This is a genomic window from Vannielia litorea, assembly GCF_900142295.1.
GTDB lineage: Bacteria > Pseudomonadota > Alphaproteobacteria > Rhodobacterales > Rhodobacteraceae > Vannielia > Vannielia litorea.
The window spans coordinates 2611115-2665792 of the sequence record NZ_FSRL01000001.1; the positions used below are offsets into that span (position 1 = coordinate 2611115).

Consider the following 54678-nt stretch of genomic DNA (forward strand, 5'->3'; position numbering starts at 1 on the left):
AGCCGGGTTCCGGAGACCGAAACATAATCGGGATAGGGCGCGTCGAGGTTGGTCACCACGCTGCGCCCCTCCAGCCACGCCTCGATCGTGCGCTCGCCCGGAATGACGAACTGCACCGCATTGCCGGGCAGAAAGCGCACCTCTCGCCCCTGCCCGAGCTCGATGACGGCAACCTCGCCTTCACCGCTCACCCATTGGGGCCGCTGGCCCTCGGGGTAGGCCCCCTTGCGCTCGCCCTCCACCGCATAGCTCAGCTCGCCGTTGCGGTTGTCGCGGGTCACATGGGTCTTGTAGCTCCAGGTGTCGCGGAGCAGGATCTGCGCGTTCTCCGGTCGGGCCCGCTCGACCAGGCCGGGCATGTCGAAGGCAAAGAAGATGTAGCCGAAATAGAGCAGGATCAGCCCCGGCACGGCGAAGGCCACGAGCTTCTTGCGGCCGACGATCCGGTCCGCCTCGGCGTAGCGTGCAGCAAGTTCCATCAGTGCGCTCCCGGGCCAGTCAGCTTGTTGCGGGCGTAGCTCGAGAGCTGATCGACCGCCACGATCGTCAGGAACAGCAGGATGAAGATCGCCGCCGCCTCGTCGAACTTGCCCTGTCCCCAGCTCATCGCGTTCTTCAGCTCGTAGCCGATGCCGCCCGCGCCGACGAAGCCCAGGATGGCCGAGGCGCGGATGTTGACCTCAAAGCGCAGGAGCCCGTAGCTGAGCCAGTTCGGCGCCACCTGCGGCAGCACGCCAAGCCACATCCGCTGGGACCAGGTCGACCCTACCGAGGCGAGCCCCTCGACCGGCTTCAGGTCGGCGTTCTCGGCCACCTCGGAAAACAGCTTGCCCAGCGCTCCGGCGGTATGAAAGGCGATAGCGATCATCGCCGGCACCGGCCCGCCGCCCAGAACGAAGATGAGCATCAGGGCGATCACGATCTCGGGGACGGCGCGCATGATGTCCATGATCCGGCGGAACACCGGGATGAGCCGGGGCCAGCGGGCCAGGCCGCGCGTGGCCAGCAGCGAAAAGATCATCGCGGCCAGCGCGCCCAGCAGCGTGGAGACGGCGGCGATGTTGACCGTCTCGAGCAGCGCCGGAAGGTACTTGACCAGGTAGCCCGGCAGCAGGTTCAGGCGGGGGATCGTGTCGGCCACCACGTCGGCCGGAAAATCGAACATCTGCGGCAGGCCGCTCCAGAACCCGCCCGCGTTGCGCGCATCGGCCAGCCAGAAGCCGGAGACCAGCAGCAGGATGAAGATGGCCAGCGTGATGCCGCCGTAGAGCCGACGCTGCTGCACCAGCGCCATGTAATGCGCCCGCGTCCTGTCGAGCCCGGCGGCCCCGTGCGAGGATATCTCTGCCATCTGCCTGTCCTGCGTTGTGAGGCCCCGCCCGGCGAGGGGCGGGGCCGGATCTGCCGAAGCGGCTCAGTTGCTCTGCGACTTGCGCGCTTCGATGATCGACAGGTAGGCGTCGTGGGTGATCGGGTCGAAGCCCAGGCTCTCACCGGCGGAGATGTTGTAGGTGCACTCCTTGTCGGCATCGTGCATGCCGTCGATGAGCGCGGTCATCTTGGCCTTCACCTCTTCGGGCAGCGCCTTGCGCAGCACGATCGGGCCTTCCGGGATCGGCTTGGAGCGCCAGATCTCGACGAGATCGTTCATGTCGATCAGGCCGGCATCCACCGCCTTGCGGAGCGAGCCGGAGTTGTAGCCGTCTTCCCAGGCGCCCTGGCCGTCGGCCCAGGTCACGCCGGCGTCGACATCGCCGTTGTTGACCGCGACGATGGTCTGCTCGTGGCCACCGGTAAACTTGACCTCACCGAAGTAGTCGCCCGACTCCATGGTGATGCCCTCGCCGGCCATCGGGATCTCCACGGAGGGGATCAGGTAGCCCGAGGTCGAGTTGGGGTCGCCGAAGCCGAAGGTCTTGCCCTTCATGTCGGCCAGCGAGGTGATGCCGCTGTCCTTGCGGGCAAAACCGATCGAGTGGTAGCCGTAGGAGCCGTCGAGGTTGATCTTGACGAGCACGGGCTCCACCGCCTCGGGGTCCTGCACGTAGACGCCGGCATAGGCCGAGGCGCCGAGCCAGGCCATGTCGATGGTGCCGCCGAGCAGGCCCTGCATCACGCCGTTGTAGTCGGCCGGGGCAAAGAGCTTCACCGGCACGCCGAGCGCCTCTTCGGTGTAGGTCTTCAGGCACTCGTGGTTGTTCAGGCGGTCCTGGGCGTTTTCGCCGCCGAGGATGCCGATGTTGAACTCGGTGATCTCCTGGGCGGTGGCGGCCCCGGCAAGGGCTGTCGTGGCCAGGGCGGCGGCAATCAGGTGTTTCATCTGTCTCTCGCTTTTTCCGGTTTGGATGGATGCCCCTTGTCGGTCGGGGCGGTTGGAAACTCAGGCGCTGACGGGCGGATGCTGGATCTCGTCGGCGCGGGGGTGGCGGGCCGTTTCGGGCTGGCCGCGGTCCAGCGTCTCGATCTCGGTCGAGGTGGCGGCCTCGCTGAAGCTCTCGCCGGCGCCGTAGATCTCGCGGGCCATGTCGGTGGTCAGCAGCTCGGGCGTGCCGTCGAAGACGATGCGCCCGTCGCGCATGCCGATCACCCGGTCGCAGTAGCGCCGCGCGGTGTCGAGCGTGTGCAGGTTGGCGATCACGGTGCGGCCGTCTTCCTCGTGGATGCGGCGCAGCGCCTGCATCACCACCTGGGCGTTCATCGGGTCGAGGCTGGCAATCGGCTCGTCGGCGAGGATGATCTTCGGGTCCTGCATCAGCGCCCGGGCGATGGCGACGCGCTGCTGCTGGCCGCCGCTCAGCGCCTCGGCGCGCTTAGGCGCCTGTTCGGCGATCCCGAGCCGGTCGAGGATGTCGATGGCGCGGTGAATGTCGGCCTGCGGGTAGAGGTTGAAAAAGGTGGCCAGCGTCGAGCGGCGGCCGAGCGTGCCGTGAAGCACGTTGGAGACCACGTCCATCCGCGGCACGAGGTTGAACTGCTGGAAGATCATCGCGCAATCGGCCTGCCAGCCGCGGCGGGCGGCGCCGGTGAGGCCCAGCACGTCGCGGCCCTCGAAGGTCACCGAGCCCTCGGAGGCATCGGTCAGCCGGTTCAGCATCCGCAGCAGGGTCGACTTGCCGGCCCCGGAGCGCCCGATGATCCCGATCATCATCGGTTTGTCGACGCTAAAGCTGGCAGCGCTCACGGCGGTATTGGCCCCAAAGCGCTTGGTCAGCCTGTTGATGGCAAGCATACGGTCCCCCGGTCTGGTCGGGGGCAGGTAGCCGCCGCGTCGCGAAGCCTGTGTGACGATCCGATTAAGGTTTCATGACAACTGCGCCCGACCAGACCGGGGCACCGCACTGGCAGCGGGCCGGGCCGGGTGCGCGCGTGACGCCGCCTCAGGCGCGCCGCGCCAGTGGGATGGCCGCGTCAGGCGCTTCGGGCCGGAAGGGTGGCCGCCTCAGGCGCTCCGGGCCGGAAGGGTGGCCGCCTCAGGCGCTCCGGGCCAAAGGGATGGGCGTTTCAGGCGCTCCACGCCGGAGGGGTGGCCGCCTCAGGCGCTCCGCTCCAAAGGGATGGGCGCTTCAGGCGCTCCACGCCGGAAGGATGGCCACCCCAAGCGCTCGGCGCCAGTGGAATAGGCGTTTCAGGCGCTCCGCGCCTGAGGGCGGGCGGTCTCAGGCACTCCGTGCCAGAGGGACGGGTGCTTCCTGCCCCGCCGAGGTTGGTGTGACGGCCCCTTTGGCCGCGGGGAGCGGCGCCTTCGGCGCCCTGGCCCGGCCCTGGGCCGCGCCGGCTTCGGTGGCCGTGCCTTGCGGTGCGGCGGTGTTGCGCGTCCGGAACCGGGCGGAAAGATCGAAAAGCGCGCGCGCCTCCTCGGTGAGCAGCTGGCTCGAGGCCGCCGATTGCTCGAACATCGCCGCATTGTCCTGGGTCGCCCCGTCGAGCCGGGCGACGGCGAGGCTGATCTCGCGCACGCCGGACGACTGCTCGTTAGCCGCGCCGGCGATGGCCGTGATCTGCCCGGAGACTTCGCTCACCAGGTCGAGGATGCCGTTCAGCGCCTCGCCGGCCTCGCCCACCTGGCTCACGCCGCGCGTGATGCGATCGCGGGTGGCGTTGATCAGGTCGTTGATCTCCTTCGCGGCATCCGAGGAGCGGTGCGCGAGCGAGCGCACCTCCATGGCGACCACGGCGAAACCGCGGCCCTGCTCGCCCGCGCGGGCAGCCTCGACGCCGGCGTTCAGCGCCAGCAGATTGGTCTGGAAGGCGATGTCCTCGATCAGGTCGACGATCTTCGAGATCGCGGCGGAGGAGGCCTCGATCTCGGTCATCGTGTCCACCGCGCTGCGCACGGTGGCCTGGCTGGCCTTCGCGTTGTCGCGGGTCACCTGCATGATCCGGTCCGCCTCCCGAGCGCGGTCGGCGGTGGCCCCGGCGCTCTCGCTCAGCTCGGTGACGGCGGCGCTGGTCTCTTCCAGCGTGGCGGCGCTGCTCTCGGTCCGGCGCGCCAGGTCCTTGGCCGCGGCGCTGATGTCCTGCGAGGTGGTGTTGACGGTGCCGGCACTGGCCGCCAGCGCGGTGATGAGTTCCTCCAGCGTCAAGACCGCCGCGTTGAAATTGCGCCGCAGGCTCTCGTAGGGGCCGGCGAACTCGCTATCGATCGTCACCGTAAGGTCCCCCGCCGCAAGCTGGTCGAGCGCGGTGGCGAGCCGGTCGACCACCTGGCTCTGCTCGGCGGCGCGGGCCTGGCGCTCCTCCTCCGCGGCGGCGCGGATCTGCTCGCGCGCCTCGGCCTCGGCGGCCTCCCGGGCGCGGGCCTCCGCCTCGCGCCGGCGTTCGGCCTCCTGCGCCTCGGCCTGGCGCGCACGGTCCCGCGCCTCGGCCTCGCGCTGGCGGGCGCGCTCGCAGGCCTCCCGCTCCTGCTCGGCGGCCTGCATCTGCTCGCGCTCGATCATCCCGTCGCGAAACACCTTCAGCGCCCGCGCCATCCGGCCGATCTCGCCCCCGGTCCGCTCGAAGCCTTCGACCGGCGAAAGATCGCCGCGCGACAGCCGTTCGGTGGCATGGGTCACGCGTGCCATCGGTCGCAGGATCAGCACCCAGGTCACCAGCGGAGCGGCCAGCAGCAGCAGCAGGCTGGCCAGCGCGATGGAGCGGAACTGGTTGCGCGCGAGATCGGCGCGCCCCAGGATCGTTTCGCTGCCCTGCACCACCGCGCCCACGGCGGCGGACGCGTTGGCGCGGGCCTCCGCGACGATGCGCCCGATCGCCGCGCCGGAGGCGATCGACCGGGCCGATGCCGCGGCCTGCGCCTCCAGCATCCGCCGCCGCGCCGCCACCACGCCCGCCTCCGCCGCGACGATGCTGTGCATCTCGTCGACCACCGGCACGAGCCCCTCTGGAAGTTCCCGCCCCGCCAGCAGCGCATCGAGATGGCCCAGGGCGCTGTCGACCGCGGCCTGCGCACCCGCCGCCGCGCTTGCGTCCTGTGCCGCCACGCCGAGGAGGGCCCGGGTGAGCACGCCCTTGATCGCCGCGTCGATCTCGCCCGACATCCGCATCCTCCCCACCTGCACGTCGAGCAGTCCGCGAATCGCAGCCTCGTTGCCGGTTGCCGCCTCCTGCGCGCGCAACTCCAGCGCGAAGGCCATGTCGTCGATCGCGCTGTTCACCGCCACGGCGCTCGATTGCCGCTGGGCAAGCACCTCCTGCCGGAGATCGGGCCGCTGGTAGTCGCGCAAGTCCTGGCGCGCGTGAAAGAAGGCCACGACCTCGCGGATCGCCGCCATCTGCTCGACGGCAATGGCCTCTTCCGGCAGCTCCGCCATGGCCGCGTCGAGGTGGGCGAGGCTTGCGGTGGCGATATCGCCCAGAATCGCCTCGATGAACATGTCGGGCGCATCGGCCAGCACCAGCGTCACGCCGCTCAGCAGGTTGATCTCCGCCCGCACCTTCATCAGCGCCAGCATCTGCGCGAATTCCTGGCTGATGAGGCCGCCCAGCGTGCTGGTCACGGTGCCGACCGTCTCCTCGCCGCCGATCTGCAGCTCGAAATAGGCGTCATCGGCCAGGCTCACCAGCGCGCCGTTGGCCTGCTCCGAGAGGGTCACGAAGGCCTGCACCATCTCGCGGACCCGGTCCTGTTCGGTAAACCGTTGCTCGAGGGCCCGGACCATGGCGGCATTGGCGATGTCGAGCTCCGCCAGCAGCGGTTCGATCTGCGCCTGGGCCTGGTGCGACAGGCTGCGCGACGCCGTCTTGAGCGCCACCACGCCCTCCTGCATGTCGGACGCCGCTCCCTTCAGCGCGTCGTGATCCTCGGCCAGCAGAACCTCTGTCATCGCGCCCTGGACGGCCCCGGTGCGCGCCGTCACCTCGACGCTGGCCTCGATGCCCGGCAGGTTCTCGTCGATGAAGGCCCGGAGCGCATCGGAGAGCGCGCCGAACACCAGAAGCCCGATCACGATGGCCGCCGCGGTCATCGCACCCAGGGCCGCGAGGATGAGGGCGAACTTGGCGGCAATGCTGCCGAAGAGGTCTGTCAGTCGGGTCACCTTTTGCCTCCACCCGGATAGTTGCTGCGCGAAGCCGACCGGCAAGGCGCCTGCGCCGCGCCGCTCGGAATGACGTCAGGCGCCGCCACCGCTCACCACCGTCTCGAAGCCGCCTCCGGCGGTGATCCGGGTGAGAAACACGCTGTCGAGCCCCTGGTTGTCGCCCGCGCCATAGGCAAAGCCGAGGCCGCCCAGATCGAAGGCGCCGAGGCTCGCCAGCGCGGCAAGAAAGCTCTCACGCGTCACATCCGGGCCGGCGGCCTCGAGGGCACGCAGCGCGACGCGACCGGCGAGATAACCCTCGAGCGTCACGAAACCGGGCTGCGCCTCCGGGTCCGCCGCCGTCATCGCGGCCTGGTACTGGGCCACGATCGGCAGGCTGGCATCCCAGGGAAAGGGCACCACCTGGCTGATGATCACCCCCTCGCCCGCCGCGCCCAGCTCGCCCGCCAGCGCCTCGGAGCCGACGAAGGAGATGTTCACGAAGGTCGGCTCGAACTTCAGCTGGCGCGACAGCTTGATGAACTCGGCGATCGGCTTGTAGGCCCCCACCATCACCACCGCATCGGGTTTGGCCTTGCGGATGTCGAGCAGGGCCGACTTCACCGCCACGGTGTTGCGGGTATAGGTGCCCTTGGCCGCAAGCGTCATGCCGCGCGTCTCCAGCGCCGCCGTCACGCCCTCGAGGCCGACCCGACCGAAGCCGTCATCCTGGTAAAGGATGGCGATGCTCTTCATCCCCAGCCCGTCGACCAGGTGCGCGATCCAGGCCTCGGTCTCGGCCCCGTAAGTCGCCCGCACGTTGACCACGTTGGTCAGCTCGGGCGCGCGCAGAAAGCCCGCGCCGGTGAACGGGCCGACAAAGGGCATGCCCGCCGCCGTCGCCTCCGGTTGGGTGGCCTGGCTGGTCGGCGTGCCGACCGGCCCGATGAAGCCGATATGCGCCCCGCCCGCGATCACCTCGAGCACATGCGCCACCGACCGGTCGGGCTCGTAGCCGTCATCGAAGCTCTCCAGCGTGACCTTGCGGCCGTGCACGCCGCCGGCGCGATTGGCCTCCTCGAAGGCGGCGAGAATGCCCGCGCGCATCCCCTGCCCCAGCGCTGCCGCCGGGCCGCCCAGCGCCGCGACCTGGGCAAAATGCACCGCATCGGGTGTTACCCCGTCGGCTGCCGGCAGCGGGCCGGCCATGAAATGCGCCGCCAGGAGGGCGGTAAGTCTGAGAAATGCTCGCATGTCGGGCTCCCTGGTGGGGTAAACTCCGGCCTGCCTTAGCACCCGGACCCTTAAGGAAGGGTTCATCCCGCCCCGATTGCCCTTGCCGCGCCGCCGTTCTGCCCCTTGCGCCGGGCCGCGCCGCCGCGCTTGCCGACCACCGGCAAATCGCCCAGAACGGCGGCAGATGCGTGCCGATATCCAAGCCCCGCCCAGCTCCGCCCCCCGCCGCAAGATCATTCACGGCGGCTTTCTGGTGCTGCTCGCCGTCACCCTGCTCGCCGCCATCCTGGTCGCGGGCAAATACGGTGCGGCTCATGCCCTCGAAACCGCCATCGGCGCGCTCGGCTTCATCGCGGTGCTGTTGCCCAAGGTCGGGGCCGGGCTCTTCCTGGCGGCCAGCATCCCGCTGTTGTTGCCGCGCGAGCGCGTCGCGGCCCTGATCGGGCAGGAGAGCGGGTGGCGCGGGCTGGCCCTCGCTGCCGCCGCCGGAGCCCTGCTGCCCGGCGGTCCGGGCATGACCTTTCCGCTGGCCGCCGCGCTCTTCGCCGCCGGGGCCGACCTCGGCGCGGTGCTGGCCCTCGTCACCGGCTGGTCGCTGCTGTCGCTCAATCGCACCCTGATCTGGGAGCTGTCCTTTCTCGACTGGCACCTCGTCGCCCTGCGGATCGCCCTCTGCCTGCCTGCCCCGCTCGCCGTCGGGCTGGTGGCGCGCGCCCTGATCGCCCGCCGCCGATGAACATCCTCATCGGCACCGTCCTGCTCCTTGGCCTCGCCGCCCTGGCCTGGGCGCGCCTCGCCACCGGCGCCAACCGACGCGCGGCGCTCTCGGGCACCGCCCGGCTCGCCGGCTTCACCCTGCCCCGGCTGCTGGTGGCGATGATCGGCGCCGCGCTGCTGGCCGAGCTGATGCCCGCCGACCGGATCGAGGCGCTCTTCGGGGCCGATGCCGGGCTGCGCGCCCTGCTGCTCGCCACGCTCCTCGGACCGATCACCCCGGGCGGCGCCTTCGTCAGCTTCGCCCTCGCGGCCGCCGCGCTCAAGGCCGCAGCCACGCCCGCTGCGGCAATCACCTATGTCACCTCCTGGAGCCTCTTCTCGCTGACCAAGATCCTCGCCTACGAGATCCCCTTCATGGGCACGCGCACCATGGCGCTCCGCCTCGCCATCTCGCTGCCGGTCCCTCTGGTGGTGGGGGCGCTGGCGATGCTGGTCTGAGCCCTCCCGGCGGGCCGCCGCCAGCCACGGGCTTGTGACCGATGCCCCGTAGCCGCGCCGCCCGGCCCTGGAGTATAAGCGCCCCACCCAACCCCGGAGCCCCCATGACCCCGCGCCGCCTCACGCCCTGCCTCGCCGCCGCCCTGGCCGCGCTCCTCGCGCTGGCGGGCTGCGATTCGACCGGCAACCAGGGGATCTCGCAGGAAACCGAGGAAAGCGTGCAGACCAAGCTGACCGAAGGGGTGACCACCCAGGCCGAGGTCCGGCAGATGTTCGGCGCGCCGGGCAACGTGAGCTTCAGCTCCGGCGGGCATGACATCTGGTCCTACGACTACTCCGAGATGAAGCAGAGCGCGCTCAACTACATCCCCTACGTCAACCAGCTCGGCAGCTCGGCCAAGGGCACCCGCAAGCAGCTGGTGATCCTGTTCAACGCCCGCAAGGTGGTGCGCCGCTACACGCTGATGGAATCCGAGGTCGTCGAGCGCTCCGGCCTCTTCCCCTGATCCGCCGCCCGGCGGCCCGCTTGATCCCTGCCTCCACCCTGCTAGAACCTCCCGACCCCGGGAGAAGACAGCACGGATGACACAGCCCCACGTTCTCATCGCAGGCGGTGGCATCGGCGGCCTCGCCACCGCGCTGACCCTGCACCAGATCGGCGTGCCCTGCACCGTGTTCGAAAGCGCCCGCGAGCTGAAGCCGCTGGGCGTCGGAATCAACCTCCAGCCCAACGCGGTGCGCGAGCTCTACGACCTGGGCATCGGCGCGGCGCAGCTGGATACCGTGGGCCTGCCTGCCCGCGAATGGGCGCTCGTCGGGCAGAACGGTGCCGAGATCTACGCCGAGCCGCGCGGCCTCGATGCCGGCTACAACTGGCCGCAATACGCCGTGCACCGCGGCGGCTTCCACATGCTGCTGGCCGAGACCTTCATGGCCCGCGCCGGCGCCTCGGCGCTGCAGACCGGCACCCGCGTCACCGGCTACAGCCGCAGCGCCAGCGGCGTCATCGCGTACCTCGAGCACGCCGACAACACCACCTCCGAGGCCACCGGCACCCTGCTGATCGGGGCCGACGGCATCCATTCGGCGGTGCGCGCCCAGATGCACCCCGGCCAGCCGCCGATCCACTGGGGCGGGGCGCTGATGTGGCGCGGCACCACCCTGGCCAAGCCCATCCGCACCGGCTCCTCCTTCGTCGGGCTGGGCACGCACCGGCAGCGCATGGTGATCTATCCCATCTCCCACCCCGACGCGGAGACCGGGCTGGCGCTCACCAACTGGATCGCCGAGGTCACCTTCGACGAGACCGAGGCCCGCAAGTCCGGCTGGTTCCGCCCCGCCCCGATCTCCGATTTCCTCCACCACTTCGAAGGCTGGCGCTACGACTGGCTCGACGTGCCCGCCCTGATCTCGGGCGCCGACATCGCCTTCGAGAACCCGATGATCGACCGCGACCCGGTGCCCACCTGGGTCGATGGCCCGGTCGCCCTGCTGGGAGACGCGGCCCACGCGATGTATCCCACCGGCTCCAACGGCGCGAGCCAGGCGGTGATCGACGCCCGCGTGCTCGGCGCGGCCATGCTGTCCCACGGCGTCACGGCGCAGGCGCTCTCCGCCTATGACGCCAAGCTCTGCGGCCCGATCTCCGAGGTGATCCTGCGCAACCGCGGCGCCGGACCGTTTGGCCTGCTGAACATGGTCAACGACCGCTGTGGCGGCACTTTCACCGACATCGACGCCGTGATCTCGCCGGCCGAACGCGCCGCGTTCATGGCCCGCTACCAGCAGGCGGCAGGCTTTGCCCGCGACACGCTCAACGCCGCGCCCGCAACCATCGCCGCAGGCGCCCGCGTTGCGGCCTGACCGGCGATCATCGACGGCCCCGGCACGCCCGATATCCACCCGCCCTCACGCGGATCGGCCAAGGCCCGGCACAGCCTACAAGGATTTCTTGAACCCCACGTGGCTCGGCACAAAGCCCAGCCCCTCGTAGAAGCGCCGGCTGTCGGCCCGGCTGGCGTTCATCGTGAGCTGCACGAGGCTGCACCCCGCCGCGCGCGCCCGTGCCTCGACATCCGCGAACATGCGCTGCCCCACGCCCTGTCCGCGCAGGCGGCCGGCGACCCGCACGCTCTCCACCTGCGCCCGCCGCGCGGCGGCCAGCGACAGGCCGGAGATGAAGGTCAACTGGTAGGTCGCCACCACCTCGCCCGCCTGCTCGCCCACGATCAGAAGATTTCCGCCCTCCTCCGCCATCGCATCGAAGGCGGCGTGATAGGCCGAGAGCTCCGCCGTTTCGCGGCCCTGCCCGAGCATGTCATCGGCAAGCAGCGCCACCACCGCCGGCACGTCCTCCCGGCGCGCCTCGCGGAAGGTCACGCTCACGCGGTCACCCCCGCGACCGCCTCCATGAAGGCGCGGATCAGCCCGGCGTCCTTCACCCCCTTCTCGCGCTCCACGCCCGAGGAAAGATCGACCTGCCGCGCGCCGGTGCGCTCCACGGCCTCGGCCACGTTGCCCGCGTGCAACCCGCCCGCCAGCATCCACGGCACCGGCCAGCGCCGCCCGGCGATCAGCCGCCAGTCGAACGGCAGCCCGTTCCCGCCGGGAAGCTCGTCGCCCGGCGCGGGCTTGGCATCCACCAGCAGCATGTCTGCCACCCGGCCATGATCATCGAGCAGCGGCAGGTCCGCCTCCGTGGCCACGCCCACCGCCTTCATCACCGGAAGGCCGTAGCGCCCGCGCACCTCCTCCACCCGCTCCGGGCTCTCGCGCCCGTGCAACTGGATGATATCGAGCGGAACCGCCTCCACGATCTCGTCGAGCAGGGCATCGCTGGGATCGACAAGAAGGCCCACCTTCGCCAGCCCCTCGGGCGCCAGCAAGGCCAGCTCCCGTGCCAGGGCAGGGGTCACGTAGCGCGGGCTCGGCTCGAAAAAGTTCAGCCCGGCATAGGCCGCTCCGGCCTGCGCCAGGGCGCGCATGTCCTCCGGGCGCTTCAGCCCGCAGATCTTTACCCGGATGTCCTGCACTTCAGCCCGCCCTGCGGTCGTCCAGCAGCGCCAGAACCTCGTCCTGCTCCTGCCCGGTTTCCCGCTTCACCGCGTCGAGCTCCTTCTTGGCCCGCCGCGCTTCCTTCGCCTGCCGCGCCGCCTCGGCCCGGTGCTTGTGCTCGCGGAACCACTCCCAGACGAAGCCCACCAGGATGCCCAGCGCGATCATCCCGAAGAGCGAGATGAAGAGCGGCACGGTGATCTGGTAGGGCACGCCCACCAGATCGGCGAGCTCGCCCGGCAACAGCTTCAGCGTGACCGGCTCGCGGTTGGCGAGGGCCAGGGTGATCAGAACGATGGCGAGGAGGGCCAGAAAGCCCCAGCGAAGATAACGGATCATGCGGTCAGGTTACTTGCCGTTCAGCCGGTCGCGCAAGAGCTTGCCGGTCTTGAAGAAGGGCACGTGCTTCTCCTCCACGTCCACCGCATCGCCGGTGCGCGGGTTACGGCCCACACGGGCGTCGCGTTTCTTGACCGAGAAAGCCCCAAAACCGCGCAACTCCACCCGGTCGCCATCGGCCATGGCGCCAATGATCTCTTCGAAGATGGTGTTCACGATCCGCTCGACATCTCGCTGATAGAGATGCGGATTCTCGTCAGCGACCTTCTGAATCAGTTCCGATCGGATCATACTTCCCCCCATCAGGACGTATTATGGTCCACGATTCCGTGCCGTGGTTTCGTCCTCGACTATAGGCGCAAATTTCCGCAACCGAAACGGGGCGTTTGCGTCAATTCATGAGTTTTATTCGACCTTGCTCCATTTTCCGCCTGAGAAACCAAGGCTTTGCGGGTGCAGCATGACGGGAGCATGCAGTCTTGCAACCCAATGGCGAATCGGCGCCGCGATCAGAACCGCAAGCGCAATACCCCGTAAATCGCCAGCGCCAGCATGGCCCCGCCACCCAGCAGATAGGGCAGCCGCAGCGCCATCTCCCGGCCCAGTCCCGGCTCCGCCAAAGCCACCAGAACGCCGCCGGCGAGTGCACCCAGCGGCATCATGCCCCAGCCGAAGAACCGGTAGAGCGCGTTCACCCGGCCCAGCAGCGCATCGGGAATCACCCGCTGCCTGAGCGAAACCGTGACGATGTTCCACAGCATCCCCGAGATCGCCTCCAGCGCCAGCGCCAGCCCGGCCAGCGCCGCCGAGCCGGTAAGCCCGATCATCACGAAGGGCAGCGGCATCGTCAGCAGCGCCAGCCGCACCGTCGCCGTCTGGCCGAGCCGCGCCGCCACCCCGGGCCCGAGGGTGCCGCCCAGAACGGCACCACCCGCGCCCACCGCCAGCAACACCCCGTGGCCAAAGGCCGTGAGGCCGAGGATCTCCTGGCTGACCAGCACCAGCATCGTGACCGACATGGTGAAGAGCGCGTTGATCAGCCCCAGCATCACCGCCAGCCTGAGCAACAGCCCATGCCCCCGCAGCCAGCGCCAGCCCTCCATGACTTCCGCCACGAGCCGGCGTGGCGGCCCGTCACGCAGCCGCCGCGGTGTGGCGATGGCCCAGACGCACCAGGCCGCCACTCCGAAGGTCACCGCGTCGAGCACGAAGGGCGCGGGCACCGCCAGCGCAATGAGCACCCCCGCCACCGGCGGCCCGACGAAGGCCCCCATGACCTGCTCCACGCTCCAGAGCTGCCCGTTGGCCCGCTCGAGGTCGGCGGGGTCCACAACCGCCGGAAGGAAGGTCTGCGCCGCGTTGTCGCGCACCACCTCGGCCGAGCCGAGCAGAAAGGTCAGCCCCGCCAGCGCAAACACCCCCGCCGCCCCCTCTCCGCCGCCGCCCCGCATCGCCAGCGCCACGATCCCGAAGGTCAGCAGCAGCCGCAGCATGTCGGCCTGCACCATCAGCCGCCGCCGGTCCCGCCGGTCCACCAGCACCCCCGCCGGGATCGAGAACAGGAACCAGGGCAGGCGCGTGGCAAAGACCACCAGCGCGATCAGCACCGGATCCCGCGTCAGCAGCGTCGCCAGCCAGGGCACCGCCAACGCCGAAACCCCGTCGCCAAGGTTGGAGACGGCGGTGGCGGAGAACAGCAGTCGAAAATTGCGGTTACGGGCCAGCAGCATGGCCGCATCAACCCACGCCGCACCCCCGGCGCACAAGACCCCTGCTCGTTTTCTTGCCGAAATTACTCCATCCCGCCCCTGTCACCGGCGCCAGTGTCGCGCTCCTGGCGCAACGCCGCCGCCCGGGCGCGGTGGCGGTGCGGGGTGGGTGGGCGGGAGCACCGCCACCGCGCCCGGTCAATGAAAAGGGCCCCCGCCAGCAGCGGAGGCCCCATGTCTCTCAGGCCGAAGGCCGAACCGACGATCAGTCGTCCTTGTTCAGCGCGGCGCCCAGGATGTCGCCCAGCGAAGCACCGGAGTCCGACGAGCCATACTGCTCCACGGCTTCCTTCTCCTCGGCGATCTCGCGCGCCTTGATCGACAGACCCAGACGGCGGGTCTTGCTGTCCACGTTGGTCACGCGCACATCGACCTTGTCGCCCACGCCAAAGCGCTCGGGGCGCTGCTCGGCCCGGTCGCGGCTCAGGTCGGAGCGGCGGATGAAGGACTTCATGCCCTCGTACTCCACCTCGACGCCGCCATCCTCGATCGCGGTCACTTCCACGGTGATGATGTCGCCGCGCTTCACGCCGCCAACGGCCTCGGCGAACTTGTCACCGCCCAGCGCCTTGATGGAGAGCGAGATGCGCTCCTTCTCCACGTCGGTCTCGGTGACCACGGCCTTGACCATGTCGCCCTTGCGGAACGACTGGATGGCATCCTCGCCCCGCTCGTCCCAGCTGATGTCGGAGAGGTGCACCATGCCGTCGATATCGCCCGGCAGGCCGATGAACAGGCCGAACTCGGTGATGTTCTTGACCTCGCCTTCCACCTCGGTGCCCTCGGGGTGGGTCTCGGAGAAGACCTCCCAGGGGTTGCGCATGGTCTGCTTGAGACCCAGCGACACACGGCGCTTGGCGGAGTCGATCTCCAGCACCATGACGTCCACTTCCTGCGAGGTGGAGACGATCTTGCCGGGGTGCACGTTCTTCTTGGTCCAGCTCATCTCGGAGACGTGGACAAGACCTTCCACACCCGGCTCCAGCTCGACGAACGCGCCGTAGTCGGTGATGTTGGTCACGCGGCCCGAATGCACGGAACCCAGCGGGAACTTGCCCTCGACCGAATCCCACGGATCGTCCTGCAGCTGCTTCATGCCGAGGCTGATGCGGTGGGTTTCCTTGTTGATCTTGATGACCTGCACCTTGATCGTCTCGCCGATCGAGAGAATCTCGGAGGGGTGGTTCACACGGCGCCAGGCCATGTCGGTCACGTGCAGCAGGCCGTCGACACCGCCGAGGTCCACGAAGGCACCGTATTCGGTGATGTTCTTCACCACGCCGTCCACGGTCTCGCCTTCGCTCAGGTTGCCGATCACCTCGGCACGCTGCTCGGCGCGGGACTCCTCGAGGATCGCACGGCGCGACACCACGATGTTGCCACGGCGACGGTCCATCTTGAGAATCTGGAACGGCTGCTTGAGGCCCATCAGCGGGCCGGCGTCGCGCACGGGGCGCACATCGACCTGCGAGCCGGGCAGGAAGGCCACGGCACCGCCGAGATCGACGGTAAAGCCACCCTTCACGCGGCCGAAGATGGCGCCTTCGACACGCTCTTCATCGGCATAGGCCTTCTCCAGGCGATCCCAGGCCTCTTCGCGGCGGGCCTTGTCACGGGAGATGCTGGCCTCGCCCCGGGCATTCTCGACGCGGTCGAGGAAGACTTCAACCTCGTCGCCCACGGCGATCTCGGGAGCCTCGCCGGGGTTGGCGAATTCTTTAAGATCAACGCGGCCTTCCATCTTGTAGCCGACGTCGATGATGGCCTGGCCCGCCTCGATGGCGATGACCTTGCCCTTGACGACCGAACCCTCGTCCGGCGTGTCGATCTCGAAGCTTTCGGTGAGGAGGGCTTCGAATTCCTCCATGGATGCGTTCTGAGCCATGTGGCGCTTTTTTCCTTACGTTTCGGTTTCTGGCCGTGCGGTTGTCTCCGCCGGTCTTGGGGTTGGTCGGGTGCCGTGCGCTGCGCCGGAAAACAATACAGGGCCGGAAAGTTCCGACCCTGCCCGAGGTCTCCGACAGCTGCTCTCACGGCGGCTTGACGAGGGGGCGTTTAGCCGCTCAAACGCCGCATGGCAAGGGGTTTCCCTGCTTTTCGGCGGGCCCGCGCCGGCCTAAGGTCGCGCCCATGCGCGCCCTTCTCGCCTCCCTCCTCCTGCTCGCCGCCTGCGCCGCGCCCCGCACCCTGCCCGAGGGCGAGAGCCCGCTGGCGGTCAACCCCGCCCGCTTGGCCCAGATCGAGGCGGCGCCCCGGCTCACCGTGATGATCCCCGGCGCGCTCGCCTCTGTCGATATCTTCGCGCCCACCAACGGCTGGGCCGCGCGCGGGCACGGGCTCGCCTACTACCGCTTTCCGGGGATGGACGGCCTGCCGCTCGACCACGCGCTCTCGATCACCGACGCGGCAGAGGAGATCGCCCGCTTCGCCCGCCGCTATCCCGACAAGGAGCTGACCCTGGTGGGCTACTCCGCCGGCGGTGCCATCGCGCTGGAGGCGGCGGCCCTGCTCGCGCCCCGGCCCGTCACCGTCGCCGCCATCTCGCCCTCGCCCGAGCACGCGGGCGGGCTGCAAACCATCCTGCGCGGCGCGGGCGATGTGATCTCCGCCGCCACCCGCGCCGAGGCCTTCACCAGCAAGGCCATCTGGGACGAATACTGGAAAACCCTGCTCTACGGGCGCGAGAACCGTGCCGATCCGGCTTTTACCGGCCAGATCGAGGCGCTCTCCGCCGAGCACGCCCCCCAGATCACCGACCCGAGCCCTGCCCTTGTCCGTGCCCATTCCGCCAGCCTGCGCCGCTGGAAACTCAGCGAAGGCGCCGACCTGAGCCATGCCCGCATCGGCTTTTTCTTCGGCATGGCCGACCCGGTGTTTTCCACCCGCCAGACAGACACCCTTCGCCGGCGCGCGGGCGGCGGGCGGCTCATCGGCTTTGCGGATGACGGGCACCTGCTCCTGCTGACCCGCAAGAGCCTCTTCGCCCATGTGCTGAGGTTCGTCGAAGGCGGCTGACCGCCTGGCCGGTCAGAGACCGCGTGCCGCCTTCAGCCGCTTCACCCAGGAGTCGACCGGCTCGGAGGGCTTGCGGCCATAGGGCGAGCTGCCGCCCCATTCGGCCTCGCTCCGCGACTGCTCGATCATCGCGTTCCAGATCTCGCGGGCCTTCGCGGGCGGAATCATCGGTCGGCTGCCGTCGGTCTCGAGCGAGATGCCGAGCTCGTCCTCGGCCACGTAGTCGTAGCCCATCGCCCATTCGGCAAAGGGCGACGGCGCATCGCCGTCTTCCGAGATCAGCACTTCCACATCGCTGTGTCTTGTGTCGGCACTGATCCGCTCCATCAGCGGCAGCACCACCACGCGCGGCCCGTGCAGCGCCTGAAAGAACTGCCCGCGCCCGCGCCACAAATGGCCGGTGATCCCGTTGTTCGCGTTGAAATCCAGAGCCTGCAGCAGAATGTCGAGGTCGCTGTCGCCAAACTCTTCGTCCCGCGCGATCGAACGATAGAGAAGTTGGTGCATCTACGTTGTCTTCCTTGTGCCTGACTTGCGCTACCCTGGCCCGGCCGAGATCGGGACATGAATAGAAAAGGGATTCTGCTTCGGCATGCAATCGTCGTTGTTAGGTTCTGGTTAACTTTTGGGCTGTAGATTGCTCGAATCGGTCAACCTGAAGTTCCTTGCATGGTTAACACCGAGTCCGCAGTGTCATTTTACGTATGCATGGGTTGTGCATGGGTTGTGCATGGGTTGTGCTACGGCGCCATTCCGCCGACCGTTTTGCGCAACACTAGCGTTAACCCTGATTTTTCACTTCATTTTCAAGAGGATATGCGCCCGCGCCCTGTCAAGCGCCTGCTCGATGGTCATTTCGGTCGTATCGAGCAGCACCGCGTCCTCAGCGGCCACCATCGGCGCCGCATCACGGCTCGAATCCCGCGCATCCCGCGCCTTCACATCGTCCAGAACCTGCTCCCGCGTCACCGCGTGCCCCTTGCCCTGCAGCTCCAGGAATCGCCGTTCCGCACGAGCCTCGGCGCTCGCGGTGACGAAGAGTTTCACCTCCGCCTCGGGGCAGATCACCGTGCCGATATCGCGTCCGTCGAGCACCGCACCGCCTTCGCGACGGGCGAAATTGCGCTGGAATTCCAGCAGTTTCGCCCGCACCTCCGGGTCCGCCGCCACCCGGCTCGCGGCCTGGGCCACTTCCGGGGTGCGCAGGCTGTCTTCCGGGGTCAGGTCGTCGGGGGCCAGCGCCTCGGCCGCCGCCACCGGCTCGGCCCCGGCAAGCACCTTGGCCCCCACCGCACGGTAGAGCAGCCCGGTATCAAGATGCGCGAGGCCAAACTCGGCCGCGATGGCCTTCGAGATCGTCCCCTTCCCCGCCGCAGCCGGCCCGTCGATGGCCACCGTGAATTTCATCGCGCCCTCTTTCATGCATACGCAAGCCGGTCGCCCGGTTAACGTTTCACTTACCCTGCCGTCTCCAGCTTCGCGCCCAGCCCGCCCATGAGGTCCATGAAAATCGGAAAGGAAGTTGCGATCGGCCCGGCGTCATCCACCTCAACCGGCTGCTTCGCGGCCATCCCGCAGATCAGGAAGCTCATGGCGATCCGATGGTCCAGCCGCGCCTCCGCCCGCGCTCCGCCGGGCACGCCCTCGGGGCCCAGGCCCTTGACGGAAAACCAATCTTCGCCCTCGTCCACCTCCACGCCGCAGGCCCGCAGACCCACCGCCATGGCGTCGATCCGGTCGGATTCCTTGACCCGCAGCTCCTTCACGCCGGGGCATCGAGTGATGCCTTCCGCAAAGCTCGCCACGACCGAGAGCACCGGGTACTCGTCGATCATCGAGGCCGCCCGCTCGGCCGGCACCTCTATGCCCTTCATGTCGGGAGAGAACCTTGCCCGAAGGTCGGCCACCGGCTCGCCGCCCTCCTCGCGCTCGTTCTCGTAGGTCAGATCCGCCCCCATCTCGCGCAGGGTGGTGAACAGCCCCGCCCGCGTCGGGTTCAGCCCGATGCCGGGCACCAGCACGTCACTCCCCGGCACGATCAACGCTGCACAAACCGGGAAGGCCGCCGAAGACGGATCGCGCGGCACGGCAATCACCTGTGGCTTGAGCTCCGGCTGCCCCACGAGCGAGATCACTCGCCCCTCGGCGGTGTCCTCCACCGTCACCTCGGCCCCGAAACCGGCCAGCATCCTCTCGGTATGGTCCCGCGTCGCCTCCTTCTCGGTCACCACCGTCACACCCGGCGCATTGAGCCCGGCGAGCAGCACCGCGGACTTCACCTGCGCCGAAGGCACCGGCGTGGTGTAGCGCACGGGCACCGGGCTTTCCGCCCCCACCATCGTCAAGGGCAGCCGCCCGCCCGCGCGCCCGAAAGAGGTTGTGCCAAAGAGCGAGAGCGGCTCGGTCACCCGCCCCATCGGGCGTGACCGCAGGCTCGCATCACCGGTAAAGGTCACTGCAAAGGGATGGGTCGCCACCGCGCCCATGATCAGCCTTACCCCGGTGCCGGAGTTGCCGCAGTCGATCACGTCGTCCGGCTCGCCGAACCCGCCGACACCCACGCCATGCACCGACCATGCGCCATCGCCGTGCCGCACCACCTCGGCCCCCAGCGCCCGCATCGCCTTGGCCGTGTCGAGCACGTCCTCGCCCTCCAGCAAGCCGGTGATCTGCGTCTCTCCCACTGCCATCGCACCGAGGATCAGCGAGCGGTGGCTGATCGACTTGTCGCCGGGCACCTCCGCCACGCCCTTCAACGGCTCGGCCTTGCGGGAAATCATCGGGGTGGGCGTGCCGTGAGACGACATATGCGGGCTCCTTGCTCTGTCGCGCTTCGCATATCCGCTTTCACAGGCGGCTTAAACCCTGCGGAAGGTCAGATAATGCGGCGTGCGGCCCTCGCGGAGCGCCTTCTGCTCGTAGCGCGTGCTGATCCAGTCACCCCAGGGCGAGCGCCAGTCCTCCGGCCCCTCGGCCAGCCATTCAAACCCGTGCCGTGGCACCTGCTCCAAGGTCTGGCGCACGTAGTCGGGGATGTCGGTTGCCACCCGAAAGATCGCGCCCGGCTTAAGCACCCCGGCCAGCGCCTCGAGGTAATCGGGCGTCACGAAGCGGCGCCGGTGGTGGCGCTTCTTGGGCCATGGATCGGGATAAAGCAGGAAGGCCCGGCTCACCGAGCCCTGGGGCAGCACGTCAAACAGGTCGCGCACATCTCCGGGATGGACCTTCAGGTTTTCCACCCCCGCCTTGCGGATCTTGCCCAGCAGCATCGCCACGCCGTTGATGTAAGGCTCGGCCCCGATAATGCCCACGCCGGGGTTCTGCGCGGCCTGGTGCACCATGTGCTCGCCGCCGCCGAAACCCACCTCGACCCAGATCTCCTTGCCCGGAAACAGCGCCTCCAGGTCGAGCGGCAGCCGGTCAGGGTTTTCTTCCCAGCCGACGGCACCGGGCGAAAGCGCAGCGAGATCTTCGTCGAGATAGGTCTCCTGGCTCGGGCGCAGGGTCTTGCCCTTCAGACGGCCGTAGAAGTTGCGCCAGGGCGCGCCGGTGGGGTGCTTGTCGGGGTGCTCGTCAGTCATGGGGCGGCGATGTAGCCGCAGCCCGCGCCTCGCGCAACAGCGCTCAGTGAAACTCGGCTTCCTCCACTTCGCTTCGGGTGATCTCGCGTATGCCCTCGTAGGGCGTGCCGGCCACGGCGTTGCGGATGATCTCCTCGGCCATGTCGAAATCGGCCACGTCGAAGCCGAAGTTCACCTCCGGCTCGCCGGTGGCCTCGCAGGAGCCGATCTCGGCCCCCGCCCAGGCGCCCGCCCGCGCCTCGATCAGCGCGTTCTCGATGAGCTCCATGGCGGCGTTGCGAAAGTCGAGGGCAGCATCCCAGTCGCCGGGATACAGACCGGGGATACGGTTGACGTTGTAGAAAACTTCGACCGACTTGATCACCATGCCAAGCCCTCCATGCCCTTCTGACTAAAAGGAAAACATGAAAGTTCGGCTAATTTGCGGCCAATTCGCGCCGAGGCCGGCAATTTGCGGCAGATGCGACCTATCGGGCACAGGGGGCTGCGGGAGCTTGGAACGCGGCAAGCGCCTGTGGCGCGCCGCGTTCCGGCCTTGCGTTCCCGTCAGATCGCGGCCTTCAAGGCCTCCACGAGATCGACCTTCTCCCAGGAAAACCCGCCATCGTCTTCCGGCGCGCGGCCGAAGTGGCCATAGGCCGCGGTCCGCTGGTAGATCGGCTTGTTCATCTCGAGATGGGTGCGGATGCCGCGCGGCGTGAGGTCCATCGCCTTGGCGACGGCCTTCTCGATCTGCGCCTCGGCCACTTCGCCGGTGCCATGGGTATCCACGTAGATCGAGAGCGGCTTGCTCACGCCGATGGCGTAGGAAAGCTGCAGCGTACAGCGCTTTGCCAGCCCGGCGGCGACCACGTTCTTGGCAAGGTAGCGCGCAGCATAGGCGGCGGAGCGGTCCACCTTGGTCGGATCCTTGCCCGAGAAGGCGCCGCCCCCGTGCGGCGCGGCACCGCCGTAGGTGTCCACGATGATCTTGCGGCCCGTGAGCCCTGCGTCGCCATCCGGCCCGCCGATGACGAACTTGCCGGTCGGGTTGATCCACCATTCGGTCGAATCGGTCAGCCAGTCCTCGGGGAGGATGCTGCGAATGTAGGGCTCCACGATGGCCCGCACGTCATCGGAGGAGAGGCTCGGGTCGAGATGTTGGGTCGAGAGCACCAGCGAGGTCGCTTCGACCGGCTTGCCGCCTTCGTAGCGCAGCGAGAGCTGGCTCTTCATGTCCGGCCCCAACTTGGGCTCGGTGCTGTTCTTGCGCACCTCGGCCAGCTTCTTCAGGATCGCGTGAGCGTAGTGGATCGGCGCCGGCATGAGCTCCGGCGTCTCGTCGCAGGCATAGCCGAACATGATGCCCTGATCGCCCGCCCCTTCATCCTTGTTGCCAGAGGCATCGACGCCCTGGGCAATGTCGGCCGACTGCGCGTGCAGGTAGTTCGACACCTGCACGTTGGCCCAGTGAAAGCCCTTCTGCTCGTAGCCGATATCCCGCACGCACTGGCGCGCGATCTCCTCGACCGCCTGGATCACCTTGCCGGGGCCGCGCACCTCGCCGCCGATCACCACGCGGTCGGTGGTGGCAAAGGTTTCGCAGGCCACGCGTGCCTGCGGGTCTTCTGCCAGGAAGGCATCGAGAACGGCATCGGAAATCCGGTCGCAGACCTTGTCGGGGTGCCCCTCGGACACGGACTCCGAGGTGAAGGTGTATTCGGAACGAGACATGTGGGGTAGTGCTCCATTGAGTTTTAGACCGCCACGCCAGGAAGCCGTTGTGGCGGCAGATGCGCCCTCTGCTAGTCGCTCCCACCTGTGGGGTCAACCGGCTTGGCGACCGCACGGGCAACAGCCAGCATCAGGGCAAAGGCGGCCAGCAAGGCCAGCACGCCCCAATCGCCCCAGAGGCGATAGGGCGGCGTTGCGGCGAGCCTGGGCGGCAGCGCCACGTCGAGGTATCCCTCCTCGCCCAGCGGCAGCGTGGCAAGCACCCGGCCCTGTGCGTCGATCACGGCCGAAATGCCGGTGTTGGCCGAGCGCAGCACCGGCACGCCCTGCTCCACCGCCCGCAATCGCGCCTGCGCAAGGTGCTGATAGGGGCCGGAGAGCTTGCCGAACCAGGCGTCGTTGGTGATATGCAGGATCCATCCGGGGCGCGGCGCGGCAATGATCTCCTCGGCAAAGATCGCCTCGTAGCAGATCAGCGGCAGGATCTGCCCCAGCCCCCCGCCGAGGTCCACCAGCCGGAGCCCGTCGCCCGGCATGAAGCCCGACATCGCCTGCTCGGCCAGCCCGCCCGGCGCCCATCTGCCCAGCAGGCTTGCCCCCGGCATGTATTCGCCAAAGGGCACAAGGTGGGACTTGTCGTAGTAGTCTGTCACATCCGCACCGGGAGTGATGACGGCCAGCGAATTGCGGGCGGTGTCGCCCTCGCGGCGTTGCAGACCCACCACCACGCTGGCCCCCTGCGCCGCATCGGCCACCACCTGCGCGGTGCCGTTGCCGGGCGCGAGAAGGTAGGCCAGCGATGTCTCCGGCCAGACTACGAGATCGGGCGCAGGCCCCTCCGGCGCGGCGGCGCTGAGGCGCAGGGCCCGCTCGAAAAGCACCGGGATCATCTCTTCCTGCCATTTCAGGTGCTGCGCCGCGTTGGGCTGCACCAGCCGCACCGTCACCGGCGCACGCGGCTCCACCTCCTGCCCGAGCCGCCAGAGCCCGTAGGGGACAGGCAGGGCCAGGAAGGCCACGGCGGCCATCACGCCCAGCGCCGCACGCCGCACGCCAAATACCGTGGGCAAGGCCGCCGCCAGCGTGGTGAAGAGCGTCAGCCCGTGAGGCCCGGTCAACGCCGCGAGATGCATCTGCGGCTGACCGACCCAGATATGCCCTATGAGCGCCCAGGGAAAGCCCGTCCACAGGTGCGCGCGCAGCATCTCCGCCGCCGCCAGCAGCACGGCGCCCCAGAGCGCCCGCTGCTTGCGCCGCCGCCCGAGCACTGCCGCCCCCCCGAAGGCGGCCGCCCAGAACAGCGCAAAGCCCCCCGCATGGGCGGAGAGCGCAAAGGGCGCCATCCAGCCATGCCGCCAAGGGTCCACGAAGAAGGGCTCGACGATCCAGAACATCGTCGCCACCACGTAGCCCACACCCATCGCCCAGCCGCGCCAGGCGGCTGCGCGCGGCGCGGGCACGAGCGAGAACAGCGCAAACCCCAGCGCGAGCGCCGCCACCGAGAGCCAGACCCACCCCAGCGGCGCCTGCCCGGTGCCCACAAGCGCACCGAGGCCGGCGAAGAGCGCGAAGCTCGTCCACCGGTCATCCAGCCATCCGGCCATCCGCTCTGGAAGGTCAATCTTCGTCGGCACCCGCACCCTGCCGCAAGGAGTACTCGGGCAACCGCACCCGAAGCCGCTTCACCCGCCGTGGATCGGCGTCGAGCACCTCGAACTCGGCGCCGCCCGGATGCGGCACGACCTCGCCCCGGGTCGGCACCCGCCCGGTGAGCATGAACACGAGGCCACCCAGCGTGTCGACCTCTTCGAGGTCCTCGGCATCGGCCAGCGCCACGCCGGTCTCCTCTTCGAAGTCCTCGAGCGGCGTGCGCGCCATGGCAAGATACTGCCCGGGCTTCTCCTCGGTCCAGAGGTCGCCCTCCTCGATGTCGTGCTCGTCCTCGATCTCGCCGATCACCTGCTCGATCAGGTCCTCGATGGTGGCCAGGCCGTCGGTACCGCCGTATTCGTCGATCACCAGCGCCATGTGCATGCGCTCGCTCTGCATCTTCTGAAGCAGCACCCCGATCGGCATCGACGGCGGCGCATAGAGCAAGGGCCGCAGCATCGGCTTGAGGTCGAAGTCCTCGCCATGGCCGTTGAATCCGTATTTCAGGGCGAAGTCCTTGAGATGCACCATGCCCACCGGGCTGTCGAGCGTGCCTTCGTACACCGGCAACCGGCTCATGCCGCTGTCGCGGAACACGGCCACCAGGTCCTCCTTGCCGATGTCGAGCGGCACGGCGACGATTTCCACCTTGGGAATGGCAACGTCTTCCACCCGCATCCGGTGCAGGTTGCCCAGGCCAAGCATGGCCACGGCCTCACGACCCCCGCCCCTGCGCGGCTCGGCACCGTCCTCGGCGTCGCTCTCATCTGCGGGAAAAATCGCCTCGGCAAGCCGGCCCCAAAGGCCCTTGCCCTCACTACTGTCGGTCTCCAGCGCGCCCTGCGCGGCGCTAGACGACCCGTCCGAACTTTCGCCCATCGGTCCTTTCCATCATCTGCCCCGGTGTGGGGCTGTCACTCATATGGGTTTTTCACACCCAGCTTGGCAAGTATTTCCGCCTCGCGGGCCTCCATCAGCTCCGCGTCGGCATCATTAATGTGATCGTAACCTAGAAGATGCATCATCCCGTGAACAACAAGGTGCGTCAGATGGTCCCGCAGGTTCAGGCCGCCTTCATTGGCCTCGCGCGCGCAGGTTTCGTAGGCGAGGGCGATGTCGCCAAGAGGCAGGGTGCCATCCGGGTCCGGCTCGGGCGTCAGCGGATCTCCGCCGGGTCGCTCCGGCGCCAGGTCTTGCGACGGCCAGGAGAGCACGTTGGTTGGCTGCGGCTTGCCTCTGAAATCGCCATTCAGCGCGGCGACGCGGGCATCATCCGCACCCAGGACCGAGAGCTCGACCTGCTCGGGCAGGCCGTGAAAGGCCAGAACAGCCGGAGCGGCCAAAGCCACGACCGTCTCCAGCCCCGCCGCGTCCCAGCGGGCGTCTTCCAGAACGACATCCAGTTCCATCTTCTTGGCTCAAATACCCTCGGGGGTTTGGGGGCAGCGCCCCCAACTCAAAGGATCGCATGCGCCGCAGGCGCTCGATTGAGCAACTGTTACCCTGCGCTCAGCCCTGCGCCTCGGCCTTGTCATAGGCCTCGATGATCCGCGCCACCAGCGGGTGCCGGACCACGTCCTTGGCGGTGAAATAATTGAACGAAATGCCCTTCACTCCGCCCAGCAGGCTCTCCGCCTCGCGCAGGCCCGACTGCACGCCGCGCGGCAGGTCCACCTGGCTGCGGTCGCCGGTGATCACCATGCGGCTGCCCTCGCCGAGGCGTGTCAGGAACATCTTCATCTGCATGGTGGTCGCGTTCTGCGCCTCGTCGAGCACGCAGAAGGCATTGGCCAGCGTCCGGCCCCGCATGAAGGCCAGGGGCGCGATCTCGATCCGCTTCTCCTCGATCAGCTTCTGCACCTGCTTGGCGGGCAGAAAATCGTTCAGCGCGTCGTAGAGCGGCTGCATGTAGGGGTCGACCTTGTCCTTCATGTCGCCCGGCAGGTAGCCCAGCTTCTCGCCCGCCTCCACAGCCGGGCGGCTGAGGATGATCCGGTCCACATGCCCGGCGAGGAACATGTTCACGCCCACCGCGACGGCCAGGTAGGTCTTGCCGGTGCCGGCGGGCCCGATGCCGAAGCCCAGCTCGTTCTCGAAGAGGGCCCGCACATAGGCCTTTTGCGCCTCGGTGCGCGGCTCCACGATTTTCTTGCGGGTCTTGATCTCCACGCGGCCGCCCTGAAACATCTCCAATTGGTCGCCATCCCGGCTCACCCGGTCATCACGCGCCTCCCGGCCCATCCGGATCGCGCCGTCCACGTCGCCGGGCTCGATCGTTCGACCGGCCTCCAGCTTGGCATAGAGCTCTTGGAGAATCACCGTCGCCTCGCTGCGCGGCCCGGCCTCGCCAATGATCGCCAGCTGGTTCCCGCGCCGCAATATCTGCACGCCGACCGCATGTTCGATCTGCGCCAGATTGCGGTCAAACTCGCCGCAAAGCTCGATGAGCAGCATGTTGTCGGGGAATTCCAGCGGAGTTTCCAGAATATCCTTGGGGTTTGGCGGGGCGGTCAGGGCACTGATTCCCAAAAAGCGCTTCTCCGTGGTTTGCCTAGCAGAACGCTAGATATTGTGGCTCCTGTGTTCAGGTTGCCAATCAGAAGCCCATCGCGCAAGCCGCACGTGCAAAGATTTCACTCAGTTGACATGAAAAGAGGCTGCGAGAGCGGTTCTCGCAGCCTCCGGGTGATTTTGGCGGCAGTTGCCGGATCAGATTGGATCCGGAAAGGCCGACCCGGACTTGTAGCCACCCACTGCGGAGCTCGACGGACCTGCGCCGGAGCACACCGGCTTGCCGAACTTGTCGAGCCGCTGGCTGAGGTACCCCTCGACCCCGTCGTCGATGATCCAGTGATCGCATCCGTTGGGGTCGATCCAGATCCCGGCCTTCAGCTGGGTGAGGTCCTTGTTGTCGAACCCGCGGTCCACCGTCTTGTCGATTTTCTCGCTACAGGCCGCGAGGCTGCCGGCAACGGCCAGGAGAGCGGTGATCTTGAGGATGTTCATGGCGCTTCTCCCGGTCACTTGATGCAGATGATTTCGACGCGGCGGTTCTTCTGCATGCCCGCAGCCGTGCCGTTCGAGGCGACCGGCACGCGCTCGCCGTAGCCGCGCACATCAACGATCTTCGCCCCGGTCGCCTTGCCGATCTTCGCAACGCTCGTGGCCCGGCGATAGCTGAGGTTCATGTTGTACTCGTCGCTGGCGCGTGCGTCGGTGTGGCCGGCGATGATGTAGGCCCGAGCCCGGCTGGAGCGGAAGAAGTCGGCCAGCCGCTTCTTGCCCGCCGCGCTGATGGCCGCGCTGTCCGTGGCGAAGAGCTGGTCGGAGTTCATCACCCCGCAAACGTTGCCCCGCCGGCAGACGGGAATGCCCTGACGGCTGACGTGGGGGGTCATGTACCCTTCGGCCCCGTCGTCCATCACCCAGTGCTCGCAGCCGTCGGGATCCACCCAGACCGTCGGCGCATAGCGCTCCGAACTGACCCGCGTCTGCGCCGTGGCACCGGTTGCGTAGAGCCCGACCGCCACCGCCAGCGCCGCAGCGCCACCCGCCAGCGTCCGGATCGACATGAGAATCCCCTGTGTCACGAGTGTCCGTCCTTTGCTGTTTCGAAAGGCCGAGCAACGGTGAGAAAACCGGTCGAAGCTCCAGCCACATTATTGGCAAATTTTACCAAATTCTGTGGGCGGGCAAAGCGCTTTTCCCTATATATTGTATAGAGTTAGGCAACAGCCAAGGGCACGGCGGAGCATTGTCGCGCAGACGTGGGGCAATTGTGTCGGAAGTTGGGCGGCGTTCTAGAGCAGCCGGCCGGCCAGGGAGTTCGGCCCAGAATCGGTGATCCGCACCTTCACGAGGTCCCCCACGTCAAGGGCGTCGCTCGTCACGTGCACCGCGTGCAAGTGGTCGGACTTGCCCACCATCTGCCCCGGCATCCGTCCGGGTTTCTCGATCAGCACATGCACCTCGCGGCCCACCATCGCATCCTGCGCGGCCCGTTGTTGCCGGGTGATGAGCGCCTGCAGCCGCTGGAGCCGGTCATTGGCCACATCCGCTGCCACGTCGGGCCGTTCGGCCGCCGGTGTACCGGGCCGGGCAGAATACTTGAAGGAGTAGGCCGCCCCGTAGCGCACCCGCTCGATCAGGTCGAGCGTGGCCTGAAAGTCTTCCTCCGTCTCCTCGGGAAAGCCGACAATGAAATCCCCCGAGAGCAACAGGTCGGGCCGGGCCGCGCGGATCCGCTCGATCAGCGCGATGTAGCTCGCGGCGGTGTGCTTGCGGTTCATCCGCTTCAGGATCCGGTCGGAGCCGGACTGCACCGGGAGATGCAGATAGGGCATCAGCTTTTCGCAGTCGCCATGGGCGGCGATCAGGTCGTCTTCCATGTCGTTCGGGTGCGAGGTGGTGAAGCGGATGCGCTTCAACTCGTCGATCTCGGCCAGTCGCCGGATCAGCCGCGCCAATCCCCAGGTCTCGCCGCCGTCTTCGCCATGATAGGCATTCACGTTCTGGCCCAGCAGGGTGATCTCGCGGACCCCGCGCGCAACAAGCTCCTCGGCCTCGGCCAGCACGCGCGCAACCGGGCGGCTTGCTTCGGCCCCGCGGGTATAGGGCACCACGCAGAAGGCGCAGAACTTGTCGCAGCCCTCCTGCACCGTCAGAAAGGCCGTTGGCCCGCGCTGTGCCTTCGGACGGCGCTTCAGCTTCTCGAACTTGTCCTCTTCGGGAAAGTCGGTATCGAGCGCCTTCTGCCCCGCCCGCGCCCGGGCTTCCAGCTCCGGCAGGCGATGGTAGCTCTGCGGACCCACCACAAGGTCGACCATCGGCTGCCGCCGCATGATCTCTTCGCCCTCGGCCTGTGCGACGCAGCCGGCCACGCCGATCTTCAGGTCGGGATTGGCCTGCTTCAGGTCCTTGTAGCGGCCAAGTTCCGAATAGACCTTCTCTGCCGCCTTCTCCCGGATGTGGCAGGTGTTGAGCAGGATCATGTCGGCGCCATCAGGGCTCTCGACCTGCTCATAGCCTTCCAGCACCTCGGCCATCCGCTCGCTGTCATAGACGTTCATCTGACAGCCGTAGGTCTTGATGTAGAGCTTCTTGGTCATGTTCGGGTCCGGGAATGATCGGGCGGTGTCTAGCCCAAGGGGGCCTCGCCCGCAACGGTTGCGCTCAAGGCTTCCTTAACTCACAAATGGCAAAAAATCGGGCAAGGGCCGCCGGTATCATGAACTACAGATCTCTCAACGACTTCCTGGAAAATGGCAGCAAGGCGCTGGCCAGGGGGCCGATCGCCGTGATCTGCGTGGAAGACCTTGTCGAGGTCGAGACCACGATCCGCCATCACCGCATGGCCGGGTTCCGCGAGATCATCCTGCTCGCTCCGCCGGTCATGTCCCTCACGGACACGCTGGCACCCCTCGTGCATCGCGTGACCTACGACATGCATGCGGACAACGCGCTGGTGAACGCGATGAACCCGATCATCGCCGCCACCGAGCCGGGCCAATGGCTCTATTATTGCTACAATGCCGAGTATCTGTTCTTTCCGTTCTGCGAGAACCGGACAGTGGGCGAGATGCTGGCCTTCCACCTCGAAGAGCGGCGCGACGCGATGCTCACCTATGTGGTCGATCTCTATGCCGAGGATCTCGACAGGTATCCCGATGCGGTCTCGATCGAGGATGCGCATCTCGACAAGTCCGGCTACTACGCCCTCGCCCGTCCCGACCCCGTCAATCACAACTACCCGAAGGAGCGGCAGCTCGATTTTTTCGGCGGTCTTCGCTGGCGCTTCGAGGAGCATGTCGACAGGGAGCGGCGTCGGATCGACCGGATCAGCCTGTTTCGCGCCAAACAGGGCCTCACCCTCCTGCCGAACCACACCTTCTCGGAAGAGGAATACAACACCTATGCCTGCCCCTGGCATCACAACCTGACGGCTACGGTCTGCTCGTTCCGTACCGCCAAGGCGCTGAAGAGCAATCCGGGCAGCAAGTACGACATCGAGAGTTTCAAGTGGCACAACTCGACCAAATTCGAGTGGCACTCCCAGCAGTTGCTCGATCTCGGGCTGATGGAGCCAGGGCAGTGGTTTTGAGCCAGAGCGGCGCGCGCCGCCCGTCAGATCAGACCCGGCGGAGGCGGATCACCACGTCGACCTTGGCAATCTCCGTGCCCGCCGGTGCATCGGGGATGCTGGCGAGGCGAAGCTGCTCTGTCGGGGCGTCGGTCAGCTTCTGGGTGTCTTCCCAGTAAAAATGCGGGTGATCGTCGGTCCGGGTGTCGAAGTAGCTCTTTGAGCCGTCCACCGTGATCTCATGCATCAGGCCAACGTCACAGAAGGCCCGAAGGGTGTTGTAGACAGTGGCGAGCGAAACTTTCTCGCCGGCCGCGCGGGCGGCGTCGAAAAGACTCTCGGCAGTCACGTGACGATTGCGGCCATCCCCCACCAGCAGCTCGGCCAACGCAAGACGCTGGCGCGTCGGGCGCAAGTCGCCCTTTTCCAGCCATCTCGATCCGCGGCTGTGCGTCTGACTGTCCATCCGGTCGGGTTCCATCATCCTGCCTGTCTCCACTTATATCTTTGCGCGCCGCGCAATTTCAAATGAAAATGGGTCGCAACTGCGCGGCCGGGTCGCGCCGCGCCGCTATTGCACCCGCGACGGGCCGGGTGGTAGAGGGGGCGAAACCAAGGGCACCAAAAGACATGGGGGAGCAGGGCCGCATGGCGGATCATCCGACCACTTTCGACAAGGAAGGGTTGCTGAAATGCGCCCGGGGCGAGCTGTTCGGGCCGGGGAACCCCCAGCTTCCGGAACCGCCGATGCTGATGATGGACCGGGTCACCGAGATCTCGGCCGATGGCGGCGAGAACGGCAAGGGCCACGTTGTGGCCGAGTTCGACATCCACCCCGACCTCTGGTTCTTCTCCTGCCACTTCCCCGGCGACCCGGTGATGCCCGGCTGCCTCGGCCTCGACGGCCTGTGGCAGCTCACCGGCTTCAACCTTGGCTGGCGCGGCATGCTGGGCCGCGGCCGGGCGTTGGGCGTGGGCGAGGTGAAGTTCACCGACATGATCACCCCCGCCACGAGCCAGATCGTCTACCACGTCGATTTCACCCGCGTCATCGACCGGAAGTTGAAACTCGGCATCGCGGACGGCAAGATATTCGCAGACGGAAAGCTCGTCTTCACCGCCGAAGGCATGAAGGTCGGGCTTTTCTCCGACGAGTAAACAAGGGCCAGCCCCAACAGAACACGAGGTTTCATGCGTCGCGTCGTCATCACCGGAATCGGGATCGTCTCGCCGATCGGGATCACCGCCGAAGAAGTCACCGAAAGCCTGAAGACAGGGCGTTCGGGCATCACGGCGGCCCCGGAATATGCAGAGCACGGCTTCAGGTCCTGCGTCCACGGCAAGCCCGATATCGTCGTCGAGGACCATATCGACAAGCGCAATCTGCGGTTCATGGGCCCTGGCGCGGCCTACAACTTCATCGCCATGGAACAGGCGGTGAAGGACAGCGGGCTGGAGCAATCCGACGTGTCGAACGTGCGCACCGGCCTGATCATGGGCTCCGGCGGCCCCTCCACCTCGAACTTCTTCACCGCCCATTCGATCGTGAAGGAAAAGGGCTCGCCCAAGCGGATGGGGCCCTTCATGGTCACCCGTTGCATGAGTTCCACCAACTCCGCCTGCCTGGCCACGCCCTTCGGAATCAAGGGCATCAACTACTCGATCACCTCCGCCTGTTCGACCTCGCTGCACTGCGTGGGCAACGCGGTGGAGCAGATCCAGATGGGCAAGCAGGACGTGGTCTTTGCCGGTGGCGGCGAAGAGGTGGACTGGACACTCTCCTGCCTCTTCGACGCGATGAGCGCGATGAGCAGCAAGTACAACGACACCCCCACCAAGGCCTCCCGGCCCTATGACGCCACCCGCGATGGCTTCGTCATCTCTGGCGGCGGCGGCGTGGTGGTGGTCGAGGAACTCGAGCACGCCAAGGCCCGAGGCGCCAAGATCTACGCCGAGGTCACCGGCTACGGTGCCACCTCCGACGGGGCCGACATGGTGGCCCCATCCGGCGAGGGCGGCGAGCGCGCCATGAAGCTGGCGCTTTCCACCATCGGCGATCGCAAGGTGAACTACATCAATGCCCACGGCACCGCGACGCCGGTGGGCGACGTGGTGGAGGTGGAGGCGATCCGCCGGGTCTTCGGCGAAGAGAACATGCCGCCGATCTCGTCGTCCAAATCGCTGGCCGGCCACAGCCAGGGCGCCACGGGCGTCCTGGAGATCATCTACTCCGTCCTGATGATGGAAAATCGCTTCATCCAGGCCTCGGCCAACGTGACCGACCTCGATCCGGGCCTGCGTCCCGGCGAGATCGTGACCGAAACCAAGTTTGACGTTGATCTCGATACCGTGCTCTCCAACAGCTTCGGCTTCGGCGGCACCAACGGATCGCTTATTTTGAGCAAGTATCACGGATAGTTATCATGGCTGATTTGATGCGGGGCAAGCGCGGCCTCATCATGGGCGTGGCGAATGATCGGTCGATTGCCTGGGGCATCGCCAAGGCCATGGCCACGGAGGGCGCGGAACTCGCGTTCAGCTACCAGGGCGAGGCCTTCGGCAAGCGGGTCGAACCGCTGGCAGAGAGCCTGGGCTCCGACTTCCTGGTCGATGTCGACGTGATGAACGACGAGAGCATGGATGCGGCCTTCGGCCTGATCGGCGAACGCTGGGGCGCGCTCGACTTCGTGGTTCACGCCATCGCCTACTCCGACAAGAACGAGTTGACCGGCCGCTTCATCAATACCACGCGCGACAACTTCAAGAACTCGCTCTGCATTTCCTGCTTCTCCTTCATCGACGTGGCCCGACGCGCGGCGCCCCTTATGAAGAACGGCGGCACCCTGCTGACGCTGACCTACCAAGGGTCCAACCGGGTGACGCCCTATTACAACGTGATGGGCGTGGCCAAGGCGGCGCTGGAAAGCTCGGTGCGCTACCTCGCCAACGATCTCGGCCCGGACGGCATCCGCGTGAACGCCATCTCTCCCGGTCCGATGAAAACGCTGGCAGGCGCGGCGATCGGCGGGGCGCGCAAGACCTTCCGGCTGACCGAGGCCAACGCCCCGCTGAGGGCCAATGCCACGCTGGAGGCCGTGGGCGGAACCGCCGTCTACTTGGCCTCGGACTACGGCGCCTGCACCACGGGCGAGATCGTGCGGGTCGACGGCGGCTTTCACGTGCTCTCCATGCCGCAGCCCGAGAACCTCTGACCATTTCCTTGTCGACGCCAAATTGAGGCCTGATTTCAGGGCCATGTCCGGCGCATGACATTGCTGATCTTCGCTCTCGCGCTATGCGCCTTTACCGCCGTCTCGCTGCGTGGCGGCCTCGTGGCGCCGCGCGGGATGACCGTGCATTCGCTCGACAGCCAGGGCCTGATGCTGGGCCTTGCCGCCTTCGGTCTGGCAGCCTGGTTTCTTGGCCCGCTCTACGGCATCGCCCTCACGCTCTCGGTCGTGGTTCACGAATTCGGCCATGTCGCCGCCTACCGGGTGGCGGGCCACACCGATGCGCGCTTCCGCCTGGTTCCCCTGATGGGCGGAGTGGCCATCTCGAACCGCCTGCCCGACACCCAGGCCGAGAGCTTCTTCATCACGCTGATGGGCCCCGGCATCTGCATTGCGCCGATGGTCATGGGCTTTGCCGTTTCGGAGGTCTTTGCCTGGCGGGCACCGGAAATCGCCCATGCCGCCTGGGTCTTCGCCATCGTTACCGGGGCGCTGAACTTCTTCAACCTGCTGCCCTTCTGGCCGCTCGACGGCGGACGCTGCGTGAAGATCCTGGCGCAGACCTTCTGGCCTCCGCTGGGCCGGGTGGTGGGCATGGGCATGAGCGCGGCCTTCGCCGCTACCGCGCTGTGGATGCAATCCACCATGCTGTTCTGCTTCGCGCTGCTCTCTGCCCAGTCGCTCTTCAGCGCCCATGACGAGGCCCGCCACCAGCGGCCGATGAGCAAGGCTCAGGGTGGGCTCGCAGCCGCGGCCTATGTGTTTACCACGGCGGCCCATTTCTGGGGGGGCTGGGCGCTGCTAGAGCGGTACGTTCTGTAGGCCCGCGTCGCCGTCCGGTTCGCCCTTCACCGCGCCGATCCGCTCTTCGACGGGCGTCATCAGCCCCACGGTGGCTCCGGACGGATCCTTGACGATCGCGATGCGCCCCGCGTGCGGAATGTCGAAGGGTTCGCGCAGGAGTTCACCTCCCAGGTCACCGGTCTCCGCCACGGTGGCATCCACGTCATCGACCGCGAGATAGGTGAACCAGTGGGGGGAGACCCCGGCCATGCTCTCGGGGAGAGCGATGATCCCGGCCACGCGCCCGCCGTGGGCATGTGCAACGTGATAGGCGCCGCCAGAGGTCGGCACGACCTCGAAACGCCATCCGCAGGTGGCCTCGTAGAACGCGCGCGCTGCCTCGGCGTCATGGGTCATCAACTCGGTCCACCAGACCTTGCCGTGATTGAGCGACATGTGTCTCGCCTCCTTGGTCTGCGCGATTCCTCCCCGCACTCTACCACAGCCCTTTCGCCCCGTGCGGGCCTGTGCCAGTCTGCCGCGGGAAAGGGAGAGAAATGACGATCAAGGCCTGCGTTTTCGATGCCTATGGCACTTTGTTCGACGTTTCGGCGGCGGCCCGGGAGGCGGCGGCAGAACCGGGACGGGAGAGCCTCGCAGCCTGCTGGCAGGCGCTGGCCGAGACCTGGCGCAACAAGCAGCTCGGCTACAGCTGGCTGCGGGCGATCACCGGTGCACATGCCGATTTCTGGCAGGTGACCGGCGAGGCGCTGGACTATGCGATGGAGGAGCAAGGGCTCGACGACGCAGAGCTGCGCGAGCGGCTGCTGGCGCTTTACTTCGAGCTGTCAGCCTACCCGGAAGTGCCTGAAATGCTTGGCACCTTGAAGGCCGCAGGCTTTGCCACCGCCATCCTCTCCAACGGATCGCCCGACATGCTGATGGGCGCCGTCACCTCCGCCGGGATCGGCGAGCTGCTCGACGCGGTGATCTCGGTCGAGGATGTGGGCGTGTTCAAGCCCGACCGCAGCGTTTACGACCTGGTAGGAACCACCCTGAACGTGACTTCCGCCGAGGTGCTCTTTGTCTCCTCCAACGGCTGGGATGCCGCCGCCGGCGCGGGCTACGGCTTCAACACCGCCTGGGTCAACCGGTCGGGCCTGCCGTTGGACCGCCTGCCCTGGCAACCTAGCCATGTGCTCACGGATCTCACCCCTATTCCCGACCTTGCAGGAAGGCTCTGATGCCCAGCTTCACCACCTCGGATGGCACTCGTATTCACTACCGTGACGAGGGCGAGGGCCTGCCGCTCCTCTGCCTCGCGGGTCTCACCCGCAATGCGAGCGACTTCGACTACGTGGCCCCGCACCTCACCGGCTGCCGCCTGATCTGCCCCGATTACCGGGGCCGCGGCGGCTCGGGCTGGTCGGGGGCCGCGACCTACACGGTGCCGCAGGAGGCCAGGGACCAGCTCGAACTGCTCGACCACCTCGGCCTCGGCCGGGTCGCCATTCTGGGCACGTCGCGCGGCGGGCTCATCGGCATGGGCCTCGCGGCGATGCACCGCGACAAGGTGATGGGCCTCTGCCTCAACGACGTCGGCCCCGCGCTCAACCGCGACGGGCTGGAGCGGATCTTCGATTACGTCGGCCGCAACCCGGCGGCAAAGACTCACGCCGTTCTGGCCGCAGCCTACCCCGGCGCAATGCCGGGTTTCGTTAACGTGCCGCCCGAACGCTGGCTCGAAGAGGCGCGGAAACATTACGATGAGACACCGGAAGGGTTGAAAATCAATTACGATCCCGCCCTGAGGCAAGCGTTTCTGGCCGCCTTCGAGGGCGATATTCCCGAGGCCTGGCCGCTCTTCGAGGCGCTCGAAGGCCTGCCGCTGGCGCTGATCCGGGGCGAGAACTCCGACCTGCTCACACAGGACGCGGCGCGCAAGATGCGGCAGGTCCACCCCGAGATGATCTATGCCGAGGTGCCGGACCGCGCGCATATCCCCTTTCTGGACGAGCCCGAGGCGCTGAAGGCGCTCGATCAATGGCTGGAGAAAATGCGTTGAATTTTCAGATGATAGAGGCCGCCGCCGGGCGGCTTGCGGGCCATGTGCGCGAAACACCCCTGCTGAACTCGCCCTTCATCGACGCGATCGCCGGGCGGCGCGTGTGGGTGAAGGCCGAATGCCTTCAGCACACCGGGAGCTTCAAGTTTCGGGGCGGGTGGTCGGCGGTTTCGGCGCTGGAGGGCGCGGGCGGCGTGCTGGCCTATTCATCGGGGAACCATGCGCAGGGCGTCGCTGCGGCGGCGCGGGCGCATGGGCGCGAGGCGGTGATCGTGATGCCTGAGGATGCACCTGCCGTGAAGATCGCGAATACAAGGGCTTACGGCGCCGAGGTGGTGCTTTATGACCGCGCCACCGGCGACCGCGAGGCGATCGGCGCGGAGCTGGCCGAGGCGCGGGGGCTCACGCTGATCCGGCCCTATGACGAGCCGCTGGTGATTGCCGGGCAGGGCACCTGCGGGCTGGAGATTGCCCGGCAGGCGGCCGAAGCGGGGGTGACCGGGGGCGACGTGATTGTGTGCTGCGGCGGCGGCGGGCTGACCTCGGGGATCGCGCTGGCGCTCGAGCGGACCGCGCCGGGCTTCAGGGTGCGACCGGCGGAACCCGAGGGCTTTGACGATGTGGCGCGCTCGCTGGCGAGCGGAATGATCCAGAAAAACAACGCCTTGGGGGGCTCGATCTGCGATGCCATCGTGACCCCGCAACCGGGCGAGCTGACCTTTCCGATCATGCAGAGGCTCTGTGGGCCGGGGGTGGCGGTAAGCGACGAAGAGGCGCTCAGGGCGGTGGCCCAGGCCTTCTTGCGGCTGAAGATCGTGGTCGAGCCGGGCGGTGCCGTGGCGCTGGCCTCGGCGCTGTTTCAAGGCGATGCGATCGAGGGCGAGGATGTTGTGGTCGTGGTCAGCGGCGGCAACGTGGACGCAGGCGTTTTTGCCGAGGCGATAAGGACTTACGGAGACGCCGCATGACCGAATGGACGGTGGCCAGCTTCAACGTGAAGAACCTGATCGGAGCGGAGAAGGAGTACTACCGCTTCGAGAAATACACCCGCGAGGAATACGCCTGGAAGGCCAATTGGCTGGCCGATCAGCTCGCCTCGCTGAACGCCGATCTTGTTGGATTTCAAGAGATTTTCGAAGAAGATGCCCTGCGGGCCGTGGTGGCGCAGGCGGATCGGTTGGGGGAGGCGTCGAACGCGGTTTCGGTGCCGGATGCGTCCAAGCCCTATCACCGGAAGGCGATTTTCCGGAAGCTGGCCTATGAGCCCTATGGCGATGCGGCGCTGGCCTTTGCGGCGAACCTCAATGACGGCGCGCCGGGAGAGCGGCGGCCGGGGCTGGCGGTGCTGTCGCGCAACGGCTTTGCCGAACCGCCGGTGGTGGTGCAAGAGCTTGAAAAACCGCTGGAAATCCCGCTCCGCGATCTGGGCGGCGGGGGCGCGGGGAGCTTCACCCTGAACCGGCTTTCGCGCCCCATTCTGAAGGTGAAGGTGCCGGTGGGCCGCCATGTGGTGACCGTGTTCAACTGCCATCTGAAGAGCAAGCTGGGCGAGTTCATCACCCCGCAGGGCGCCGAATTTGCCAATGAAGCCAACCTGTTGGACTATGACCCGGTGGGCCGCTCGATGGGGTCTTTACGCAGCGCACTCAGGCGCATGGCGGAGGCCTGGGTGCTGCGGCGCGAGGTCGTGGCGGAGCTGGAAAAAGGCAATCCTGTCATAGTGTTGGGCGATCTGAACGATGGCGAGCACGCGGTGAGCACGGAGATCATCACCGGGGAGGCACCGTTCAAGAACTACGCCTGGATGCGCCGGCATGACGCGCGCCACCAAGGCGACCGCTACAGCGTTGAAGAGGCTGCACAAATCACCGAGAGCGTGGACTCGATGCGGCTTCATTCGGCGGAAAAGCTGTTTGTGCGGAAGAGCCTGCGCGACATGGTCTACACGGCGGCCTTCGGCGGGGTCTACGAGAGCATCGACCAGATCCTGCTGTCGCGGCACTTTCACCCAGACTTCGGGCAAGCCCTTGGAAGCATGGAGTATTTCAGCGTCTTCAACGACCATCTGACCGACGGATCGCACCCCGAAGCGCCCTACAACAAGCTCGCCTCGGACCACGGGCAGATCATGGCGCACCTGCGACTGGTCGACTGACCGGCTGTGCCATGCAGAAATGAATGGAAACTGGTTAAATTAACCACGAAATGCCCACCTGTGCCGGATTCCACACATGCACAACCGATGCACAACCCATGCACATCCCATACATATTCAAAAATGCATGGGTGGGCCGAAACAGGGTTAGCCGAGCGGGCGCTGCGCGGAGGGTCGGGGGCGGCCTGGCGACCCGGCCGCGAGCCGGTGCCGGGCCGGAACGGACCCGTGGACGGGCGGGCCGCAACGTGATGGGGTAGCACCATGAAACTTGCCGATCTCGATATCATCGTCACCTCGCCCCCTGCCCCCGGCTGGGGCGGGCGCTACTGGATTTTGGTGAAGCTCACCACCGCCTGCGGGATTACCGGCTGGGGCGAGGTCTATGCCGCCTCGGTGGGCCCCGAGGCGATGCGGGCCGTCATCGCGGATGTCTTTGCCCGGCACATGGCGGGGGAGAACCCGGAGAACATCGAGCTGATGTTCCGGCGGGCCTACTCGGCGGGCTTTACCCAGCGGCCTGACCTGACGGTGATCGGGGCCTTCAGCGGGCTGGAAATGGCCTGCTGGGACATCATCGGCAAGGCGCGGGAGCGGCCCGTCTGGGCGATGATCGGCGGGCGCACGAATGAACGGCTCAGGGCCTACACCTACCTCTATCCCGAGGAGGGGATGGCGCTGCCGGAGTTCTGGAACAGCGCGGAGATGGCCGCCGAGGTGGCGCTCAAGAGGGTCGAGGAAGGTTGGACGGCGGTGAAGTTCGACCCGGCGGGGCCTTACACGGTGCGCGGCGGGCATGAGCCCTCGATGAGCGACATCAGCCGGTCGGTGGCCTTTTGCGAGCAGATCCGGGCCGCCGTGGGCGACCGGGCGGACCTGCTCTTTGGCACCCACGGGCAGTTCAGCGTGTCGGGCGCGCTCAGGATGGGCCGTGCGATTGCCCACACCGGGCCGCTCTGGTTCGAGGAGCCGGTGCCGCCCGACAATGCGGCCGCCATGGCCAAGGTCGCCGGCGGCCAGCCTGTGCCGGTGGCCACCGGCGAGCGGCTGACCACCAAGGCGGAGTTCGCCCCGGTACTGCGGCAGGGCGCGGCGCATATCCTGCAACCGGCGCTTGGCCGGGTGGGCGGCATTGGCGAGGCCCGCAAGGTGGCCGCCATGGCCGAGGTCTACAACGTGACGGTGGCCCCGCATCTCTATGCCGGGCCGGTGGAGTTTGCCGCCAACATCGCGCTGGGCGTGGCGATCCCCAACCTGCTGATGGTGGAATGCATCGAGACCGCATTTCACCGCGCATTGGTGAAGGGCACGATCCGGGTGGAGGAGGGCCATGTGATCCCGCCCGAGGGGCCGGGGCTGGGGATCGAGGTGGATGAGGCCCTGGCGCGGGCGCACCCCTGGGAGGGCGATGGGCTGCACCTGGAGATGCAGGACGGGCCGTGCCGCTACGATGCGCCGAATGCCTTTGAAGGCGGGGCGCCGCGGTGACGGGTGGGTTTCACCTGCCCGGCGGAGGGTTTAGACCGCGCCCATGAAGCCATTTCTTGTTCTGCAGTTGCGGCCGGAGACCGAGGCCAGCGACGACGAGTTTGCCGCCATTCTCGCCAAGGGCGGGCTGACGGAGGGTGAGGTGCGCCGGGTGCGGCTGGATTGCGAGACGCTCGGGGCGGTGCGGCTGGACGACTACGCGGGGGTGATCGTCGGCGGCGGGCCCGGCTGCGTGAGCGATGCGCCGGAGGACAAGACCCCGGTGGAGGCCCGGATCGAGGCCGCCGTGCTGGGCCTGATGCCCGAGGTGGCGGAGCGGGATTTTCCGTTTCTCGGCTGCTGCTACGGGATCGGGATATTGGGCAAGGCGCTGGGAGGCGTGGTGGCCAAGGGGCGCTATGGCGAGCCGGTGGGCACCAGCGCCTGCCGAGTGGTGGAGGCCGATCCGCTGCTGGAGGGGGTGGCGCCGGAGTTCGATGCCTTCGTCGGCCACAAGGAGGCGATGGAGGTGCTGCCCGAGGGCTGCGTGCGGCTGGTGGAGAGCGCGCCCTGCCCCAACCAGATGGTGCGATACGGGGCCAATGTTTATGCCACGCAGTTTCACCCCGAGGCGGATGCGGCGGGCTTCGAGACGCGGATCAGGGTCTATCGCAACAAGGGGTACTTTGACCCCGCCGAGGCGGATGGGCTGATTGCCATGTGCCGCGCGGCGCAGGTGACGGAGCCGGAGAAGATCTTGCGGAATTTCGTGGCGCGCTACGGGTGAGCGGGGGGCGCTGAGGCCAGCGCCCGTCCCGCGCGGGGCGGCTCTCCACAAGCGTTGCCATGACCGCAGCTCGCCCCGGCGCCGTTCAGCATGACGTAACCGAAGCGCCCGCCCCGGGGGGGGGCGGGGCGGGCGCTGGCCGGCGGTGCCGGCCGGGTGCTCCGCATGGATGATGCGTTACGGCAGGGTGATATCGGCATAGACGGGGTAATGGTCTGACGGCCATTCGCCCATGAATTTTTCTCTCAGCACCAGGGGCCTGGAGACCGTGATGCCCTGGCTGGCCGCGATGTGGTCGATCGCGCCCAGGAGGTTGATTCCGGCGTTCAGGTGATAGGTTGCGCCGCGGGTCGGGGCGAAGGTGAGCCCGGCCTCCTCGAGGGTGCGCAGGGTGTTGGCGCCGTGCATGGCGTTGAGGTCGCCGAGCAGGATCACCGGGGTGCCCGAGGCGATGACGGGGGCGAGGCGGTCGCGCACGAGGGCGGCGGAGAGGCGGCGGTTGGAGCGGCTCTTGTACTCGAAGTGGACGTTGACGACGCGGAGGCGCTGGCCGTCTGCCGTGGCGAACTCGGCCCAGGAGGCGAAGGCGGGCCAGGAGCCGTTGAAGGTGCGGGAATAGATCTGCTCGGGCGTGTCGGAGAAGAAGAACCAGCCTTCATCGACCGGGCGCAGGCGGGTGGCGCGGTAGAAGATGGGCTGGGTGGCCGGGAAGCTCTGCCAGGGTCCGGCAGCGGCGGCGCGGTAGGCGGGGAGTTCGGCCAGAAGGTAATCGCGGGCGAGGTTGGTGGAGCCGTCACTGCCGCTCCGGAAGCTCTCCATCTCCTGGAAGGCGATGATGTCGGCGTCGATCGTGCGGAGGGCCTCGGCCATGGGCGCGCGGCGGCGCTCCCAGTCGGCCACGGACCAGTCGCCGGTGGCCCGGTTCAGCACGATGTAGTGGACGTTGTAGCTGGCGACGCGCAGGGCGCTTGCCGGTTTGGGCGGCACCGGGGCGGAGCCGGAATGGGCGACGTGGAGGGCGCAGGCCAGGAGCGGCAGGGCCAGCAGGAGGAGGGCGGTGAGGCGGAGGGCGCGGCGCATGGGCGGAGGGTAGCCATTGGCGCGCGCAGGTCCATCTCTCATTGCCTGATTGGCGAGGCCGAGTCATATTCAGATAAATGGATATGGGAGGACGATATGCGGATAACGCGGCGGAGATTCGTGGCCGGAGCGGCGGCGGGCGTGGTGGCGGGCGGCGTGGTGCCCCTGCGCGGCATGGCGGAGATGATGCTGGGCGAGGCAAGGTTGACGGCCATCAGCGACGGAACCCTGATGCTGCCGGGCGCCTTCATCTTCGAGGGGCTGCCCGAGGAGGAGGTGGCGGCCATCGTGACGCCGATGGGCGTGTCGAGCACCGCGCTGGAGCCGCCCTGCAACGTGACGCTGTTGCAGGTGGGCGACCGGGTGGTGCTCTTCGACGTGGGCTCGGGGCCGGATTTCATGCCCTCCGCGGGTGAGCTGGTGCAGAACCTCGAGGGCGCCGGGGTGGCGCCGGAGGATGTGACCGACGTGATCTTCACCCATGCCCACCCCGATCACATCTGGGGCCTGCTGGACGAGTTCGACGAGCCGCTCTTTGCCGATGCCCGCTACATGATGGGCCGGGCCGAGTGGGACTACTGGTGGAACCCGGAGACGGTCGACACCATCGGCGCCGAGCGGCAGGCCTTTGCGGTGGGCGCCAGGCGGCGGATGGAGGCGATCGAGGACGCGGTGGTGTTTTTCGACGATGGCGAGGAGGTGCTTCCGGGCGTGGCGGCGGTGGCCTGCGTGGGGCACACGCCCGGGCACATGGGCTTCGAGATCCGGCAGGGCAGCGAGAGCGTGATGGTTGTGGGCGATGCGATCGGCAATCACCACGTGGCCTTCGCGCGGCCCGGCTGGGAGGTGAACTCCGACCAGGACAAGGCGACGGCCGCCGCGACCCGCGTGGCGCTGATGGACCGGCTGGCGGCAGAGCAGATGCCGCTGGTGGGCTTTCACCTGCCCGGCGCGATCGGGCGGGCGGAGAAGGCGGGCGACGGCTATCGCTGGGTGACGATCTAGGGGGCCGGGCCAGCCCTCGGCCCCCCCTGCCCGCCCGGCCTAGCGGAACTTGTCGACGAGGCGCTGGAGCGGCGAGCGGTGTTCTGGCGCGGGTTCGGGCGCGGCTTCGGGCTTGGGCTTGGACACGGGCTCGGGCTCGGGCGCGGGGGCCGGGCTGGCGGCGGGTTTCGCGGCTGCGGGCTGCGCCTTTTCCGGGCGGGCGGGCTGCATCCGGCGGGCCACGGCGTTCATGAAGCGCCCGGCATCGCCCGAGGCCAGCTCGCCCGCGCCGTCGGAGATGCCGCGCATCATGTCGTCAAGCCATTCGGCATCGTGCTTGGCGAAATCCTTCAGCACCCAGCCCGGCACCGCCTCCTTGCGGCCCGGATGGCCCACGCCCATGCGCACGCGGTCGTAATGCGGGCCGATGTGCTCGTGGATCGAGCGCAGACCGTTGTGGCCCGCGTGGCCGCCGCCCGCCTTGCAGCGCAGCTTGCCCGGCGCGAGGTCGATCTCGTCGTGGAACACGGTCACGTCGGGCGGCTCCAGCTTGAAGAACCGCATGGCCTCGCCCACGGACTGGCCGGAGAGGTTCATGAAGGTCATGGGCTTCAGCAGCACGATGCGCTCGGAGCCGAACCGGCCCTCGGACAGCTCACCCTGGAACTTGGCGCGCCAGGGCGCGAAGCCATGGTCGGCGGCGATGCGGTCCAGCGCCATGAAGCCGATGTTGTGCCGGTTTCCGGCGTATTTCTCGCCCGGATTGCCGAGCCCGACCCAGAGTTGCATGTGGTGCTCCCTTTGTCGGGTTCAATGCCCTGTGCGGCGGGGAAAATCCACCCTTCGCGGGGCCGGTGTGCCGCCAATCAGCCGGGCAGGCCCGGATCGGAGGCCATGACCACCGGCGCCTCGCGGACCCGCGCCCACCAGGCAGAGAGCGCCGGGAACTGCGCCAGCATCTCCGCCCCGGCCTCGGCGCGGCTGAAAGCGTCGATCATCGGGACAAGGTGGCAGTCGGCGCGGGTGAGCGGGCCGGAGAGCACCATGGCCTCGGCGGCGATGGCCTCGAGCGCAGAGAGCGGGCGGGGCGCGACGCGCAGCCCCTCGGCCACCACCTCGGCGCTGCCCTGGTGGCCCTCGGCGGGGCGGAAGACCGCGTGCGAAAAGACCTGCCGCACCAGCGGCACATAGGCGTAGGCATCGACGATGCCGATGACCTGCGCGGCTCGCGCCGCGGCCTGCGCGCCCGAGGGCATCAGCGGCGGGCCGTCGAAGGCACGGTCGACATAGCCGGTGATCGCCGCCGTCTCGTAGAGGGTGAAGCTGCCGTGGGTCAGCACCGGCACCCGCCCGAAGGGGTTGAGCGCCATCAGCCCGGCGCGGCCCGCCGCGTCGAAGGGGTTCACCTCGCGCTCGGCGTGGGACACGCCCTTGAGGGCCAGCGCCATGCGCGCCGCCCGCATGTAGACGCTGAAGTGATACCCGTGCAGCGTGACGGCCTCGGCCATTGGCAATCCTCCCTGTCACGCTATCCTAAGCCCCTGCGCCCGACCGCGCCAAGGCACTGCCGAAGGACCCCGAGATGACGATCACCCATGAAGACGACCTCGACGGTCTGCGCGAGATCGGGCGGATCGTGGCGGAGGTGCTGCGCGCCATGGGACGCGCGCTGGAGCCGGGGATGACCACCGCAGAGCTGGATGCGATCGGCGCGGAGTTGCTGGAGCGGGAGGGCGCGGTTTCGGCCCCGCGGTCGTGCTACGGCTTTCCCGGCGCGACCTGCATCAGCACGGGCGATGTGATCGCCCATGGCATACCGGGGCCGGAGGTGATTTGTGCCGGGGGGCTGGTCAACATCGACGTTTCGGCCTCGAAGAACGGATTTTTTGCGGATACCGGCGCCAGCTTTCGGGTCGGCGAGGTGCCGGCCTCACTCAGGCGCCTGTGCACCGATGGCCGCAGGGCCTGCCAGATCGGCATCGCCCAGGTGCGCGCCGGGCGACCGATCGGGGCCATAGGCAATGCGATCGGCCAGTTTGCCGCCGGGCGCGGCTACAGCCTGATCCGCAACCTCGCCAGCCATGGCACCGGGCGGGCGCTGCATGAGTATCCCGAGGAGATTCCGACCTGGCCCAGCCGGGACCGGCGCCAGATCACCGAGGGGCTGGTGCTGACGGTGGAGCCCTTCCTTTCACGCGGGGGGCGCTGGGCCGAGGAGGGCGGCGACGGCTGGAGCCTGATGGCGAGCCCCCGCGCCGCCTGCGTGCAATACGAGCACACGGTGGTGGCCACCCGCGGCAGGCCGATCACGGTGACATTGCCGGGGTGAGGGCCGGGGTGAGGGCCGGGGTGAGCCCCTCGGGTCGTCAGGCCTCGGCGGGCAGGACGGGAAGCGAGAGGGTGAAGCGCGTCACGCCGCCCTCGCAATCGACAGCGATCCGCCCGCCGTGGGCCGTGGCGATGGAGGCGGCGATGTAGAGCCCGAGCCCCAGGCCCTCGCCGCGCTCCTCGGAGCCGCGCTCGAAGGGCTTGAACAGCCGCTCGCGCACGGATTCGGGCACCTCCTCGCCGTGGTTGGAGACGGTGATGAGGGTCACGCCGCCTTCGACGGTGCCGTGCAGCTCCACGGGCGTGCCGGGCAGGCTGTGGCGCGCCGCGTTGGACAGGAGGTTGGACACCGCCTGGGCCACCCGCGCGGGATCGCAGCTCACCGGCCGGTCGAAGGCGAGATCGAGCCGGATCTCCTGCTCGGGCGTGGCGGCGCGAATCTCCTCGACCACTTCGGTGATCGCCTGCGCCAGCGGCGCGTCGGGCACCGCGCTGATGCGGAGGCCCCCGCCCAGCCGGTTCTTGGCGTGCAGCATGATGTTTTCGATCAGGTCGTTCATCCGGCGCACCGTGGCGCGCATGAGCGACAGCAGGGTGTTGCCCCGGTCGCTCAGCGGTTCGTGCCCGAGTTGCCGCAGCCCCGCCTCGAAGGCGGCCACCGGGTTGCGCAGGTCGTGGCCCAGCACCGCCACGAACTCCTCCTGAAGCCGGGCGAGCCTGCGCTCGTTCTCCACCAGCTCCTCCTGCGCGCTCAGGCGTTCCTCGGTCTCCAGGCTGCGCCCGATGAGATCGGCGAACATCTCCAGCATCGCCACCGCCCGCGGGTGCTTGATGTTGCGCGGCACCGTATCAATGGCGCAGAGGGTGCCGAAAAAGGTGCCGTCGCTGCGCAGGATCGGGATGGAGGCATAGCTGACGATGCCGAATTTCATCGCGATGGGGTGGTTGCGGTAGACATCGTCGGTGGCGACGTCGTTGAACAGCACCTTCTGGGCGCTCTCCCGCACCGATTGGCAGAAGGTGGACTGGATCTCGATCTCGTCGCCCGAGGCGAGGCCGAAGTTGACCTCGTCGACGGTGCGGCAGGCCACCCAGCGATCGGCGGTGACACGGGCCACGGCGGCGAAGCGCGTGTCGGTCGCCAGCATGACGGTTTCGAGGATGGTGCCGACGAGCTCGCTGGAGGCGAGCATTTCGATATCCGACTGGAAGTCGTGATTTCCGGCCTGAAACACCGAATGGTCCTGCATGATCGCAGACCGTTGTACCGCGTCGCTCATGGATCGCCCCGCTTTGAACCCGCCGAAAGGTTCCACAGGCCCGGAAAGAACTCAACTGCCTTCCGCCCCGGACCCGACGGCACCCCAAGAAGAAAGGGGCGCCCCGCGGGACGCCCCTTGAAAGATCGGTCAGCGCCCGAGGATCACTCCTCGGCCTGCTCCGTCGCCGGCACCTCGTCGGCGGCCACGTCTTCGGCTTCGTCGTCACCGCCCGAGGAGCGGAGGCCCGACGGGGCGGATATGTTGGCGATCACGAAGTCGCGGTCGATGGTGGGCCTGGTGCCCTGCGGCAGGGTGATCGAGGAGATCGTCACGGTGTCGCCGATGTCGAGGCCGGTCAGGTCCACGACCAGCTTTTCGGGGATGTCACCGGCGGTGACCATCAGCTCGACCTCGGGGCGCACCGCGTTCAGCACGCCGCCCTTCTTGAGGCCGGGGGCCGCGCCCTCGTTCTCGAACTCGACGGGGATGAAGAGGTTGACGCGCGAGGTGCGCTTGAGGCGCATGAAGTCGACGTGCACGGGCAGGTCCTTCACCACGTCGCGCTGGACGCCGCGGCAGATCACGCGCACGTCTTCCTGGCCTTCGACCTTGAGGTTGAAGAGGGTCGACATGAAGCGACCGGCCCGCAGGGTGGTCAGAAGCTTGTTGAAGGGAAGGTTGATCGCCACCGGGTCGGCGCCGCCGCCGTAGACGATACCGGGAACCATGCCATCGCGCCGAGCCTGACGAGCGGCGCCCTTGCCTGTCCCCGTGCGTGCTTCGGCAATAAGATCAGGAATCTGACCAGCCATTTGATTTCTCCAAGGTTGAGGCGGACATCCTCCAAGGCTGTATGCCCGCGTGAAGGCGCTCCCTTAGAGGGGCAAGGGCCGTTTGGCAAGGGGATTCGGGGCGCGCGGGCGCTGCCGGCCCGGCGCTAGCGCGCGGGCGGCGGCTCCCAGAGTTCGACAGGATTGCCCTCGGGGTCGTGGATGCGGGCGAAGCGCCCGGTTTCGGGGGTGTCCCATTCGGCACGGGTCTCGGCGGCCAGGCCGGAGCGGGCGAGCTGGGCCAGCATCGCATCGAGGTCGCGGACCCGGAAGTTGATCATCCATTGCTGCTCGGGCCGGCCGAAATAGGCGGTGTCCTGGTCGAAGGGCGTAAAGACCGTGGGGCCGGCGTTCTGGGTCCAGAGGCTCTCGGAGATCGGGTCGATCCCGAGGTGATCGCGATACCATGCCGCGAGCGCCTGCGGATCGCGCGCCCGGAAGAACACCCCGCCGATCCCCGTGACCTTCTCCATGGCGCCCTCCTCCAGCCCTGGCCGATCATGGCACAAAGGGGCCGCCGGGGCGATGGCTTGTTGCGGCGGGGGGGCGGCCGCGGGGGAACATCTGCGCTTTGGCGCTTGCTTCGGAGCGCGGGCCGTGATCGGGATTTGGCCATGTCGCTCCTGCCCGCCATACGGCTCTCGCGCCGCACCCTGCCGCCCTTTGCGGCGGTGGGCATCTTCTGGGGCGCCTTCGCGGCCTACACGCCGCAGCTGAAGGCCGGGATCGGCGCGGATGACGGCACCTGGGGCCTGGTGCTGCTGGGCGCGGCGGTCGGCTCGATCTCGGCCATGTGGCTGGCGCCGCGCTTCGATGCGCGGTTCGGGCGGGCGGCGATGGCGCTGGGCTGCGGGCTGCTCGCGGCGCTGTTTCAGGCGCCGATGTGGGCGGAGGGCATCCTTGTCTTCACCGCCGCCATGGTGCTGGCGGGCGGCGCGGCGGGGCTGCTCGACGTGGTGATGAACGCGCGCCTCTCGGCCATCGAGGCCAGGACCGGCGCTTCGCTGATGAACCTCAACCACGCGACCTTTTCGCTGGCCTATGGCAGCGCGGCGCTGGTGGCGGGCCTGCTGCGCGACGGCGGCACCTCCCCGGCGGCCACCTTCGCGGGGCTCGGCCTGCTCGCCGCGGCCTTCGGGGTCATCGCGCTCCAGCGCGAGTTGCCGCCGCCGGTGCGGGGCGCCGTGAAACCGCCGCGCGTGACCCTGCCGCCGGTGGCCTTCTGGGGCGGGGCGATCATCCTGCTGGCCTTCCTCGCCGAACAGGCGACCGAGGCCTGGTCGGCGCTGCACATCGAGCGCACGCTCGGCGGCGGCGCGGCGGAAGGCGCGATCGGCCCGGCGATGCTGGGCTTTACCATGTGCGCGGGGCGGCTGGCCGGGCAGTTTGCCACGGCGCGGGTGTCGGAGGCGCGGATCACCCTGCTGGCGGCGTTGGTCACGGCGGCGGGCGCCCTGCTGGCCGCCCTGGCCCCGACGCCGCTGGTGGCCTACGCGGGCTTCGGCATCCTGGGCCTCGGCGTGTCGGTCATCGCGCCGATGGTCTTTGCCCTGGCGGGCCGGCTCTCGCCGGCCGAGTTGCGCCCGGCGGTGATCAGCCGGGCCGCGGTGATCGGCTACAGCGGCTTCTTCATCGGGCCGCCTCTGCTGGGTGCGATCTCGGAGCTGGCCGGGCTGCGGATGGCCTTTGTGGCCGTGGCACTGCTGGTTGCCCTGGCCCCGCTGCTGCTGATCCCGCTGCGCGCCTCGGCGCGGGGCACCGAGGCAGACGCGGGGGCGGAAGCGGGCTGAGCCGGGCTCAGGCCTGCCAGCGGCCGCCGAAGTCTTCGGGCACGAGCAGCATGTCACGCCCGAACTGGGAGGGGTTCTGCTTGCCGCAGAGGGCCATGGAGATATCCATCTCGCGTTGCAGCACTTCGAGTGCCTTCTCGACACCCTCCTGCCCCATCGCCCCAAGACCATAGACATAGGCCCGGCCGATCATCGTGCCCTTGGCGCCCAGCGCCAGCGCCTTGAGGATGTCCTGGCCCGAGCGGATGCCGCTGTCGAGCCAGACCTCGGTTTTGGAGCCCACGCGCTCGACGATCTCGGGCAGCATGCGGATGCTGCTCAGCGCGCCGTCGAGCTGGCGGCCGCCGTGGTTGGAGACCACGATCGCATCGGCCCCGAGCTTGGCGGCCTCCTCGGCATCGTCGCCGTCGAGAATGCCCTTGAGGATCACCTTGCCGCCCCATTGATCCATCAGCCGCTTGACCTTGTCCCAGTCCAGCGTCTGGTCGAAGTTCTGCGAGGTCCAGGCATGCAGCGAGCGGGTGTTGCCGACGCCCTTGGCGTGGCCGACGATGTTGCGGAACTCGCGGCGCGGGGTCTGCAGCATCTGCAGGCCCCAGCGCCACTTGGTGGCGAGGTCGAGCAGCACCGGGACCGAGAGCTTGGGCGGGGCGGTCAGACCGTTCTTCAGATCCTTGTGGCGCTGGCCGAGGATCTGCAGGTCGAGGGTGATGACCAGCGCCTCGCACTTGGCCTCCCTGGCCCGGCGCACGAGGTTGTCGGTGAAGTCGGTGTCCTTCTGGGTGTAGAGCTGGAACCAGAAGGGCGCGGAGGTGGCCTCGGCCACGTCCTCGATCGAGCAGATCGACATGGTGGAGAGCGTGAAGGGCACGCCGAACTTCTCGGCCGCCCTGGCCGCGAGGATCTCGCCGTCGGCGTGCTGCATGCCGCAGATGCCCACGGGCGCGAGCGCGGTGGGCAGGGCCACCTTGCGGCCGATCATGGTGCTCTCGGTGGAGCGGCCCGACATATCCACGGCGACGCGCTGGCGCAGGCGGATCTTGTCGAAATCCGAGGTGTTCTCGCGGAAGGTCTGCTCGGTCCAGCTGCCGCTTTCGCAGTAATCGTAGAACATCTTCGGCGCGCGGCGCTTGTGGATGCGCTTGAGGTCGTCGATGCAGGTAATGACGGTCATGATGCTGGCTCCCGGAGTGGTCAGGTTTGTTTACCAATCGTGAGGGAGGGAAGGCAAGCCGCACTCCGCCTGCCACAACGCGCCGGGGATCCGGCAAGCCTGCTATGGCCGCGCGGCACGGCGTCGGCTAAATCGGGTCCGGGGCAAGACGGAGACACCGGAGCAGTGATCAACATTGGCCGAAGCATTCGGGCCGCACTCCGCGGCAAACCTCCCTATCCTGCGATGCAGGGAGATGTCCTGGTCTTCGGGTCAGCGCCGGACCCCGTTGTGCCGCCGGAGTTACTGGAGGGGCATACGATCATCACGGCCAACGCGGCGCAGCTGTCGCTCGAAGCTCTTGGCGTCGAAGCCCCCCACATCACCTGCATGCGCTCAACCATGGGCGACGGCAAGGCAACCAGTGCCGACAAGCTGAAACGGCTGGCGGGCCGCAGAACCGGGCATCTCGTCCTTTTCCCACTCCGCGAAGATCCACAGTGTGAGGTTCAGCGCCGCCTGCTTGCCGAGATCGGCTACACCTACGACACGCTGCAAGTCCTCCATCGGCTCGACGTCGGCACGATCTACAACAGCGTGCTGCATCCGGGCCCCGTGACGCTGCACAGGTCCTATGGACCCTCCATGGGGTTGCGCGCGGTCCTCCTTGCATTGGCCGCAGGCGCAAGCCGCGTGGCCGTGGCGGGCATTTCTTTCCGGTCAGGCGGGGCCTCCTATACGACCATGGACTATACCCGCATCCATGTGGATGCCGATCAGGGCATCTTCGCCCGGCTGCGCGACCTCGGCCTGCCGGTCTTCGCCACCGACCGTGCCCTTTCGGAGGATACCGGGTTGCCGCTCTGGTCATCGGAACAGGGCTGATAGGCGGGCTCTTGGGGTTCCACGAGGTGCTGGGCGACCACCTCCGGTCTTGGCTGCATCTCGATGAGCGCCTTCACCACGTCGAAATCATCCCTGTTGTTGATGTCGATCCCGGTGATCGCGTCGCCGATGATCGGGAGCACCCGCTTGCCCATGTAGCCCGATCCCAACTTCGCCAGGTTCTCGTGGCGCAGGACGTCGAGATTGAAGACCTGGTAGGCCGTGGGAAACTCCGTCCGACGTATGACCGAACGGCCCTCCGGCCAGCCCGAGATGAGCGGCTCGAGAAAGCCCTCGTCGTTGATCGCGCAGAGCCGGGTTTCGGATGCGTTGACATGGCGCACCGAGTCCACATCGGGTCTCGCCTCGAGCAGGTCGATGGCCCGGCGCACATCCTCGACCTTGCGGAACGGGTTGGTGGGCTTCAGCCGCAGCCAGATGTCGGGCATCTCGATCCCGAACCGCGGCAGGTTGGCCTCCATGTCGGCGAGGATGTCCTCTTCCATGGCGGTGTCCGAACTCGCCTCGGCCCCTCTCAGGTAGGGGCACTCGGCCCCGTAGTGCCGCCCGATCTCGGCATATTCCTCGGGATCCGTCGATAGGATCACCCGGTCGATACCGAGGGCCTTGCCGAACGCAATGGCGTAGGCCAACAGAGGGTGCCCGGCGATGGGCAGGATGTTCTTGTGTGGCAAGCCGACCGATCCGGACCGGGCGGGAATGAAGGCGTAGACGGTGCTTTTTCGGGTCATGGAAAAAATCTCAGTGGTTGCTGAATATGATGTCGAGCGCCGCGAAGGTCGGTCGGGCTGCACGGACGGGAAAAAATCACGAAAAATGAAAATAGTAAGTGCAAGGAGACGCTAGCCGGGATCGCTCTGGCAGATCAACCCCGGCACCTCCGCGCGAGTGCGCTGGCGCGGCATTTTCAGCCACCTGCGCGCCTTGGCTGAAGCCATCGATGTGAATCGCGATATGCTCGCGCCCGCGACGCTGACCCGAGCAAGCTCGCCAAGCCTGCGGTGTTCTCGCCGGTTGCACACCAGGGCAGCCCTCCGGCTGGGGCTGTTGCCCGGCGGCGAAGGGGGGTATCCCTCCGCAAAGAGCAAAGACCCGCGCGAAGGAGACCCCCATGAGCATTCTTGCAAGAGCCACCTCGATTGTCGGGGGCACGGTTGCCCTGATGCGGCGGATCGGGGCGCCCAGGACCCAGGCGATGGGGGGCAGGCCGGAGATTCCGGAGGCCAGGAAGCAGGGGCTGATGACCTTGAAGCTGCCCGCCGCCGAGGGCTGGAAGAACGGGCGTCTGCCGCGCTGCGCGCCGGGGCTGAAGGTGAACGCCTTCGCCGAGGGGCTGCAGCATCCGCGCTGGATCGAGGTGCTGCCCACGGGTGACGTGCTGGTGGCCGAGGCCCGCCCGGAGGCCGGGCCGCCGAAGTCGCTGATGGATCATGCCGCGCAGGTGACGATGCAGCGGATCAAGGCGGTCGGGCCCAGCGCCAACCGGGTGAGCCTGTGGCGCGATGCCGATGGCGACGGGGTGGCGGAGCACCGGGAGGTCTTTGTCGAGAACCAGCGCCAGCCCTTCGGCATGGCCGTGGTGGGCGAGACCTTCTATCTCGGCAACACCGACGGGATCGTGGCCTTTCCCTTTCCGCCCGGCACCACCCGGCTCGACGAGAGCGCGGGCCGCCGGCTGGTGGAGTTCAAGCCCGGCGGCCACTGGACGCGGAGCCTGATCGTCTCGCCGGACGGCAGCAAAATCTACGCGGGCGTGGGCTCGCTCACCAACATCGCCGACGAGGGGATGGAGGTGGAGGAGGGCCGCGCCGCGATCTGGGAGCTGGACGTGGCCAGCGAGGAGGCCCGGATCTTTGCCACCGGGCTGCGCAACGCGGTGGGCACGGCCTTCGAGCCTTCCACCGGCGCGCTGTGGACGGTGGTCAACGAGCGTGACGGGCTGGGCGACGAGACCCCGCCCGACTACCTGACCAGCGTGGTGGATGGCGGCTTTTACGGCTGGCCCTATTGCTACTGGGACCGGATCGTGGACGACCGGGTGCCGCAAGATGCCGAGATGGTCGCCCGGGCGATCAAGCCCGATTACGCGCTGGGCGGCCACACCGCCTCGCTGGGGCTCTGCTGGATGCCCGAGGGCACGCTGCCCGGTTTCGGCGCGGGCATGGTGATCGGCCAGCACGGCTCGTGGAACCGCTCCAAGCTCTCGGGCTACAAGCTGCTCTTCGTGCCCTTCGAGAACGGCCGCCCCAGCGAGACCGAGCCGCCGCGCGACATCCTCTCGGGCTTCCTCTCCGACGACGAGAAGCTGGCCTATGGCCGCCCGGTGGGCGTGTGCCTCGGGCCGGATGGCAAGTCGCTGCTGATGGCCGATGACGTGGGCGACGTGATCTGGCGGGTGACCGGCGCCTGAGGCCGCGCGCGATGGCCCGACCCTTCTTCCGGGGCGGCGGTGCCCACCCCGGATCACCGCCACGTCCCGCGACGATACCCAGGTCCTCGCCACCGCCCGCGCCACCGTCGAGGCCATTCCCATTCTTGCGGACCGCCGCTCGGTCGCCTAATCATCTCGCTCACCGTCGTGCGCCTCGACATGTCCATCGCCACCTGCTGGCGCAGCCGGATCTTGTCGGGATCGCTTACATTTTCCCGAAACGTCTACTCCATCCACCTGCCGCTCTCGAAGTAGGCAGAACCAACGTCGGCATCCGCCGCTTGGAGATGCGGTTGCTGTCGGCAGTGCAGTCCGGAGGGATCAGGTTCGATGACCAACTCGGAGCCGGGGAAAAGCAGGGCGAGGGTGAGAAACACGAGAATGCCCCACGATGGCCTCACTATCTACACCCGTCCCGGTCTCTCCTTCAGGGCAGCCCAATCAGAAGCGCCCACAACACATGCTAAAAGGCCCGACCGATGACGATTTCCATGAAGGGTAACTATTCCAGCGACCTCACTTCACTTCCGCAACTCGACATCGACCTGCCGCCGATGCCCGAAAAACCCGGCGGCGCTCGCCAAACCCACGTTTTCACTACAAAGACTCCCGCCTTCTACCGGCCTGTCGACCTGAAAAAGCAAGGCCCAATCACCCCGCGCATCCGGCACTTCGAAACTCTGCTGACAGAGATCTGGCGCGACATGGGCGAACGGCCCGTCCCCTATGCCTTCCGCACCCGCGACGGCAAGATTCGCTCCATGGATGCGGGCTGTCTCGCCCGCCTGCTGAAACAATCCCCGCCGTCCATCAAGCTGGTCCTCGACGATGCGCAAGGCGTCATCCTCGCCGCCGAGCCGATCCCGCGGGGCACCGGCGACGCCCTTCTCGGCTTCCGCCTTACCGACACGCCTGACCCGGATCTCAAGGCCCTCTCCAAACGCACCATTCGCCTCGGGGCCCGGCCGTTTCGCGCCGATGCCTTCCGGCACTGGGGTGACGCCTGCGTTCTGACCGGGACCCGCATCCGCAGAGCGCTCGATGCCGCCCACATATTTCGCTACGGCGGCGAAGCCACGAATGCCACGCATAACTGCCTGCTGTTGCGCGCCGATGTCCACAGGCTGTTCGACGCCCACCTCATCAGTTTCAACTATTCCGGAGAAGACCTGCAGTTCCACGTTTCCCCTGACCTGCACGGCACCGAATACGAGGGCATCGCACGAATCCGCATCCCCGCCCCCCGCCTTCCCCGGCC

57 protein-coding genes and 1 riboswitch (2 of these 58 only partly in view) are annotated in these 54678 nt (G+C 67.8%); of the genes, 22 read left to right on the forward strand and 35 right to left on the reverse strand.

Annotation, left to right across the window (positions count from 1 at the left end; translation table 11 throughout):
- From phnE (BUR94_RS12690) to BUR94_RS12715, 6 genes are all read right to left on the reverse strand, one after another.
- Positions 1-479: the start of a phosphonate ABC transporter, permease protein PhnE gene (gene phnE / locus BUR94_RS12690; RefSeq protein ID WP_074256576.1), read on the reverse strand. 826 nt of this gene lie to the left of the window's left edge; 479 of the gene's 1305 nt are visible here — the first part of the coding sequence; it begins with the start codon at positions 477-479; its stop codon lies off the left edge, out of view.
- On the reverse strand, positions 479-1351 hold the full coding sequence (phnE, locus tag BUR94_RS12695; protein WP_074256577.1) for a phosphonate ABC transporter, permease protein PhnE: 873 nt from the start codon (positions 1349-1351) through the stop codon (positions 479-481). The genes phnE (BUR94_RS12690) and phnE (BUR94_RS12695) overlap by 1 nt, the downstream gene beginning before the upstream one ends.
- Before the next feature lie 63 nt (positions 1352-1414).
- Positions 1415-2320: a phosphonate ABC transporter substrate-binding protein gene (phnD, locus tag BUR94_RS12700; protein ID WP_074256578.1), complete on the reverse strand. Its 906-nt coding sequence runs from the start codon at positions 2318-2320 to the stop codon at positions 1415-1417.
- Between the two features lie 60 nt (positions 2321-2380).
- Positions 2381-3229, reverse strand: coding sequence for a phosphonate ABC transporter ATP-binding protein (phnC, locus tag BUR94_RS12705; protein ID WP_074256579.1), 849 nt, complete (start codon positions 3227-3229; stop codon positions 2381-2383).
- Positions 3230-3656: 427 nt separating this feature from the next.
- On the reverse strand, positions 3657-6536 hold the full coding sequence (locus BUR94_RS12710; protein ID WP_074256580.1) for a methyl-accepting chemotaxis protein: 2880 nt from the start codon (positions 6534-6536) through the stop codon (positions 3657-3659).
- A gap of 75 nt (positions 6537-6611) precedes the next feature.
- Positions 6612-7772 (reverse strand): ABC transporter substrate-binding protein, encoded by a 1161-nt coding sequence (locus BUR94_RS12715; RefSeq protein ID WP_074256581.1) that lies wholly within the window; start codon positions 7770-7772, stop codon positions 6612-6614.
- 166 nt (positions 7773-7938) lie between these two features.
- Here BUR94_RS12715 and BUR94_RS12720 point away from each other — a divergent pair, with 166 nt between their 5' ends.
- From BUR94_RS12720 to BUR94_RS12735, 4 genes are all read left to right on the forward strand, one after another.
- Positions 7939-8490 (forward strand): photosystem I reaction center protein subunit XI, encoded by a 552-nt coding sequence (locus BUR94_RS12720; RefSeq protein ID WP_074256582.1) that lies wholly within the window; start codon positions 7939-7941, stop codon positions 8488-8490.
- Positions 8487-8969, forward strand: a complete 483-nt coding sequence (locus tag BUR94_RS12725; protein ID WP_074256583.1) for a hypothetical protein — start codon at positions 8487-8489, stop codon at positions 8967-8969. The genes BUR94_RS12720 and BUR94_RS12725 overlap by 4 nt, the downstream gene beginning before the upstream one ends.
- A gap of 104 nt (positions 8970-9073) precedes the next feature.
- Positions 9074-9475, forward strand: coding sequence for a hypothetical protein (locus BUR94_RS12730; RefSeq protein ID WP_074256584.1), 402 nt, complete (start codon positions 9074-9076; stop codon positions 9473-9475).
- A gap of 76 nt (positions 9476-9551) precedes the next feature.
- A complete protein-coding gene (locus BUR94_RS12735) occupies positions 9552-10832 on the forward strand; it encodes a flavin-dependent oxidoreductase (protein ID WP_074256585.1) in 1281 nt (426 codons plus the stop codon).
- A gap of 75 nt (positions 10833-10907) precedes the next feature.
- On the opposite strand, the gene BUR94_RS12740 is transcribed toward BUR94_RS12735, so the two are convergent.
- The 6 genes from BUR94_RS12740 to rpsA all read right to left on the reverse strand — a co-directional run bounded on the left by BUR94_RS12740 (position 10908) and on the right by rpsA (position 16016).
- The gene (locus BUR94_RS12740) at positions 10908-11354 is read right to left on the reverse strand and encodes a GNAT family N-acetyltransferase (RefSeq protein WP_074256586.1); all 447 of its coding nucleotides are present in this window, start codon (positions 11352-11354) and stop codon (positions 10908-10910) included.
- Complete coding sequence (locus BUR94_RS12745) at positions 11351-12001, reverse strand: phosphoribosylanthranilate isomerase (protein ID WP_074256587.1); 651 nt, start codon at positions 11999-12001, stop codon at positions 11351-11353. Before BUR94_RS12745 ends, BUR94_RS12740 begins: the two co-directional genes overlap by 4 nt.
- A gap of 1 nt (position 12002) precedes the next feature.
- A complete protein-coding gene (locus BUR94_RS12750) occupies positions 12003-12362 on the reverse strand; it encodes a LapA family protein (protein WP_342745205.1) in 360 nt (119 codons plus the stop codon).
- Positions 12363-12371: 9 nt separating this feature from the next.
- Positions 12372-12653 carry an integration host factor subunit beta gene (gene ihfB, locus BUR94_RS12755; RefSeq protein ID WP_074256588.1) on the reverse strand — a complete coding sequence of 94 codons (282 nt, stop codon included), beginning with the start codon at positions 12651-12653 and terminating at the stop codon, positions 12372-12374.
- Between the two features lie 218 nt (positions 12654-12871).
- The gene (locus BUR94_RS12760) at positions 12872-14092 is read right to left on the reverse strand and encodes an MFS transporter (protein ID WP_074256589.1); all 1221 of its coding nucleotides are present in this window, start codon (positions 14090-14092) and stop codon (positions 12872-12874) included.
- Between the two features lie 244 nt (positions 14093-14336).
- On the reverse strand, positions 14337-16016 hold the full coding sequence (rpsA, locus tag BUR94_RS12765) for a 30S ribosomal protein S1 (protein WP_074256590.1): 1680 nt from the start codon (positions 16014-16016) through the stop codon (positions 14337-14339).
- A 245-nt stretch (positions 16017-16261) separates the two neighbouring features.
- On the opposite strand from rpsA, the gene BUR94_RS12770 reads away from it, so the two are divergent.
- Complete coding sequence (locus tag BUR94_RS12770) at positions 16262-17146, forward strand: alpha/beta fold hydrolase (RefSeq protein ID WP_175570473.1); 885 nt, start codon at positions 16262-16264, stop codon at positions 17144-17146.
- A gap of 12 nt (positions 17147-17158) precedes the next feature.
- On the opposite strand, the gene BUR94_RS12775 is transcribed toward BUR94_RS12770, so the two are convergent.
- The 13 genes from BUR94_RS12775 to miaB form a co-directional block, all read right to left on the reverse strand.
- Positions 17159-17653: a BLUF domain-containing protein gene (locus BUR94_RS12775; RefSeq protein WP_074256591.1), complete on the reverse strand. Its 495-nt coding sequence runs from the start codon at positions 17651-17653 to the stop codon at positions 17159-17161.
- Positions 17654-17941: 288 nt separating this feature from the next.
- The gene (locus tag BUR94_RS12780) at positions 17942-18553 is read right to left on the reverse strand and encodes a (d)CMP kinase (RefSeq protein ID WP_074257719.1); all 612 of its coding nucleotides are present in this window, start codon (positions 18551-18553) and stop codon (positions 17942-17944) included.
- Positions 18554-18603: 50 nt separating this feature from the next.
- Positions 18604-19953 carry a 3-phosphoshikimate 1-carboxyvinyltransferase gene (gene aroA / locus BUR94_RS12785; protein ID WP_074256592.1) on the reverse strand — a complete coding sequence of 450 codons (1350 nt, stop codon included), beginning with the start codon at positions 19951-19953 and terminating at the stop codon, positions 18604-18606.
- 51 nt (positions 19954-20004) lie between these two features.
- Positions 20005-20727: a tRNA (guanosine(46)-N7)-methyltransferase TrmB gene (gene trmB, locus BUR94_RS12790; RefSeq protein ID WP_074256593.1), complete on the reverse strand. Its 723-nt coding sequence runs from the start codon at positions 20725-20727 to the stop codon at positions 20005-20007.
- Positions 20728-20770: 43 nt separating this feature from the next.
- Positions 20771-21094 (reverse strand): hypothetical protein, encoded by a 324-nt coding sequence (locus BUR94_RS20730; RefSeq protein WP_074256594.1) that lies wholly within the window; start codon positions 21092-21094, stop codon positions 20771-20773.
- 179 nt (positions 21095-21273) lie between these two features.
- A complete protein-coding gene (gene metK, locus BUR94_RS12800) occupies positions 21274-22440 on the reverse strand; it encodes a methionine adenosyltransferase (RefSeq protein ID WP_074256595.1) in 1167 nt (388 codons plus the stop codon).
- A 9-nt stretch (positions 22441-22449) separates the two neighbouring features.
- Positions 22450-22499, reverse strand: a riboswitch (SAM-SAH riboswitch).
- Between the two features lie 12 nt (positions 22500-22511).
- The gene (lnt, locus tag BUR94_RS12805; protein WP_074256596.1) at positions 22512-24044 is read right to left on the reverse strand and encodes an apolipoprotein N-acyltransferase; all 1533 of its coding nucleotides are present in this window, start codon (positions 24042-24044) and stop codon (positions 22512-22514) included.
- A gap of 13 nt (positions 24045-24057) precedes the next feature.
- Entirely contained in the window at positions 24058-24969 is a 912-nt protein-coding gene (locus BUR94_RS12810; protein ID WP_074256597.1) for a transporter associated domain-containing protein, read from the reverse strand.
- A 35-nt stretch (positions 24970-25004) separates the two neighbouring features.
- Positions 25005-25499: an rRNA maturation RNase YbeY gene (ybeY, locus tag BUR94_RS12815; RefSeq protein WP_074256598.1), complete on the reverse strand. Its 495-nt coding sequence runs from the start codon at positions 25497-25499 to the stop codon at positions 25005-25007.
- Positions 25500-25599: 100 nt separating this feature from the next.
- Positions 25600-26619 (reverse strand): PhoH family protein, encoded by a 1020-nt coding sequence (locus BUR94_RS12820; protein WP_074256599.1) that lies wholly within the window; start codon positions 26617-26619, stop codon positions 25600-25602.
- Positions 26620-26799: 180 nt separating this feature from the next.
- On the reverse strand, positions 26800-27096 hold the full coding sequence (locus tag BUR94_RS12825) for a hypothetical protein (RefSeq protein ID WP_074256600.1): 297 nt from the start codon (positions 27094-27096) through the stop codon (positions 26800-26802).
- A 14-nt stretch (positions 27097-27110) separates the two neighbouring features.
- Complete coding sequence (locus BUR94_RS12830) at positions 27111-27680, reverse strand: OmpA family protein (protein ID WP_245794462.1); 570 nt, start codon at positions 27678-27680, stop codon at positions 27111-27113.
- A gap of 210 nt (positions 27681-27890) precedes the next feature.
- On the reverse strand, positions 27891-29198 hold the full coding sequence (miaB, locus tag BUR94_RS12835; RefSeq protein WP_074256602.1) for a tRNA (N6-isopentenyl adenosine(37)-C2)-methylthiotransferase MiaB: 1308 nt from the start codon (positions 29196-29198) through the stop codon (positions 27891-27893).
- Positions 29199-29317: 119 nt separating this feature from the next.
- Between miaB and BUR94_RS12840 the strand changes: the two genes are divergently transcribed.
- Positions 29318-30190, forward strand: coding sequence for a hypothetical protein (locus BUR94_RS12840; RefSeq protein ID WP_074256603.1), 873 nt, complete (start codon positions 29318-29320; stop codon positions 30188-30190).
- 28 nt (positions 30191-30218) lie between these two features.
- Here the strand turns inward: BUR94_RS12840 and irr are convergent, their stop codons facing one another.
- Positions 30219-30650 (reverse strand): Fur family transcriptional regulator Irr, encoded by a 432-nt coding sequence (gene irr, locus BUR94_RS12845; RefSeq protein ID WP_425445247.1) that lies wholly within the window; start codon positions 30648-30650, stop codon positions 30219-30221.
- Between the two features lie 167 nt (positions 30651-30817).
- Between irr and fabA the strand changes: the two genes are divergently transcribed.
- Genes fabA through BUR94_RS12865 form a run of 4 tightly spaced genes read left to right on the forward strand, consistent with a single transcriptional unit; the run spans position 30818 to position 34221 of the window.
- Positions 30818-31327 carry a bifunctional 3-hydroxydecanoyl-ACP dehydratase/trans-2-decenoyl-ACP isomerase gene (gene fabA / locus BUR94_RS12850; protein ID WP_074257721.1) on the forward strand — a complete coding sequence of 170 codons (510 nt, stop codon included), beginning with the start codon at positions 30818-30820 and terminating at the stop codon, positions 31325-31327.
- Between the two features lie 33 nt (positions 31328-31360).
- The gene (gene fabB, locus BUR94_RS12855) at positions 31361-32587 is read left to right on the forward strand and encodes a beta-ketoacyl-ACP synthase I (protein WP_074256604.1); all 1227 of its coding nucleotides are present in this window, start codon (positions 31361-31363) and stop codon (positions 32585-32587) included.
- A gap of 5 nt (positions 32588-32592) precedes the next feature.
- A complete protein-coding gene (locus BUR94_RS12860; protein ID WP_074256605.1) occupies positions 32593-33381 on the forward strand; it encodes an enoyl-ACP reductase FabI in 789 nt (262 codons plus the stop codon).
- A gap of 54 nt (positions 33382-33435) precedes the next feature.
- Complete coding sequence (locus tag BUR94_RS12865) at positions 33436-34221, forward strand: metalloprotease (RefSeq protein ID WP_074256606.1); 786 nt, start codon at positions 33436-33438, stop codon at positions 34219-34221.
- On the opposite strand, the gene BUR94_RS12870 is transcribed toward BUR94_RS12865, so the two are convergent.
- Positions 34201-34638: a VOC family protein gene (locus BUR94_RS12870; RefSeq protein ID WP_074256607.1), complete on the reverse strand. Its 438-nt coding sequence runs from the start codon at positions 34636-34638 to the stop codon at positions 34201-34203. The genes BUR94_RS12865 and BUR94_RS12870 overlap by 21 nt on opposite strands.
- A gap of 101 nt (positions 34639-34739) precedes the next feature.
- On the opposite strand from BUR94_RS12870, the gene BUR94_RS12875 reads away from it, so the two are divergent.
- The 6 genes from BUR94_RS12875 to BUR94_RS12900 all read left to right on the forward strand — a co-directional run bounded on the left by BUR94_RS12875 (position 34740) and on the right by BUR94_RS12900 (position 40656).
- Positions 34740-35426, forward strand: a complete 687-nt coding sequence (locus BUR94_RS12875) for a haloacid dehalogenase type II (RefSeq protein ID WP_074256608.1) — start codon at positions 34740-34742, stop codon at positions 35424-35426.
- Positions 35426-36247, forward strand: coding sequence for an alpha/beta fold hydrolase (locus BUR94_RS12880; protein WP_074256609.1), 822 nt, complete (start codon positions 35426-35428; stop codon positions 36245-36247). The genes BUR94_RS12875 and BUR94_RS12880 overlap by 1 nt, the downstream gene beginning before the upstream one ends.
- Positions 36226-37215, forward strand: a complete 990-nt coding sequence (locus tag BUR94_RS12885) for a threonine ammonia-lyase (RefSeq protein WP_074256610.1) — start codon at positions 36226-36228, stop codon at positions 37213-37215. The genes BUR94_RS12880 and BUR94_RS12885 overlap by 22 nt, the downstream gene beginning before the upstream one ends.
- Positions 37212-38402: an endonuclease/exonuclease/phosphatase family protein gene (locus BUR94_RS12890; protein WP_074256611.1), complete on the forward strand. Its 1191-nt coding sequence runs from the start codon at positions 37212-37214 to the stop codon at positions 38400-38402. The genes BUR94_RS12885 and BUR94_RS12890 overlap by 4 nt, the downstream gene beginning before the upstream one ends.
- A gap of 264 nt (positions 38403-38666) precedes the next feature.
- Positions 38667-39890: a mandelate racemase/muconate lactonizing enzyme family protein gene (locus BUR94_RS12895; RefSeq protein ID WP_074256612.1), complete on the forward strand. Its 1224-nt coding sequence runs from the start codon at positions 38667-38669 to the stop codon at positions 39888-39890.
- 43 nt (positions 39891-39933) lie between these two features.
- Complete coding sequence (locus BUR94_RS12900) at positions 39934-40656, forward strand: glutamine amidotransferase (RefSeq protein ID WP_074256613.1); 723 nt, start codon at positions 39934-39936, stop codon at positions 40654-40656.
- A 177-nt stretch (positions 40657-40833) separates the two neighbouring features.
- On the opposite strand, the gene BUR94_RS12905 is transcribed toward BUR94_RS12900, so the two are convergent.
- Positions 40834-41736, reverse strand: a complete 903-nt coding sequence (locus tag BUR94_RS12905; protein WP_074256614.1) for an endonuclease/exonuclease/phosphatase family protein — start codon at positions 41734-41736, stop codon at positions 40834-40836.
- Between the two features lie 96 nt (positions 41737-41832).
- On the opposite strand from BUR94_RS12905, the gene BUR94_RS12910 reads away from it, so the two are divergent.
- A complete protein-coding gene (locus tag BUR94_RS12910) occupies positions 41833-42741 on the forward strand; it encodes an MBL fold metallo-hydrolase (RefSeq protein ID WP_074256615.1) in 909 nt (302 codons plus the stop codon).
- Positions 42742-42780: 39 nt separating this feature from the next.
- On the opposite strand, the gene pth is transcribed toward BUR94_RS12910, so the two are convergent.
- Together pth and BUR94_RS12920 are read right to left on the reverse strand one after the other, a co-directional pair.
- Positions 42781-43509 (reverse strand): aminoacyl-tRNA hydrolase, encoded by a 729-nt coding sequence (pth, locus tag BUR94_RS12915; RefSeq protein WP_074256616.1) that lies wholly within the window; start codon positions 43507-43509, stop codon positions 42781-42783.
- A 77-nt stretch (positions 43510-43586) separates the two neighbouring features.
- Entirely contained in the window at positions 43587-44228 is a 642-nt protein-coding gene (locus tag BUR94_RS12920) for a glutathione S-transferase family protein (RefSeq protein ID WP_074256617.1), read from the reverse strand.
- A 74-nt stretch (positions 44229-44302) separates the two neighbouring features.
- On the opposite strand from BUR94_RS12920, the gene map reads away from it, so the two are divergent.
- Complete coding sequence (map, locus tag BUR94_RS12925) at positions 44303-45049, forward strand: type I methionyl aminopeptidase (RefSeq protein ID WP_074256618.1); 747 nt, start codon at positions 44303-44305, stop codon at positions 45047-45049.
- A 37-nt stretch (positions 45050-45086) separates the two neighbouring features.
- Here map and BUR94_RS12930 read toward each other — a convergent pair whose 3' ends face one another.
- From BUR94_RS12930 to BUR94_RS12940, 3 genes are all read right to left on the reverse strand, one after another.
- Complete coding sequence (locus BUR94_RS12930; protein WP_074256619.1) at positions 45087-46328, reverse strand: GAF domain-containing sensor histidine kinase; 1242 nt, start codon at positions 46326-46328, stop codon at positions 45087-45089.
- A gap of 143 nt (positions 46329-46471) precedes the next feature.
- Positions 46472-47122 carry a 50S ribosomal protein L25/general stress protein Ctc gene (locus BUR94_RS12935; protein ID WP_074256620.1) on the reverse strand — a complete coding sequence of 217 codons (651 nt, stop codon included), beginning with the start codon at positions 47120-47122 and terminating at the stop codon, positions 46472-46474.
- Positions 47123-47247: 125 nt separating this feature from the next.
- Complete coding sequence (locus BUR94_RS12940) at positions 47248-47613, reverse strand: VOC family protein (protein WP_074256621.1); 366 nt, start codon at positions 47611-47613, stop codon at positions 47248-47250.
- A 141-nt stretch (positions 47614-47754) separates the two neighbouring features.
- Here BUR94_RS12940 and BUR94_RS12945 point away from each other — a divergent pair, with 141 nt between their 5' ends.
- Positions 47755-48930, forward strand: coding sequence for an MFS transporter (locus tag BUR94_RS12945; RefSeq protein ID WP_074256622.1), 1176 nt, complete (start codon positions 47755-47757; stop codon positions 48928-48930).
- A 7-nt stretch (positions 48931-48937) separates the two neighbouring features.
- Here the strand turns inward: BUR94_RS12945 and BUR94_RS12950 are convergent, their stop codons facing one another.
- Positions 48938-50104: an alpha-hydroxy acid oxidase gene (locus tag BUR94_RS12950; protein WP_074256623.1), complete on the reverse strand. Its 1167-nt coding sequence runs from the start codon at positions 50102-50104 to the stop codon at positions 48938-48940.
- A 165-nt stretch (positions 50105-50269) separates the two neighbouring features.
- On the opposite strand from BUR94_RS12950, the gene BUR94_RS12955 reads away from it, so the two are divergent.
- A complete protein-coding gene (locus BUR94_RS12955; protein ID WP_139301280.1) occupies positions 50270-50968 on the forward strand; it encodes a hypothetical protein in 699 nt (232 codons plus the stop codon).
- Here the strand turns inward: BUR94_RS12955 and BUR94_RS12960 are convergent.
- The gene (locus BUR94_RS12960) at positions 50860-51720 is read right to left on the reverse strand and encodes an acylneuraminate cytidylyltransferase family protein (RefSeq protein ID WP_074256625.1); all 861 of its coding nucleotides are present in this window, start codon (positions 51718-51720) and stop codon (positions 50860-50862) included. The two genes, BUR94_RS12955 and BUR94_RS12960, sit on opposite strands and share 109 nt — an antisense overlap.
- Before the next feature lie 380 nt (positions 51721-52100).
- Between BUR94_RS12960 and BUR94_RS12965 the strand changes: the two genes are divergently transcribed.
- Positions 52101-53399: a PQQ-dependent sugar dehydrogenase gene (locus tag BUR94_RS12965; protein ID WP_074256626.1), complete on the forward strand. Its 1299-nt coding sequence runs from the start codon at positions 52101-52103 to the stop codon at positions 53397-53399.
- A gap of 500 nt (positions 53400-53899) precedes the next feature.
- Positions 53900-54678, forward strand: the 5' portion of a protein-coding gene (locus BUR94_RS12970; RefSeq protein WP_074256627.1) for an HNH endonuclease signature motif containing protein. The gene runs 67 nt beyond the window's last position; only the first 779 of its 846 coding nucleotides appear in the window; it begins with the start codon at positions 53900-53902; the stop codon falls past the right edge of the window.

Bases quoted from the DNA above. Each gene is read 5' to 3' on its own strand.
- phnE (WP_074256577.1), bottom strand. From the start codon at position 1,351: ATGGCAGAGATATCCTCGCACGGGGCCGCCGGGCTCGACAGGACGCGG.
- phnD (WP_074256578.1), bottom strand. From the start codon at position 2,320: ATGAAACACCTGATTGCCGCCGCCCTGGCCACGACAGCCCTTGCCGGG.
- phnC (WP_074256579.1), bottom strand. From the start codon at position 3,229: ATGCTTGCCATCAACAGGCTGACCAAGCGCTTTGGGGCCAATACCGCC.
- BUR94_RS12715 (WP_074256581.1), bottom strand. From the start codon at position 7,772: ATGCGAGCATTTCTCAGACTTACCGCCCTCCTGGCGGCGCATTTCATG.
- BUR94_RS12720 (WP_074256582.1), top strand. From the start codon at position 7,939: ATGCGTGCCGATATCCAAGCCCCGCCCAGCTCCGCCCCCCGCCGCAAG.
- BUR94_RS12725 (WP_074256583.1), top strand. From the start codon at position 8,487: ATGAACATCCTCATCGGCACCGTCCTGCTCCTTGGCCTCGCCGCCCTG.
- BUR94_RS12730 (WP_074256584.1), top strand. From the start codon at position 9,074: ATGACCCCGCGCCGCCTCACGCCCTGCCTCGCCGCCGCCCTGGCCGCG.
- BUR94_RS12735 (WP_074256585.1), top strand. From the start codon at position 9,552: ATGACACAGCCCCACGTTCTCATCGCAGGCGGTGGCATCGGCGGCCTC.
- BUR94_RS12750 (WP_342745205.1), bottom strand. From the start codon at position 12,362: ATGATCCGTTATCTTCGCTGGGGCTTTCTGGCCCTCCTCGCCATCGTT.
- ihfB (WP_074256588.1), bottom strand. From the start codon at position 12,653: ATGATCCGATCGGAACTGATTCAGAAGGTCGCTGACGAGAATCCGCAT.
- BUR94_RS12760 (WP_074256589.1), bottom strand. From the start codon at position 14,092: ATGCTGCTGGCCCGTAACCGCAATTTTCGACTGCTGTTCTCCGCCACC.
- rpsA (WP_074256590.1), bottom strand. From the start codon at position 16,016: ATGGCTCAGAACGCATCCATGGAGGAATTCGAAGCCCTCCTCACCGAA.
- BUR94_RS12770 (WP_175570473.1), top strand. From the start codon at position 16,262: ATGCGCGCCCTTCTCGCCTCCCTCCTCCTGCTCGCCGCCTGCGCCGCG.
- BUR94_RS12775 (WP_074256591.1), bottom strand. From the start codon at position 17,653: ATGCACCAACTTCTCTATCGTTCGATCGCGCGGGACGAAGAGTTTGGC.
- BUR94_RS12780 (WP_074257719.1), bottom strand. From the start codon at position 18,553: ATGAAATTCACGGTGGCCATCGACGGGCCGGCTGCGGCGGGGAAGGGG.
- aroA (WP_074256592.1), bottom strand. From the start codon at position 19,953: ATGTCGTCTCACGGCACGCCCACCCCGATGATTTCCCGCAAGGCCGAG.
- trmB (WP_074256593.1), bottom strand. From the start codon at position 20,727: ATGACTGACGAGCACCCCGACAAGCACCCCACCGGCGCGCCCTGGCGC.
- BUR94_RS20730 (WP_074256594.1), bottom strand. From the start codon at position 21,094: ATGGTGATCAAGTCGGTCGAAGTTTTCTACAACGTCAACCGTATCCCC.
- metK (WP_074256595.1), bottom strand. From the start codon at position 22,440: ATGTCTCGTTCCGAATACACCTTCACCTCGGAGTCCGTGTCCGAGGGG.
- lnt (WP_074256596.1), bottom strand. From the start codon at position 24,044: ATGGCCGGATGGCTGGATGACCGGTGGACGAGCTTCGCGCTCTTCGCC.
- BUR94_RS12810 (WP_074256597.1), bottom strand. From the start codon at position 24,969: ATGGGCGAAAGTTCGGACGGGTCGTCTAGCGCCGCGCAGGGCGCGCTG.
- ybeY (WP_074256598.1), bottom strand. From the start codon at position 25,499: ATGGAACTGGATGTCGTTCTGGAAGACGCCCGCTGGGACGCGGCGGGG.
- BUR94_RS12825 (WP_074256600.1), bottom strand. From the start codon at position 27,096: ATGAACATCCTCAAGATCACCGCTCTCCTGGCCGTTGCCGGCAGCCTC.
- miaB (WP_074256602.1), bottom strand. From the start codon at position 29,198: ATGACCAAGAAGCTCTACATCAAGACCTACGGCTGTCAGATGAACGTC.
- BUR94_RS12840 (WP_074256603.1), top strand. From the start codon at position 29,318: ATGAACTACAGATCTCTCAACGACTTCCTGGAAAATGGCAGCAAGGCG.
- irr (WP_425445247.1), bottom strand. From the start codon at position 30,650: ATGGAACCCGACCGGATGGACAGTCAGACGCACAGCCGCGGATCGAGA.
- fabA (WP_074257721.1), top strand. From the start codon at position 30,818: ATGGCGGATCATCCGACCACTTTCGACAAGGAAGGGTTGCTGAAATGC.
- fabB (WP_074256604.1), top strand. From the start codon at position 31,361: ATGCGTCGCGTCGTCATCACCGGAATCGGGATCGTCTCGCCGATCGGG.
- BUR94_RS12860 (WP_074256605.1), top strand. From the start codon at position 32,593: ATGGCTGATTTGATGCGGGGCAAGCGCGGCCTCATCATGGGCGTGGCG.
- BUR94_RS12865 (WP_074256606.1), top strand. From the start codon at position 33,436: ATGACATTGCTGATCTTCGCTCTCGCGCTATGCGCCTTTACCGCCGTC.
- BUR94_RS12870 (WP_074256607.1), bottom strand. From the start codon at position 34,638: ATGTCGCTCAATCACGGCAAGGTCTGGTGGACCGAGTTGATGACCCAT.
- BUR94_RS12875 (WP_074256608.1), top strand. From the start codon at position 34,740: ATGACGATCAAGGCCTGCGTTTTCGATGCCTATGGCACTTTGTTCGAC.
- BUR94_RS12880 (WP_074256609.1), top strand. From the start codon at position 35,426: ATGCCCAGCTTCACCACCTCGGATGGCACTCGTATTCACTACCGTGAC.
- BUR94_RS12885 (WP_074256610.1), top strand. From the start codon at position 36,226: ATGGCTGGAGAAAATGCGTTGAATTTTCAGATGATAGAGGCCGCCGCC.
- BUR94_RS12890 (WP_074256611.1), top strand. From the start codon at position 37,212: ATGACCGAATGGACGGTGGCCAGCTTCAACGTGAAGAACCTGATCGGA.
- BUR94_RS12895 (WP_074256612.1), top strand. From the start codon at position 38,667: ATGAAACTTGCCGATCTCGATATCATCGTCACCTCGCCCCCTGCCCCC.
- BUR94_RS12900 (WP_074256613.1), top strand. From the start codon at position 39,934: ATGAAGCCATTTCTTGTTCTGCAGTTGCGGCCGGAGACCGAGGCCAGC.
- BUR94_RS12905 (WP_074256614.1), bottom strand. From the start codon at position 41,736: ATGCGCCGCGCCCTCCGCCTCACCGCCCTCCTCCTGCTGGCCCTGCCG.
- BUR94_RS12910 (WP_074256615.1), top strand. From the start codon at position 41,833: ATGCGGATAACGCGGCGGAGATTCGTGGCCGGAGCGGCGGCGGGCGTG.
- pth (WP_074256616.1), bottom strand. From the start codon at position 43,509: ATGCAACTCTGGGTCGGGCTCGGCAATCCGGGCGAGAAATACGCCGGA.
- BUR94_RS12920 (WP_074256617.1), bottom strand. From the start codon at position 44,228: ATGGCCGAGGCCGTCACGCTGCACGGGTATCACTTCAGCGTCTACATG.
- map (WP_074256618.1), top strand. From the start codon at position 44,303: ATGACGATCACCCATGAAGACGACCTCGACGGTCTGCGCGAGATCGGG.
- BUR94_RS12930 (WP_074256619.1), bottom strand. From the start codon at position 46,328: ATGAGCGACGCGGTACAACGGTCTGCGATCATGCAGGACCATTCGGTG.
- BUR94_RS12935 (WP_074256620.1), bottom strand. From the start codon at position 47,122: ATGGCTGGTCAGATTCCTGATCTTATTGCCGAAGCACGCACGGGGACA.
- BUR94_RS12940 (WP_074256621.1), bottom strand. From the start codon at position 47,613: ATGGAGAAGGTCACGGGGATCGGCGGGGTGTTCTTCCGGGCGCGCGAT.
- BUR94_RS12945 (WP_074256622.1), top strand. From the start codon at position 47,755: ATGTCGCTCCTGCCCGCCATACGGCTCTCGCGCCGCACCCTGCCGCCC.
- BUR94_RS12950 (WP_074256623.1), bottom strand. From the start codon at position 50,104: ATGACCGTCATTACCTGCATCGACGACCTCAAGCGCATCCACAAGCGC.
- BUR94_RS12960 (WP_074256625.1), bottom strand. From the start codon at position 51,720: ATGACCCGAAAAAGCACCGTCTACGCCTTCATTCCCGCCCGGTCCGGA.
- BUR94_RS12965 (WP_074256626.1), top strand. From the start codon at position 52,101: ATGAGCATTCTTGCAAGAGCCACCTCGATTGTCGGGGGCACGGTTGCC.